The sequence below is a fragment of the Streptomyces sp. NPDC026500 genome, from assembly GCF_055567635.1.
Genome location: NZ_JBVHQB010000013.1, coordinates 55,371 through 111,224 on the forward strand (window position 1 = coordinate 55,371; position 55,854 = coordinate 111,224).

Below are 55,854 nucleotides of genomic sequence, written 5' to 3' on the forward strand. Positions count from 1 at the left end.
GGGCGGCGTTGAGCAGTTGGCGCAGTGACACTTCCACCGAGCGGTCACGCCGTTCGATCAGACCGTCCGTGTACATCAACAGCGTGTCGTGGACGGCCAGTTGCACCTCGTCCTCCTCGAACGTCGCCTCGGGGACGGCGCCGAGCAGGATGCCCTTGAGGAGCGGAAGCGGGTTGGCGTCCGCGTCCCGGACCAGAACGGGCGGCAGATGTCCGGCCCTGGCCCAGCGCAGAACGCGGCGGCGCGGATCGTAGATCCCGCAGACCGCGGTGGCGGTGACCCCGCCCGTCAGATGGTGCGCCACGATGTTGAGCCACGACAGCAGCTGGCCGGGTCCGGCGCCCGTCACGGCGAGTCCGCGCAGCGCGTTGCGCAGCACCACCATGCTGGTCGCCGCCTCGATCCCGTGACCGGCCACGTCCCCGACGCACAGCAGGACCAGGCCGGAAGGCAGGACGACGGCGTCGTACCAGTCGCCTCCGACGAGCTGTTCGGTCTCCGCCGGCCGGTAGCGAACCGCCACATCGAGACCAGGCGCCCGCAACGGTGCCTGGGCCGGCGGCATGATCGCGTGCTGCAGCTGAAGGGTCAGCCGGTTGCGCTCGTGCGCCTGCTGCTCGGTGTGCGCCAGCTGGTCACGTGTGACGGCCAGGGCGACCTCGGTCCAGTGCTGCGCCGAGATGTCCTGGTAGGCCCCGCGGACCACGAACAGCCGGTCGTCGGCGTCGAGCACCGGCTCGGCCACCAGGCGGATGTGCCGGGTGACGCCGTCGGGACGCTGCAGCCGGAACGCGGCCGTGCCCGGCCGGCGATGGTGCAGGACCGTGCGCAGGAAGCGGCCGATCGTGACGGCGTCGTCCGGATGGGCGTGCGCGGGCAGCTCCTCCAGCGGCACGGGAGCGCCCGAGGGGGAGCGGCCGTACAGGTCGAAGAGCGTCTCGTTCCAGATGATCTCGCCGGTCAGCAGGTTCTCCTCGAAGCCGCCGATCCTGCCGAGCCGTTGGGCATGCTGGAGGAGACTCGCCAGCCTCGCGGTCTCGTCCTCTATGCGCCAGATGAGCAGCACGGTTCTGCCGTGCCGGCTGACGTTGATGTCGGCCACGGCCGACAGCGGCACCTGGTCGACCAGTGCTGTGAGATCCATCCGCCGCGCCCGGAACGGTTCCCCGGTGGCGTACACCCGCTCGATGCACTGGAAGAGGTCGCTGTCCCCGGCGACCATCGGATAGGCCTCCAGCAGCAGCGCCCCGTGGACGGTGCCACGGGGTCTGCCGGCCGGATCGAGGAAGCGTCCGTTCACATGACGGATGCGGAAGTCCGCGAGCCGTCCTTGGTCGTCGAGGTGGGGCACCAGGACGAGGGCCGGATCGTGCAACCCGTCGACCAGGTCGATCAGTTCGGAGACATCCGTCGTTCCCCGCACGTCGTGGCCGTCGTTGGGCAGTGTGTGGGTCTCCAGGGTGTGCGAGCACAGCTCGGCCAGCGCCTCGACCTGACGGGCGACCTGCGGGGGCTGAGGTTCCAGGGCGGACGGCCAGGCGATCTCCAGGACGCCGTGGATACGGCCTCCGGAGCCGGCCGGTACCGCGACCCGTCCGCCGTCCGGATGCTCCGCGTGGCCGATGGACGGCAGTCCGGTGTCCGACAGCGAGTGCGCCCACTGCGCGGTACGTTCGGACAGGGCGCGGCGCGCCATCGTCGCCACGCCCGGCGGTACGTAACGCCAGCGTCTGGCCTCGGCCGCCGAGAATCCGGCGCTGCCCGCCAGGGAGAGCGAACCGTCGGCGTCCGCGGCCCAGATGGCGACGGCGACGGCCCCGAGCGGGGTCAGGGCGTGCTGGAGCAGGGAATCGGCCACCGCCTGGGTGTCGTTGGCCGCCAGCGCGCCGCTCTCGGCCGCGCGCAGCCGTACGGCGGGGGCGTCGTCGTGCGGTGCCCGCTCCGCCGTGACGGTGAGGAACGTGCTGGTCACCTCCGAAAGCCGGTCGTGGGCCGCCTGGTTGATGATCTCGACCGCGAGCTGGAGCGGCGGCACCTTGGCCTGTTCGGCCAACTCGGCGAGCTGGCGCGCGGCTTGCGCCGGCCCGCATCCCAGCCGCTCGACCAGGATGCCCTTGGCCAGCTCGATCAGGGCCCGTCCGTCGGCCTCCACCTGGGCGGCGCGGACCTCGCGGCGCAGCCGTTCGACCGTGGCCGCCAGTCGGCCCACCGGAGACGTCCGGGCCTCGCCCGGGAGTTCGTCGGTCTGTTCGCCGTCCGCGACGGTGTCCCCGGAATCGGCGACGTTCGCGTCGGTTGTCTCAGGGATGTTCACGGTGTGGCCGCTCCTCGGCGGGGACCCTGTGGAGGGCGGGGGAGGGGCGGCAGCGGCGGGAATCCCGCCGACGGGCCGTGGTGGTGGGTGCCGACTGCCATGTCATGCCCCCAGCCAGCGTCGGACGCAGGCGATGAGGTCGTCGGTGTCGACCGGCTTGGTGACATGGTCGCTGGCACCCGACAGCAGGCTCTTCTCCCGGTCGCCGGGCATGGCCTTCGCCGTCACCGCGATGATCGGCAGGTCGGCGTACTGGGGCATCTTGCGGATCTCGGCGGTCGCGGTGTACCCGTCCATCTCGGGCATCATCACGTCCATCAGGATCAGCGCGACCTCGGGCCGGCTCAGCAGCGTCTCGATGCCCTTCCTGCCGTTCTCCGCGTGCAGCACCTGGAATCCGTGGAGCTCCAGAATCCCGCTGAGCGCGAAGAGGTTGCGGGCGTCGTCGTCGACGACGAGCACAGTACGGCCCTGGAAGGCGTTGTCGATCGGCTGCGCGGGCCGGTTCCGCGCCTCCTCGGCGCGCACCAGCGGGACGACGTCGCCCGGCTGTTCCGCGGACAGATGCAGTGCGATGCGCTCGCGCAACTCGTCCAGACTGGACAGGAATTCCAGTGACCGGGCCCCGGAGCGGGACTGCAGCGCCTGCTCCTGCGCGAGGTCGACACGGCTGCCGTTGTGGACGAGTACGGGAACGGTCGCCAGGGCCGAGTCGCCCTCCACCGCTTCGAGGAAGCGGGCCGTCTCCCCTTGCGGCATGCCGAGTTCGAGCACGACGCAGTGCCACGGCTCCGCGGCCAGCGCGCTCGCCGCCTCCTGCGCCCCGACGACCGTGATGACGTCGACGCTCTCCCGCGCGTCGCCCTCGTCCCGGCTGCGGGCGACATCCCCGACCGCGCTCTCGGCCACGAGCGTCAGCAGGCCGCGCGGGCGTTCCTCGACGACCAGCAGCCGTCGTCGTCGCTGGCGGGGCAGGCCGATCGAACCGGTAACGGCGTGCCGCGGCCGGGTGAGCGCCGTGGCGCCCTCGTCCGGCGCGGACTCGGACGTACGGCCGCCGGCCAGCAGCTCCTCGAAGTCGGGCCGGGCGACCGGCAGGAAGAGCGTGAACGTACTGCCCTGTCCCGGGGTGCTGTCGACGGTGACCGCCCCACCGAGCAGGTGGGCGATCTCCCGGGTGATGGACAGGCCCAGACCGGTCCCGCCGTACTTGCGGCTCGTGGTGCCGTCGGCCTGCTGGAACGCGCCGAAGATCGTCTCCAGCTGTTGCTCGGGAATGCCGATACCGGTGTCCTTGACCCGGAAGGCCGCGACCGTGCCGCCACGCCGTACACCCGGGGGGATCTCCTGGTCGGCCGCCGGCTCGATCCGCAGCTCGACACGGCCCCGCTCGGTGAACTTGACCGCGTTCGACAGCAGGTTGCGCAGCACCTGGCGCAGCCGGGAGTCGTCGGTGAGAAGGTCGACCGGGGCCCCGGGAGCGGTGCTGACCGTGAACTCCAGGCTCTTCTGCGAGGTCATCGGGCGGAAGGTGGCCTCGACGTACTCGAGGAGCTGGCGCAGCGGGACCCGCTCGGGAGTGACGTCCATCTTGCCGGCCTCGACCTTCGACAGGTCGAGGATGTCGTTGATCAGCTGGAGCAGGTCGGAGCCCGCGGAGTGGATGATGCCGGCGTATTCGACCTGCTTCGGCGTGAGATTGCGCGAGGGGTTCTGCGCCAGCAGCTGGGCGAGGATGAGCAGGCTGTTGAGCGGGGTCCGCAGTTCGTGGCTCATGTTGGCGAGGAACTCGGACTTGTACTTGGACGCCAGCGACAACTGCTGTGCCCGTGCCTCGAGTTCCTGCCGGGCCTGTTCGATCTGGAGGTTCTTCGCCTCGATGTCGCGGTTCTGGGTCGCGAGCAGTGAGGCCTTGTCCTCCAGCTCGGCGTTGGAGCGCTGGAGTTCGTCCTGCTGGACCTGCAACTCCTCGGAGCGCGCCTGGAGTTCGGCGGTCAGTCGCTGCGACTCGCCCAGCAGCTCATCGGTGCGTGCGTTGGCCACGATGGTGCTGACATTGACGCCGATGGTCTCCATCAGCTGTTCGAGGAAGGTCCGGTGGCCCTGCTTGAAGCGGGTGACCGAGGCGAGCTCGATGACACCGAGCACCTGTTCCTCGACCACGATGGGGAGCACCACCAGAGCGGTCGGCGTCGTCTGTCCGAGCCCCGAGGAGATGGTGACGTAGCCCGGCGGCACCTCGTCCACCGTGATGGCACGACGGCTGCGCGCGGCCTGCCCGACGAGTGAGCGGCCCAGCGGGATGCGGGTGGGACGCTCGTCCTCGTCGGGATAGCCGTACGACCCGACCAGCCGCAGCTCCGTCCCCTTCGCGGTCTCCTCGGCGAGATAGAAGGCGCCGTATTGTGCGGTGACCAGCGGGGTGAGCTCGTCCATGATGAGGTCGGCCACCACGTCCAGGTCGCGGTAGCCCTGCATCAGGCCGGAGATACGGGCGAGATTCGTCTTGAGCCAGTCCTGCTCCTGGTTGGCGCGCGTGGTCTCACGCAGCGACTCCACCATGGAGTTGATGTTGTCCTTCAGGTCGGCGACCTCGCCGGAGGCCTCCACGGTGATGGACCGGGTGAGGTCGCCCTCGGCCACGGCGCTGGTGACCTCGGCGATGGCGCGGACCTGGCGCGTGAGGTTGCCGGCGAGTTCGTTCACGTTCTCGGTCAGCCGCTTCCAGGTGCCCGAGACGCCCTCCACCTCGGCCTGGCCGCCGAGCCTGCCCTCGCTGCCGACCTCGCGGGCGACACGGGTGACCTCCGCGGCGAAGGCGGAGAGCTGGTCGACCATGGTGTTGATGGTCGTCTTGAGTTCGAGGATCTCGCCGCGGGCGTCGACGTCGATCTTCTTGGACAGGTCGCCCTTGGCCACCGCCGTCGTCACAAGGGCGATGTTGCGCACCTGTCCGGTGAGGTTGTTGGCCATCGAGTTGACGTTGTCGGTGAGGTCCTTCCAGGTGCCCGCCACGTTGGGCACGTGCGCCTGGCCGCCGAGGCGTCCCTCGGTGCCGACCTCGCGGGCGACGCGGGTGACCTCGTCGGCGAACGCGGACAGCGTGTCGACCATGGTGTTGATGACGTCGGCCAGGGCGGCGACCTCGCCCTTCGCCTCCACGGTGATCTTCTGCGACAGGTCGCCGCGGGCCACGGCGGTCGCCACCTGCGCGATGGAGCGGACCTGACCGGTCAGGTTCGACGCCATGACGTTGACGTTGTCGGTGAGGTCCTTCCACGTGCCGGAGACGCCCCGCACCGTGGCCTGTCCGCCCAGGTTGCCCGCTGTGCCGACCTCGCGGGCGACGCGGGTGACCTCGTCGGCGAACGCCGAGAGCTGCTCGACCATCGTGTTGATGGTCTCCTTGAGCTCCAGGATCTCGCCGCGGGCGTCCACGGTGATCTTCTGGGAGAGGTCGCCCTTCGCGACGGCGGTGGCCACCTGCGCGATCGAGCGGACCTGGGCGGTGAGGTTGCCCGCCATGAAGTTGACGGAGTCGGTGAGGTCGCGCCAGGTGCCCTTGACGCCCTTGACGTCGGCCTGTCCGCCGAGACGTCCGTCGGTGCCGACCTCGCGGGCGACGCGGGTGACCTCGTCGGCGAACGCGGACAGCTGGTCGACCATCGTGTTGATGGTGTTCTTCAGCTCCAGGATCTCGCCGCGCGCGTCCACGGTGATCTTCTGGGAGAGGTCGCCCTGGGCCACCGCCGTCGTCACCTGAGCGACATTGCGGACCTGGGCGGTGAGGTTGCCCGCCATGAAGTTGACGGAGTCCGTGAGATCGCGCCAGACGCCGCCGACGCCGGGAACCTGGGCCTGTCCGCCGAGACGTCCGTCGGTGCCGACCTCGCGGGCGACGCGGGTGACCTCGTCGGCGAACGCGGACAGTTGGTCGACCATCGTGTTGACGGTCTCCTTCAGCTGAAGGATCTCGCCGCGGGCGGGCACGTCGATCTTCTGGGAGAGGTCGCCCTTGGCGACGGCCGTGGCCACCTGCGCGATGTCGCGGACCTGCGTGGTCAGGTTCCCCGCCATGGCGTTGACGGAGTCGGTGAGGTCGGCCCAGGTACCGGAGACGCCCGGCACCTCCGCCTGGCCGCCGAGGGTCCCCTCCGTGCCCACCTCGCGCGCCACCCGTGTCACCTCGGAGGTGAACACCGACAGCTGGTCGACCATGCCGTTGAACACCGTGGCGATGTCGCCCAGCAGGCCACCGGTCTCGTCGGGCAGCCGGGTGCCGAAGTCGCCGTCGCGCACGGCGGTGAGGCCGGCCAGCAGTTGACGCAACTCCTGCTCGCCCGGTGTCCGTACGGACGTCCCGCTCGCTGCCCTGGTCATGGCCACCCTCGTTCCGCTCCCCTGGAGTCCCGTGTCACGGAACTCGGAACCGCGCCGGGCCCACGGACGCCCCCGCCTGTCCGTGGAATACCCGCAGATCACGGGTCATCCCGATAAGAAAATACGCCGCAGGCTAACCCAGAAAGCAGGTGGTGAACAAAGCGTGAGGACAAACTCTTCGGCGGCCCAAAAATCTTGCCGGTGACAGGAATAACCGCGAGTGAAGGGGATACACAGAACCCTTTTGGTCCGGCTCCGCCCGGACGCGCACACGAAGTCCCGCCGACCCGCTCCGGACCGGAGTCCAGGGGGGTGACGGGACCGTCGTACGGGTCGTGCCGTGCCGTGTGTCAGGCGATGGAGGGATCGAGCAGCCCCGTCCGCAGACGCTTGATGATGCGGGTGATCAGCCGGGAGACATGCATCTGTGAGATGCCGAGCTCCTCGCCGATCTGCGCCTGGGTGCGCTCCTCGACGAAGCGCAGGTGAATGATCCGGCGCTGACGGTCGTCGAGTTCGGCGATCAGCGGGGCCAGGGAGTTGAAGTCCTCGACCAGTTCCAGCGAGGCGTCCTCCTCGCCGATGAAGTCCGCGAGGACGGCCTCGCCGTCCGCGCCGCCGTCGGCCGTGAGAGCGGCGTCGAGGGACGAGGAGTTGTAGCCGTTCGACGCCTTGCGGGCCTCGATGACCTCTTCCTCGGACAGACACATCAGCTCGGACAGTTCACGTGTGGTGGGCGTACGGCCGAGGCGGGTCCGCAGTTCCTCCGTCGCCTTGGCGAGTTCGACGCGGGCCTCCTGCAGACGGCGGGGCACGTGGACGGCCCAGCTCGTGTCACGGAAGAAGCGCTTGATCTCACCGACGATGTAGGGGACCGCGAAGGAGGTGAACTCGACTTCGCGGGTGAGTTCGAAGCGGTCGATGGCCTTGATGAGCCCGATCGTGCCGACCTGGACGATGTCCTCCATCTCACCCTGGCTCCGGCTGCGGAAGCGCGCTGCCGCGTACCGGACGAGGGAGAGATTCATCTCGATGAGGGTATTGCGCGCGTACTGGTATTCGTGCGTGCCCTCCTCCAGAACGGAGAGCCGGTCGAAGAACTGGCGGGAGAGCTCGCGCGCGTCCTTCGGGCTGATCTTCAGCGGCTCGTCGATCTGCGGAAGGACGCCCCCTTCGGCCGTCGCTGCCTGGTATGCCGTGTCCGTTGCCTTCGCTGTCGCCACGGCCGCCATGCCGTCCACCCCAAATCGTCCGAAGGAATTGATGACAGAGCCCGTCTGCCCTGCTTCACACCGCTCATGCCGCCCCGATGCCGAGAATCTTCGCAACGCGTGCGTCCCGCTTCTCCCGGCGCCGGGGTCAGGGTGTACTTCTGTCCGCGGACACCGTTCGGATGCGGAGCGGCGGCATCAATTTCGAACTGGGCTTCTGATGGTTCCGGCGGGGAACCTGGGGCAGGTGAGGAAGGACGGGGCGGGGCCGACGGGGTAGTGCCGTCGCGTCCGGGGGCGTGCCCCAGGGCCGAGGCGGCCACGTAAAATGGGTTTCGGGGTGAGTCCGTGGGCATTGAACAGCGAGTGGACGGAGCGCAGACGCTCTTCCTTGTGGTGTGCCTCGATGCGGGACCGCTCGCCGGACGCGGGCCCCGGGGCGCGGTGGTCGTGGCATGACGACGGCGGCACTCCGCGGCGAACCCTTCGTCCACCCCGCGCTCATCTACCGCGACGACCGTGAGTACGTGGAAGGGACGACGCGTTTCGTGTCGGACGGCGTAGCCGCCGGGGAACCGGTGGCGGTGGCCGTTCCCGCCCCACGACTGGAGCTCATCCGAGGCGCGCTGGGATCGTCCGGCGACGGCGTCCGCTGGATCGACATGACGCAGGCCGGCCGGAACCCGGGCCGGATCATCCCCGCCGTCCTGCGCGCGTTCGCCGACGCCCATCAGGGCGTTCATGTCCGGATCATCGGCGAACCCATCTGGGACGGCCGCACGGCGGCGGAGTACCCCGCCTGCGTGCAGCACGAAGCCTTGATCAACACGGCGTTCGGCGGACGGGACGTGACCATCCTCTGTCCCTACGACGCGCGAGCCCTCTCCGACGACGTGATCGCCGACGCCCATGCCACACACCCCGTCGTGATCAGCGGCGGCGGCCCGAGCGTCAGCCCGTCCTACGACCCTGACGGAGTGCTGGCGCGCTACAACGAAGCGCTGCGACATCCTCCGGGAGCGGGGACGGTCCGCTTCGACGCGGAACTGCTGCCCGCTGCCCGCGACTTCGCGTTGAGCGAGGCCCGCGAGCGCGGGATGACACGGGCCCGGCTACAGGATCTGAACCTCGTCGTCGCCGAGCTGACGACCAACAGCGTGGTGCACGGGGGCGGTTCGGGAATCCTGAGGATCTGGGCCGAGAGCGAGCAGATCGTGTGCGAGGTCCGGGACGAGGGGCGGCTGAGGGATCCGCTGGCGGGCAGGCATCCCGTCCGCCCCGATCAGATCGGCGGACGGGGCCTGTTCCTCGTGCATTTCATCTCGGACCTCGTCCGTGTGCACACCCATGACTCCGGCACGACCGTGCGCAGCTACATCGCCCGCACCTGACAGCGTTCGTGTGACGGCATCCCGCGCCGGTACACCTTAGGTTCGGGGTCCGAACCGGTTCTCCTGGTTCGGACCCCGAACCTAAGGTGTACCGCCGTCTTCTCCCGCCGCTACTGCGCGGTACCCTGCCGGGCCGATCGCGCCGCCTCGCGTTCCGTGCGGGCCCCGGCCTGCGACAGCGAACCGCCCGAACTCTCCAGATGCGCCCGGACGAACCACTGGAACTGTTCGAGCGAGCGCAGCTGTTCGATGAGAAGGTCCTCGGTCACCGGATCGATCTTGCCGACCTCGGCCACGGCCGTGCGGTGGTCCTCGACGATTCCCGTGTAGACCAGGTCGAGGGCGCCGAGGTGGGCGATGGCATCGGCACGGCCGACGCTGTAGTCGTCCCAGGTCCGTTCGGCGACGAGCGCGCCCGGCGTGCCGTGCGGAACCCCGCCGAGGGCGGAGATCCGTTCGGCTGTGTCGTCGGCCATGTCACGTACGCGGTCCACCTGGGGATCGAGCATTTCGTGAACGGCGATGAAATGCGGGCCCACCACATTCCAGTGGATGTGTTTCAGCGTGAGTGAAAGGTCGTTGAGAGCATGCAGCCGCTTGCTCAGCACGTCGATGATCCGGCCGCCGTCGTGGGTGCTGACGCCGGGGACCGTGTAATTCGGTGTCGTGGAAGTGGCCATGTTCCTTTCCTTCGCACACAGATCTCTTGCGGATGTTCTCGGTCGCGGATGTCCGTGGCGCGACTACCAGCGGTACCAGCGGCCGCGACTGCCGCCGGAGGCGCCCGGACGCGCCACGAATCCGACCAGCCAGACGACCAGCACGACGACCGCTATCCACCACAGCGCCTTGACGGCGAAACCCGCGCCGAAAAGGACCAGGGCGAGCAGAAGAACGAGAAGCAGGGGAACCATCAGTATCAACCTCCAGTGCCTCCAGTGCCCTGCTTCGTTTGCGTCACACATCTCTTCCACGGGGCGCCGTTCGGCGCCGCACGCGGCCGTGGAGTCGACGGGAATCCGCCTTGGAGACGGCGTTGAGCCAAATAGGTTGTCTGGGGCGCCTGTTGCGAATGAATCGTCGTGAACCCGGGCACACGGACGGAAACTCGAGAGAGGAGCCCTCGCCGTGCTCGTGCCCGACCCGAAGGTTGTCCGGAGGCTGCTGACGCGTTACGCGGCCCTGAAGATCGCGTACGCCGAGAAGGAGACGCTGGAGACGGCCCGTCGGCTGGAGGACGTCACGTACACGCTCTGTGTGATGACGGGAACGACCAGCGTGCGCGACGCCGTCGTCGCCGCCGACGCCATGCTCGTGGCCGGTGGGAACCGGCAGGACGCGCAGTCCGGTGGGCTGCTGGGGAACCGGACATCACCGGCTGTCTCGCCGGACGGGATGCCCGCGGTCACTCCGCCGCTGAGGCGGCCGCACACCGAGGTGCGGGCTTTGAACGGCCAGGGCGTCGGCACGCTCGGCCCCCTCTGATCTTCTTCTGATCGCCCGACGCGTTCATGAGGTGGGGGCGCCACCCGCCCGGGTGGCGCCCCCACCTCATGCCCTTACTCGCCGCGATGTCGCCAGTACCGGAGCAGACCCGCGACGAAGGCGCACAGGAAGACGAGGGGCAGAATCAGCCCTGGGATTCGGGCCGCCGTCATGACAGGGCCCCGACTGGAGAACAGGCCCATGGGGACCAGGTGTTGGCCATTGCTTTTCGCTTTCGACGAGCTGCCGGCCACCGGGGCGCGCGTCGACGGGACCCGTCCCGACGGCGGCCGCGCTCAGGTGGCGAGGGCTCAATGATGGCCGGAAGATCGGGCATTGGATCCCTGCTGGGAGTGGCTGGATCTGTGTGCGAGGAAATCCGGCGGGCGCACCCATGACGTCGTGGCACGGATCGGTCCGGTCCTTGGCCGTCGACGCGGTCCGCGCGACGTGCCGAGGGGATGCTGCGCAGGGCACTTCCGGGGGGCCTGGGACGGGCGGTGCCCGGCGTACTCGTCGCCCGCCTATCCTTCGAACGGCTGAACTACCTTGTCGGCTTCCGCTCGTTCTTCTCCTGTGAGCATCGTCGAGGCGGAGATGAGGAATCGATGAGCCGACACCGCAAGGGCCGTAGGCACCGCAAGGTGAACATGACGCCGCGTCCGGTCGGACCGAGGAGATCACCGCGCGCAGTTCGGGAGCAGGTGAGCACGCGTGAGACCCGGGCGGCACGGGGCCCGTCCCCGATTCCCGAGCAGAACAAGAACGGGGAGCTGGTCGGCGTCGTGGCCGGGAAGGTGGGCGAAAGCGGTCTGAGCCGCCACGCCGTGCGTACGTGGGAGCGGTTGGCGGAAGCCGGCTCCGGCGGAGTCGAGATCGCCGAACTCAGCGAGGCCGTGGGTTTCCAGCGCTCCACCGTGCTCGGGCACCTGAAGGGCCTGGCGGAACTCGGCCTGGCCGAGGATCACGAGAGCGTGTGGCGCGCCACCGGCCCGATGGAGGGCGCGGTGGCGCTCGACGGTGTACGGGCCTCAGCCGGGAGCGTTTCCTAGAACAGTGGCCTGGGAGGGGCGCTTGCCGGGGTCACCTCGGCAAGCGCCCCTCGTCGTCCGCCGGCTCTCCTGCCGACTCGTCCGTCGAGTCGACGGTCCAGTCGCCGGTCAAGTCGACGGTCGGAAAGCCGGGCTCCGGTCGACGGTCGGAAAGCCGGGCTCGGCTCGGGGTGACCCCTTCAGCCGCTTCGGTGGCCGCCGGGGGCTTCGGCCGACCCGCGGAGGGCCGGCCGCGTCGTGTCGGCCGGAAGGGCTCCTGCCGGGGCCGGCTGCCTGCGCCGGGCGAGGGATTCCTTGGCGGCTTCGCGGGGGTGTCGACGCCGCCAGTACGGGTTGTCGTGCGGCAACTTGCTCGACACCCGCCCGTACATGCCGAACGTCAGGATCACCAGCCCCATGACAAAGCTGAAGATGACGTTGGTCATGCCGAAGTCGAGGAAGTTGGCGGGCCGGTCGAGGATGAAGATGTGGACGAATCCACTGAGCAGGAACAGGGTTCCCACCACCATGTTGAGCGTGGAGGCGACGTTTCCGCCGATCACGCCGCCCGTGATCAGGGCGAGGCCGACCAGCACGGAGATCAGGCTGAGGACGCCGTTGGTCGACATGCCCGCGACGCTCTGCCCGTTCGTGGCGAACGGACTGAGTTCGTCGGCGAAGCCGAGGATGCCGAAAACAAGCAGGACCACCCCGCAGAAGGCGGCACCCCACCGGTACACGGAGGCCAATTGGTTCGACGGGCAGTTCGTCCTGGAGCTTCATCGCTCGTCCCTTCGCGTACGGGAGGGGCATCATCAGGCATCGCCGAGTGCCCTCTTCTGTGCGTTTCGCCCCTTATTCCGTAGGGAGCCGCCCCGCGGTTGCACCTCCTGCTCCGCCTTGGCGCGCCGCTTCGCTCGGGGCGGCGATGTCAGCCCGTCGGGCCTTTGCCGGAGGTGAAGTGGTTCTTCACCGCCACTGGCATCCGGTGGACCACCTCGTCTCCCAGGCGCTCGAACTCCCCGCGCAGGAACGGGGAGGCCAATCGGGCCACGCCGCGGAACTCGATGCGGGCCCGGTAGGTGAGGAGGGTGGCGCCGTTCTCCTCCCGGAAGGTCAGGTCGTCCGTGGAGGTGGCGGTCCGGTTCCGCCCGACGAAGGTCAGCCGCCGGTCCTCGAACCGGACCAGCCGGTAGTCGAGTTCGGTGCGCCGGCCGCGGAACGTGGAGACGTTGTGCCATTCGGCACCCTTGACGACGGGCGTGCCGGCCCTGATCGGGCGGCAGCTGACCGTGCCCGGGTCCCACTCCTCCGCGTGCGAGAAGTCCGCCAGGTAGGCCACCACGTCCGGCAGGGGGTGGTGCAGGGTGAGGCTGCGTTCGACTTCGACCATGGAACTTCCCTTTCGCGGAGTTCGAAGACGCCGCCCGCAGTGCGGGAGGTCCCCTGGACTTCCCGGCCGGGGTGCCGGACGGATGCAGCGGATTCGTCACGCGACGTAGTGTCGGGCGGGTTTCTCGGGGCATTCGGACCCCATCGCTTCGACATTCAGCCATCACAAGGGAGACCTCATGCTCGGCATCGCTGCCGCCGTACTGCTGTTCATCGCGTTCCTGATCAACGCAGGCGACGTTTCGACCAATCATGTGTTCACGTCGACCAACGTCATGCTCATAGGGCTCGCCCTGCTCGCTCTTCACCTCTCCGGCGTCGGCGCGGGCTGGGCGACGCGCAGCCGTCGGCGCTGACGGCCGGCGCGGGGTCCCGTCGACGGATGAACGTGACCCCGGCCCGGCGGACCACCCGCTCGTGTAGCCCTCTTCCCCGGCGCGGTCACCGGTGCGCGGCTGCGGGACATGGTTCCCGCGTGGTTGGCCGAAGCGCACGCGCCGCCTCGGGCCCGTGTGCCCGGCACCGGTCTCGACAGCATCGACTCCATGGGCCTGTCCGCCCTGCTGATGATGCGACGCCGAACCGACGTGGCGGGTGTGGGCCTCCACTCGACGAGCGTCCCCCCGCCTGGAGCGGTTGCTGGAGATCACGGGAACGCTGGACCACCTCACCGCGCCCTGTGAGTGAGCAAGGGCGAGCGGCGGCCCGGGGCCGGCTGACGGGGCCTACGCCCGGCGGCCGAGGCACGCGGGCAATCTGGCCCAAAGAGCCGCGTTCACATGGCAGTTCCACCGAATGCAGACCGGATAGCAGGGTATTTGCAGCCCTGAGGCGGCGCGACGGCGGATTCCCGCCCTCGGGCCCTGCCCCTGCCGGTTCTCGTCACGGGCGAGTCGTCGGCAGGGCGAACCGGAGAGCTGACGGAGGACGACATGACGGTCGACAGAATCTGGTCGTACGCAACGGAGTTCAACCACCCCGAAGTGCACGAACTGGCCGGCTACAGCGTCGAGGCGACCGACGGGACCATAGGGCACGTGGATCGGCAGGTGGACGATTCGGGGATGCGGCACCTGGTCGTCGACACCGGCGTGTGGGTGTTCGGGAAGAGCGTCCTGGTTCCCGTAGGCGTCGTCGCCGGAATCGACACGGAGTCCCAGAAGATCACGGTCGCGTGCACGCGCGAGGAGATCAAATCGGCGCCGGCGTTCAAGACCGACCGGGAGACCCTCGATCCCGCTTACCTGTCCAGCGTCGGAAACTATTACCGAGGCCTCCCGCCGAGGCAGCCCGCATGAGCCGTGGTGAGGAGTCGTCCGCCGGAGTGCGGGCGACCCTCCGCGATCACGCGTCAGGTACCGGGTTCCCGTTCAGGTTCTGGTTCGGGTCCAGTGTCGAGACGCACGGGGGACACATGATCTCCGTGCTGCCTTGCCGGAAGCGTGCCCTTGCACGAGCGGACAAGAAGGAGTGTTCACATGGCCGAAGGTTGGAGGCCACCGTGACGCTCGGGGCGGCCCGAGACGCCTTCGTCGTGCGCGTAGGCGGAGACATCGACCACGAGAGCGCGTTCCGACTGGAAGAGGCCCTCGACGTGGCTCAACGGGTGGGTCCGTCACGCACGGTGGTCGATCCGTCGGGGACGACCTTCGCGGACTCGTCGATCCTGCACATCCTCCTCGAAGCGCGCAGCGCGCGCACCGTGCCCGCGGCACGCTCATGGTTGTCTGCGGGCCCTTCAGCGACGTCGTTCGGAGGCTGTTCGACGTGACAGGGACCGTGGGCTTCTTCCTCCTCGCGGACAGTGTCCGGGCAGCGTCGGAACTTCCTGGACCGGCGACCGAGTGATGAACCCGGCCGGCCGGAGCCCCGGAGCAGGCGGTTCGGCGGAATCCGATCTCAGGGACACCGGCATGACGCACCAGAACGACGCACCCCAGCTCGCCTCGCTCACCGCCCCGTCCGCCCGACCGCCGACGAGGAGCCTCGCGATCACGAGCGCCGCGAGCGCGCGTCGGCACGTCCAGTGGCTTCTGCGCGAACACGCGGCAACCAAGGCGGCCGGGGCGGAGCAGGAAGCGGTCATCGACCTGCTGCTGGTGGTCTCGGAACTGGTGACGAACGCGATCCGGCACGGAGGCGGGCTCGCCGGATTCGACGCGACGATGGCCGACGGCGGCGTACGGCTGGCCGTGAGCGACAACAGCGACGTCATCCCCGCCCAGGCCTACGGCACCGGCGAAATCCCGCGGACGCACCGGGCGAACGGGTATGGGTGGCCCCTGATCATCCGCTTTTCCCGTGCCATCACCGTCGAACCCCGCCCCGAGGGCGGCAAGACGATCCGGGTGTTCGTCCCCCTGGCCTGAATCGAACACCGGCCCATCCGCTACCTACCTACCTACCTACTTACCTCCATCCCTCCCTTTCGTCCGAAGCGGGCCCGCGTGCACGGCTCGTGACGCCTCAGCACGCCTGTGCGCGCCTCATCCGAAGCCGCTCGCGCCCCGGATTGGTCCCGGCGTGAATTTCCCTCGCCTCGGTGATTGCCCGTCCGCCGACCAATCCATGACGACCCCTGTGTCGGATTCCCCGTGTGAGCCGAGATCCGAAGAGTTCGAGGCGGGCCCAAGAGCCCGCGGCCGGTGCCTCGCAGAGGTCAGCCCTTTCGTTCTCCACGGCATTTCCGCTCGCAAAGCACGGCATTCCCCGGCTTGCGCCCCGCACTCCGCGCCGCGCGCCGTGAATGCCGCTTCGTTCCGACAGGAGAACCTCATGAACATGCGTTTCCGTCGTCTCGCGATGGCCGTTGCCGCCGCTGCTGTGCTGCCCGTCGCGTTGACGGCCTGTTCCGACGGTGGCAAGGACAGTGGCGCGTCGAGTTCGGCGAAGGCATCGGCCGCATCCCCTGTCTCGGACGGGAAGTCGGCCGGCTCGTCGGGGATGGCAGGGGGCTCCGAGGAGCCGTTCGGTCCGGGATGCGCGTCGGTTCCCAAGGACGGGGCGGGGTCGTTCGACGGAATGGCGAAGGACCCGGTGGCGACGGCGGCGTCGAACAATCCGGCCTTGTCGACGCTGGTGGCGGCCGTGAAGAAGGCGGGCCTGGTCGACACGCTGAACAACGCTGAGAACATCACGGTGTTCGCGCCGACGAACGACGCGTTCGCGAAGATTCCGAAGGCGACGCTGGACAAGGTGCTTGCGGACAAGGCCCAGTTGACGAAGATTCTGACGTATCACGTCGTGGGCCAGAAGCTGACGCCGAAGCAGTTGGAGAACGGCTCGTTCGAGACGCTGGAGAAGAGCAGGCTCACGACGAGCGGTTCGGGGGAGTCGTACACGGTGAATGACTCTGCCAAGGTGGTGTGCGGCAACGTGAAGACCGCCAATGCGAACGTGTACATCATCGACACGGTCCTGATGCCCAAGAGCTGACACGACGACACGCTCCGGCCCCGCGGTCAACACCCGCGGGGCCTCAGGCGTCTCCCGCGGCGGGGGAAACCATGGAGGTCGACGTCACGGTCGACGCGATGCATCTTCCCGACGACGGCGGTCAGAAGGCGTACGAGGACTCGCCCGAGTCCCGTTCGGCTCCGTGAGACATGGGGCCGAGGGCGCCGGCCCGACCGTCGGTGAGAGGTGAGGGATGAGCAGAGCGATTGTCGGAATGTTCACGGAAGTACGGGACGAGGCCGCCCCGTGCCGGGTCCCCACCCCCGTACGGGTCGGCAGCCGGCCCCGTCGGACCGCCCATGTCCGCTGAATCCGGGCCGAAGAGCGCCATCGGGGCCATCCGCCCCCCGCGGCCGCGCCGGTACCGACCACGGCTGCCCGACCTCTGGTGGCCGGCGCTCGTGCGCACCCCGGTGTCGATGTGGAACGACGACGTCTCCGACTGGGCGGCCGCGCTGACGTACTACGCGATCCTGGCGGTACTGCCGGCCATGCTGGTCACGGTCATCGCCTTCGGCCTGTTCAGTCCGGACACCGCCGAGCAGTTCATCGCGCATGTCACGGCGTACGCACCGGCACAGTCGGGGGCGGAACTGCACAAGGCGCTCGGGGAGATGCTGCGGCAGCGATCCGCCGCCTGGACGCTCCTGGTCGCCGGTGCGACGAGCGCGCTCTGGTCGGCCTCCAGCTACCTCGCCGTGTTCCGCAGGGCCCTGCACCGCATGCACGACGTGGCGGACAGCCGCTCGGCCTGGCGTACCGCGCACCGGCTGGTGCTGACCGCGCTGGCGCTGCTCGGGCTGCTCCTCGTGAGCGCGCTCGTCCTGCTGCTGACCGGCCCCGTGGCCGAGGCAGCCGGTCGCGTCTTCGGGCTGGACGGCACGGTGGCCGTGGCATGGGACCTGCTCCGCTGGCCCTTGCTGATGTGCCTGGTGGCCCTGCTGGTCCTCGTCGTCTTCCACACGGGTCCGCCGCCCGCCCGGCGTCGCCGCTACAGCCTGCCCGGCGGCGTCCTTGCGGCGTTCCTCTGGCTGGTGGTCTCCGCCGGATTCGCCTTGTACGCCTCCGTGTTCGGCGCCTACAGCAGGCTCTACGGCTCTCTCGCCGGCCTCGTCGTCTTCCTCGTGTGGCTCTGGCTGTCCAATCTCGCGTTGCTGGCCGGCGCGCAGTTCACGGCCGAACTGAACGGAGCCGCGGCGGCGAGGAATCGGGCAACAGTTTGAGACTTGCAGGTTTGGTCCGGCCGGGACGGCGCACACGGAGTGAGGAAGTCACATCTTGTACGGACGAACGGTGGAGGAACTGTGGGAATCATCGCTTGGATTCTGATCGGGTTGCTTGCCGGTGCCATCGCCAAGCTGCTCCTGCCGGGCAAGGACCCGGGCGGGATCATCATCACCATGCTGATCGGCATTGCCGGAGGCCTGCTGGGCGGTTGGCTGGGCAAGGTCATCTTCGGCGTCGACTCGATCGACGGGTTCTTCGACATGTCGACCTGGATCGCCGCCATCGTCGGATCGCTGATTCTTCTGGTTCTGTACCGCGTGCTGACGGGCAACCGCCGGTCGCACCGCCACGCATAGGGGCCCTGGGCTCCTTCGACGCGTCTTGACTCACGGCCTGGGGCCGGCACCGGAGTACCGGGTGCCGGCCCCAGGCCGTGAGTCATGAAACGGAGCCTCTCCGAGTGAAGAGGTCGAGGATTTCGGAGTGTGCCCCCTCTCGAGGGGTACCGGAGCGCCAAGCCGCGGGTTGGGACCAGCAGTCCCGCGGGCCAGCACTCCTACGGCGCCCCGGGACGCCTCGGGGGTGCGCCGTCATGACTCAACGGTGAGGCCCGCCGTCGCGGCGAGGACGGGATCACCGCGCCTGACGACAAAGAGGTGGACCGATCGTGCATCTGCGGTCACGGCGACCCCGGTAATGATGACGAACGTCGACTCGGACAGGAGACGCACACGGCACGGACCTCGGGGCGGGAGCGCGCGCCGAGACGTGCCGAGTGAGACGGGAGTCGTCATGGCAACGGGTCAAGGACACCGCAGTCCCGAGTCGGTGTGGGACTGTCCCAGGCCACCGTCGGCGGAAGAGGACGATCGCCGCGTCGTCGTGGAGTACGCGGGCGTGCGGGTGGCAGACACGACCGGTGCCGTCCGCGTACTGGAGACGAGCCACCCCCCGGTCTTCTACGACGGATGGATCACGGCGGAGATCCGCGGGCCCTTCAAGGGCGGTCCCGGCACGTGGGGCTGGTGAGACGCCGGCGACCTCCGCGCCTGTGGCCGGGGCCGTGTCTTCCCAGCCCGGCGGGGGTACTGAGATGATCACCGGAGAACGTGTGTGCCCGTCCGGTCGCCGACCTCGCCCGCCCGACCGCGTGCCGGTCGACCGGCACGCGGTCGCCCGCCCCTGAGGAGCCCGAGTGACGTACGACGTCGGCGCACTGCGCGCCGAGATCCCCGCCCTGCTGTCCGGTGTTGCGCACTTCGACGGCCCCGGCGGAACACAGACTCCGGCCCGGGTCGCCGGGGCGATCGCGGACGCGCTGACCGGCCCGCTCTCGATCCGAGGGCGGATGACACCGGGCGAAGTGAACGCGGAGGCGATCGTCCAGGGGTTCCGGCAGGCCGTCGCGGACCTGGTGGGCGGCCGGCCCTCCGGTGTCGTCTTCGGCCGCAGTGCCACCCAGCTCACCTACGACTTCTCCCACGCCCTGGCGAAGGACTGGGCACCCGGTGACGAGGTCGTCGTCAGCCGTCTCGATCACGACGCCAACATCCGTCCCTGGATCCAGGCGGCGCAGCGGGCCGGCGCCCGTGTGCGCTGGGCGGACTTCGATCCGGTGACGGGTGAACTCCCGCCCGCCGCCGTCGGTGACCTGCTGACCGAGCGCACCCGGCTGGTCGCGGTCACGGCCGCCTCGAACCTGATCGGGACCGTGCCCGACATCCCCGAGATCTCTCGCCTGGTCCACCAGCACCCGCGGGCACTTCTCTACGTCGACGGGGTGCACTACGCGGCCCACGTGTTCGTGGATCTCGCCCGGCTCGGTGCCGACTTCTTCGTGTGCTCACCGTACAAGTTCCTCGGCCCCCACCACGGTGTCCTGGTCGCCACCCCGGAGCTTCTGGAGGACGTGCGGCCGGACAAACTGCTGCCGTCGACCGACGCGGTGCCCGAGCGCTTCGAACTCGGAACGCTGCCCTATGAGACGCTCGCCGGCACCACAGCCGCGATCGACCTCCTCGCCGGGCTCGCCGGTCCCACGACGGACGGGCGCAGAGAGCGCTTGCGATCGGCGTTCGCAGCGATCGAGCAGCACGAGGGAGCACTGCGCGAGCGGATGGAGGAGGGGCTGGCCGCGCTGCCCGGCGTCACGGTCCGCTCCCGGGCAGCCGATCGCACGCCCACCCTGCTGCTCACGTTCGACAGCCGGAAGGCGGATGACGCCTACCTGTTCCTGGCGGGGCGCGGTGTACACGCGCCCGCCGGATCGTTCTACGCCCTGGAGGCGTCCCGGCACCTCGGCCTCGGCGACACCGGTGGACTGCGCGTCGGTCTGTCGCCGTACAACGACAGGGGCGACGTGGCACGGCTGCTGGAAGGGCTGGCCGCGTTCCTGCGGTAGTGATCGTCACAGGTGGCGGGTGGCGGGTGGCAGAGGCGGCGCCGACCGCGTGCGAGCCCCGCTAGTTCTCCAGCGCGGCAATGAACTGGAGCGCGTCGGCCAGGTGCCGTGGCCTGAGCAGTCCCGGCCCCGACTGCCTGCCCCAGCCCGGCCCGCTCAGCAGAACCTGGCTCTGCGTTCGCGCTCCCCGTACTCCCCAGCGTGTCGCGGCGATGTGACGGGCCAGTGGAAGATTCGCCGTGGACCGCGACTGCGACCAGAGGACCACGGCGGAGGGGCCGACGCGCTGGACCGCCGTCAAGAGCGCCTCGGGCGGGACGGCACCACCGAGCATCAGGACCGGTACTCCCCGTTCCGCCAGCGCCGCGTTGAGCGCCTCCAGGGGCAGGGTGTGCGGCTCGCCCGGCAGACAGGCCAGCAGGACGGGCGACGCGATGCCGTCCCGTCCGTGACCCGCCGCGGACACGTACACGTGCCGCAGGGTGGCGGAGACGTGCCAGGACAGGAGGTGCTCGACCTCGACGTAGCGGTCGCCGGAGGATTCCCATTTGCGGCCCACCGCCCGCAGGGTCGGCACCATCACCTCCTCCCAGGCCGTGGTGAGGCCGTGCGTCCGGACCGCGGACGTCAGCTGCTCCTGGACGGCGAAGGCGTCCAGACGCACGGCGGCCCGCGCGAGGCCCCGGCACTCCTGGCGCACGTCACCCAGCGGCAGCCCGGTGCCCGACCGCGACTCTCCGGTCCCCGGGCGCAGCGACGTCACCGACGAGCGCTTCGCGATCCGGAGATCGGCCGATTGCCGGGTGACCACGACGGGAGAGGCCGAAGTACGGCCCTGTGCCGCCTCCTTCGCGGCCCGGGCTGCCTCGGCGGGAGGCAGCCCCGCGGCGGTCAGCCGGCACATCTCCTGGACCATGGAGACGTCATCGCGTGACCACCGGCGGTGCCGGCCGTCCGTCCGCACCGCGGGTCCCAGTCCGTACCGTCGGTCCCAGGAGCGCAGCGTCGTGGGCGACACCCCGAGCTTCCGCGCGAGGAACCCGGTGGTCACTCCCACGTCGGCGGTCTCCGCCTCCTGGCGGGCGCTCAGCTCCATGCAGCGGCCCCCGGCGTAACGGCGCGCGGAGCACGGACGCAAGCGGTGCCCCACCCACGGAAGGCGCGCCCCGGTGTACGGCGGGAGCAGAACATGACAGGGCCTCGCCTCGATTCCGGAGCCGCCCTGGACCAGTCGGTCCGCGGGGCTCGCTCCTACTTCGACGTTGGGATGCCCGGCGGATGCAACGAACCGAGCCGCCGTGCGGGTCGGGCCCGTCCTCGCCGGGTGGGCTGGGGCGGCCTTGGACTCCCTCGCAGGAAGGGCCGCGGCGGTCGCGGCGCCCCGCCCGCGGTGGTGCCGCACGGGCCCGACGCGCCTCAGAAACCCCGGCCGGGGCTGTCGAGCAGGTGAAGCAGCACGGTCTCGGGATCGCAGAGCACCGAGCGCAGCAGTGCTTCCTCGACCCGTCGTCGCCCAGGAGAGAGCGGGCCGTGTGCTCGTAGAACTCCCGCACCGGGCCCAGCTCGGGCGTGCCGCGCTGCGGATGTCCCACCGCGCTCCAGTACGTCTCCGCGGCGCCCTAGGCGGCGACTGCCCGTTCGCCCGCGCCCTGGGCGGCGAGCGCCGAGGCCGGCAGGTCCAGGCCGAGCGCGATTCCGAAGGGGTCCCCGATACCTCGCTTGCCGTCCAGCATCGACCAGGCGTGGGTGGTGGCGTCCTCGGCACGGTCCTCGGAGAGGGAGATGAGGGCCGGCTGGTAGTCGGCGTACGAGCTTGTCCACCGCTCACCGCGCTCGACGCAGCCACGCCGTACCTCCTCCGCCTCCCGGCGCGCCTCGTCCGGTCGCCCCTCCGCGATCGGGGCGAACACCCTGACCAGGCGGCACAGGATGTGGCCGTGGAGGAGAAGGCGGTTCCGCCCGCTCCCGCCAGGGCTCGCCAGACCTGGAACCGGGCTGCCACCGGCCGGCCCTGCAGGGGCCGGAGGTCGGCCCAGGCCACCCCACGTCCGCCCCGCCGCCGGTGTCCGATCCGCCGCCTGGAGTCCCAGGCGGCTCTTGCCGACACCGCCGACCCCGGTGAGGGTGACGACACGAGGCTCGCGCAACGCCGTGGCGAGGTGGGCGAGTTCCTCCCGTCGTCCGACGAAGTCGGGAGGAAGGGCCGGCAGATTTCTCGACACGTGAAGAGTCATTCGCCGGGTGCCCGGCGTGGCACGCACTTCGCCGGCTCGGTCCCGGGTCCGCGGACGGGCGGGGGAGGCGCACCCGGGTGCGCGAGTCGGCACGGCGGCCGGTCACGCGAGCGGCGCGACGATCCGCGCGCGCGACGGGGCCATCGCCCAGCGCACGGCCGACGTGATGGCGCAGCCGAGCGGACGCACACACACGCTGTCGATCAACGGCAGTCGGGGCAGCCGCAGTTCGGCGGCGGCCCAATCGGGCAGCAGGGACACCGCGTTCGCGGCGAGCACCCCGTACGGGAGCCGCGCGACGAGCGGCACCGGCGGGTTCAGCAGGAGGAACCGCGCGGCCTCGCGAGCCTCCGGGGTGGCGCGCACCTCGCGGCGGTACTCGGTCAGCCGCTCGGCGAGTTCGGCGCGGTTGGTCGGCGGGTCCAGGACGCCGAGCGCGGTGGCGACGCGGGCCGTGTCGGCCACGTACGCGTCACAGCCGGCCTCGGACAACGGACGTACCCCGTACCGCTGATGGGCGCGCAGGAAGCTGTCGATCTCCGCGATGTGCACCCAGCCGAGCAGGTGCGGATCCGCCGCGTGATAGGCCGTCCCCTCCGAGGTGACCCCACGTACCCGCTCATGGACCGCCCGCACTCGGTCGCAGGCCTCCTGGGCGCTTTCGGCGGTCCCGTAGGTCGTCACCGCGAGGAACGTGCTCGTGCGCTGGAGCCTGCCCCAGGGGTCTCCGCGGAAGCCCGAGTGCGCGGACACGGCGGCCATGGCGAGCGGATGGAGCGACTGCAGCAGGAGCGCCGAGAGGCCACCGATGAACATCGACGCGTCCCCGTGGACCGTTCGGATGGGACGGTCCGGGCCGAACCAGCGGGGTCCGGGCGTGCCGTGGATACGGGCGCGGTTCTTCGGGCCCTCCGGGCCCGCGACCCGGGTGAAGAGCGTGTTGCCCAGTCGTTCGCGAATGCCGTTGCCGTCCGGTCCGGTCAGTCTCATGGGGATGGTGGCCTCCCTCCGTGTCGTGCCGGGTGGGCTCCGCCACCATTGCGTGACGGCGCCCCGGTGCATTCACCGCGGTGGGGCCCGCCGGATGCGGTCCGCGGGGCGCGGGGTTCCCGGTCGGCGAGGGCACCGCGCGAGCGGCCTTCAGCATGGCTGAATCCACTGGAAAAGCCTACATTGGGGCCTGCCTCTGCCGGGTCGGGCGGTGCCGCTCAGCTACGGACGCCGCCGGCCGACGTCGCAGAACTCATCCCCGGGAGGCGATCCGGCTCCGGGCGGATCTCGAACTCCTCATCGGAGGAGTGGACCACAGCCCGACCAAGGGCCGTAGCCCACCACGGCCCCAGGGCCACCGGATCGACCGAGTGAACAATTGCTGTTCCCATTCCAAGGTCATCAATCGAGCTTGTATCTGCCAGGGCTTGGACGACGGACGTGCATTCGGCAGTCCAACTGACCTGCTTTTTCCCTTAGTTCGGACCGCTGGGTCCGGGATTCGGGGAACGGGGCGGAACGCGGGCGACGCGAGCTGCTCACGGCCGGTCCACTGCCGCATCCGGGTATCGATCACGGGCCGAATAGGGAGGCGAGTCGTCGACGGCCCCGGAGTCAACCGGGTCGCGGGAGGTGTGTCATGCACATCAGCGGTGCGAGGATCCTGGTGCCCGGCGCGACGGGCGTCCTCGGCGCCGCCACGGCTCTGAGACTGTACGAGCAGGGAGCCATCGTGGCCGTCGAGGGCCGTGATCCCGACGCGCTCGCCCGCGTGTCTCAGGACTGCGGCGACGCTCCCGCCCGCGCTTTCGACGCGTATGACCTCGAAGAGTGCGCGCGCACGGTGAACTGGGCCGCCGGTCGACTCGGCGGACTGGACGCGGTCGTCGTCTGTGTCGGTGCCGCCGCCTTCGGGCGGGCGGAGTCGGTGAGCGACGCCGTGGCCGAGCACCTGGTCACCGTCAACGCGCTGGCCCCCATGGCGTTCCTGCGGGCCGCCCTGCCCCTCATGAGTCCGGGCGGGGTGATCGCGGCGATCACCGGCATCGTCGCCGACGCGGCCCCGGCCGGCATGGCCGACTACTCCGCGTCGAAAGCGGGGCTGGCCGCCTGGCTCCGAGCGGTCCGGCGCGAGCAGCGGGCCTCCGGGGTCGCGGTCCTCGAGATCCGTCTGCCCCACATGGAGACGGGCTTCGCCGACCGTGCCGTGCTCGGGACCCCTCCCGTGCTGCCGGCCGGACTGCCTGTCGCCGGTGCGGTGGACACGATCGTCGGCGCACTCTCGGCCGGTGCCCGGCTGGCGAAGCCGGGCCGTGACGCCACGCTCGACACGGAGCGGTAGGACGGGCGGCCGAGGAATCACCGTGCCCGATCGTGGATCGCCCCGACAGCATCACCGGACCATGCGCCCCGTGGAGCCGGTCACCCCTCTCGCTCCGCGGACCCTGCGGCGGACGCTCTTCCGGCAGAACTGGCGCGACCTGGTGTTCCTGCACTGGCCGGCGGACCCGTTCCAGGTGGCCGGGCTGCTGCCGCCCGGCACCGTCCCCGACCTTCACAACGGCCGCACGTACGTCGGTCTGGTCTTCTTCCGTATGCGCGATCCCGCCTTCGGTGGCGCCCCTGCGCTCCCGTATCTCGGGTCGTTCGACGAGGTCAACGTCCGCCTCTACAGCCGGGACGCGTTCGGGCGCCGCGGAGTGGTGTTCCGCTCGCTGGAATGCGACCGACTGGTGCCCGCGCTCGCCGCCGCCGCGTCCTTCCGGCTCCCTTATCGGTGGTCCCGCATCCGCAGCCAGTGGTTCGACAACCGGCTGCTGTACCGCACCAGCCGCCGACTGTCGTCGAATGCCGGGTCTCGCGTGTGGCTCGACGTGGGCAGCGCTCCCCTGACGCCGGACTCCGTAGAGGAGTTCCTCACGAACCGCTGGGGGCTGCACGGGCATGCTTTCGGGCGCTCCTACTACCTGCCCAACACCCACCCCGCGTGGTCCTTCCGGCGCTGTGCCCTGCTCGACTGGCAGGACTCGCTCATCGCAGCCGCGGGCCTGTCCCCTCCGCAGGAGGCGCCGGCCAGCGTGCTGTACGCACCCGGTGTGCCGGTGCGGTTCGGAACACCGGTGCCGCTGCCCGTCACCTGACGTGTCCGGGAAGGGGCCCTTACGCGACGCGTGCCGTGCCCGCTCCCGCATGACGGCGAGCGGGCGAGCGGGCCAGCGGGCGGGCCGCAGCCCAGCGAGGTCCGTGCTCGCGGATCCGGCCGGCCGGGTCCGCGACCTGGGAGAAGCGCTCGGGCGGCGCCCGGCGGAGACGCGTCGCTCAAACCGATGCGAAGTCGATGCAAGTTGCCGCAGTGCATCGATATTTCGGATGGTGGCAGAGCCGGAATCGCGCCGCGCGACCGGCGCGCCCGACGTCTCACGGACGGTGCGGCCCCCACGAAGGCCGCCCGTTTCGGAGACGGGACGCAATCCGTCCGGTTCGAGGAGCAGTCGCCATGAGGGCACGGCAGACCACCGAGCAACCGCTCGACGGCGCTCCGCTGACGGCTCCGGTGGAGGAGTCGCTCTGCGAGGAGGAAATCGCCGCCGCGTTCGTCCGGGGTGAGGAGCAGGCTCTTGCCGGGGCCTACCGCCGGTGGGGCCGTCTGGTGTACACCCTCGCCCGGCGCTCCCTCGGGGACGCGGCCGAGGCGGAGGACGTCACCCAGGTGGTGTTCCTGGCCGCGTGGCGGGGGCGGGCGGGGTTCTCGCCCGAGCGTGGCGCCCTGGCGGCCTGGATCGTCGGAATCACCCGGCGCAAGATCGCCGACGCCTTGCACGCCCGGACACGCCGCGCCGACCTCGTGGCGGCCGCGGGCGCCGTGATGTCGCTGCGCGCACCGGACCGGTCCGGCGAGCCCGACGCGGTGCTGGACCGAGTGCTCGTCGGTCACGAACTGTCGAAGCTGCCCTTGGCTCAGCGGCGCGTGCTCAGCCTCGCCTTCTACGACGATCTCACGCAGACCCAGATCGCCCAGGTCACCGGCTGGCCGCTGGGAACGGTCAAGAGCCACGCACGTCGTGGACTGCACGGGCTGAGCCGCTGCCTCCAGGAGGTCGGCGAGCACGGCTGCCGTGCGTGACGCGAGCGGACGCACGGAGTGAGGCTCGCGCGCCGACGGTGCGGGACGGGTGCCGTCCCCCGTGCATCCGAAGGGGCGGCATTCCGGGGGAGAGGGTCCGTGCATCCGAAGGGGCGGCATTCCGGGGGAGAGGGTCCGTGCATCCGAAAGGGCGGCGTTCCGGGGAAGAGGGAGGGACGGGCGCCCTTCGGAGCACGGGTCGTCCCGACGCGGAGCCGTTCCTCGTGCCGTGGACGCGCACGCGGATGTGACGTCCGCCCACGGCGATGCGGGACGCACATGAAGGGGCGCCTTATGACCGAAACCCAGTCGTCCGGCCACCTTTCGTCCGCCGACCTCGCCCTGCATGTCCTGGACGGGGAACGCGCGCCCTGGTCCGGCGAGGGGCTGTCGCACCTGGAAGACTGCGAGATCTGCCGCGGCCGGTTCGCCGCCTTCGAGAGGGCCGGAGCCGCCGGCCGGGACGGTTTCCCGCGCGACCACCTGGTGAGCCCGCCGGCCCGGGTGTGGGAGGCCGTTCTGAGCGAGGTGCGCGCGGAGCGCGCGAACCAGGCGTCCGAACGCGGTCCCTGGCCCGGCCCGTCGGCCGTGCGCGCGCCGCTGGACCCCTTCTCCACAGCTCGGCGTCACGAGCCCGCCACGGCCGCCCCACCCGGAGCCGCGCACCTGCGTGGTGTCGTTTCCGCTGCGCGTCGAGCCGCCGCGCGGTACCTCCGTAGGGGTCGCGGCGCGCGGTCTCCATCCGAATGATGCATCCGTGGCGGACCGAGCTGCGGCGGACCGGGTCGGCCGTGCCGCGCGATCTCCCTGTGGATCAGTCCGCCGTGGGGACTGATCGCGAGTACCCCAGCCGCGCGTTCTCCCTCTGGATCAGGTCCGCCGTGCGGACTGCCCTGAGTGCCCCAGCCGTGCCCCGGTTCGCCGCCGAGCCACGGTGAAGGCTCACATGGCGAGGCGCGTGCCCCATGCCTCCGTGGTGGCGACGGCGTGGGCGACGTGTGCCGCCGCGACGTCCAGGGCGGCATGGCCGGTCGACTTGAACAGGGTGAGTTCGTCGGCGTCGCGTCGGCCGGGGTGTTCGCCGCCCAGGACCGAACCCAGGAGCGTCACGGACCGGTCGGGCGGGAGGTCCTGCAACTCGTGTGCGCCGGAGGGGGGCCGGGTCGTGGCGGCGCCGTGCCACTCGGCGAAGAGGGTGGCGTCCCGGACGGTGTCGGCGTCCAGCTCGGGTCCGTGGGAGCCGCCCACCGAGCTGATGTGCGCGCCGGGGGCGAGCCACGCGCGACGGATCACCGGCCGCACGGCGCCGGTGCAGCAGAACACCGTGTCGGCCCCGCGCACCGCCGCCTCGATGCCGTCCGTGATCCGGCCGGCCGGGTGGAGAGCGGCGGCGCTCTCGGCGCGCCGGGGATCGCGGCCGGCGACGGAGACGGGTGTCTGGGGATCCAGGGCCGCGAGCAGCGCGATCTGCGCACGCGCCTGGGCACCGGTGCCGATGACGGCGACCCGGGTGGCGTCCGGACGGGCCAGGGCCCGGGCGCTCAGTGTGGCGGTCGCCGCCGTGCGGATCTCGGTGAGAGGCTCGGCGTCCATGAGGGCCAGCGGGCGGCCGTCCGCCTCGTCGAAGAGCGCGACGATGCCCCGGTGACTGCTGCGTCCGGGCCGTGCCGGGTCGGCGAACACGGAGACGAGCTTGGCCGCGAGCCCGAGACCGGGCACATGTCCGGGCATCGCACCGAGCAGGCCGCCCGGCGCGTGCGCCGCGATCCGCGGCGGCGCGGAGACCTCGTCACGGCAGACGGCGACGAGGGCCGCCGCCACGGCCTCCAGGACGCGGTGCGGATCGAGCGCGGCGCGCGTCTGCGCCCCGTCGAGGAAGAGGAGCTCGCTCATGCCGGACCTTCGGTGGACGTGGACGTGGACGTAGACCCCGACGCGGGCTGGGACATGGGTGCGGCCGTGGGCCGGTACGAGGACACGGGACGAGAAGAGGCCTGTCCGGAGACTCCGGAGACCTCGGGGGCTCCCGAGGTTCCAGGGCCGGAGAGGATCCGCCCCAACTCGTCCGTCGCCTCGCGCAGTTGCTCCCGCAGACCGGGAAGCCGGGCCTCGTCGAACTCCGCGCCCAGGCCGACCAGGGTGAGGGCGCAGACGGGCGCGCCGGGGCGCGTGACCACGGCACGGGCGAGCGAGGCGACCGGCTGTTCGTTGCGCCCGAACTCGACGGCGAATCCGGTCCGTTCAGCACGCTCGACGTCGGCCAGCAGCCCGTCGGCTCCGGTCAGCGGGTGTCCGGCCTCCTCCGCGACACGCAGGTAGGGGACCCGGTCGGCCGCAGCGAGGGCGGCGACGAGGGCGAGGGGACCGGCGAACCGGTGAACGGGCAGGGCCTCGCCGGTCAGACTGCTGATCATCGCCAGGCGGTCGGGGCGTACGACGTCGATCACGCGCGAGCGGTCGACCTCGGGCACCTGAAGGTTGACCATCATGCCGGTGCGTTCGGACAGCGCCTCGAGAACCGGTCGGGCGAGCGCTCCGAGTGAGTTCCGGGCCGCCGAGGACGACAATTGCAGGACCGCCGTGCCGGGCAGATAACGGTCGCCGGCGCGCAGCACCCAGCCACGCCGGACCAGGTCGACGAGCACGCGATAGGCGGTCGCGCGATGCAGGCCGACCTCCTCGGCCAGGTCGGTGAGACGCGGGGGCTGGGACGCGCGGGCCACGGCCTCGACCAGGTCCAGGGCCTTGTCCACCGCGGTGCGGGGTGCTTCGGGCACTTCCGACCCCTCCTTGTGGCGTCGCGAGATGCGAGCGTACGGTAGCGCATGTTGCGAGAGACGATACGTCTGTTACGTAGAGCGTAACAACGGTTGGATCGAGCTCCTGACCGGCCCGGACAGAGCGACTACTGAGGTGAAGATGACGGACGAGGCTTCGGGCGCACCGGCCCCGCACGCTCCCGCTGTGAAGGGAGCCGTCGCGGTGTACCGCGGCGCGACGCTGTTCGACGGAACCGGGCGGGCTGCCCGGGGCTCGACGTCGATCGTGATCGACGGCCCGGTCATCCGCGCCGTCGGGGACGATGCCGTGATCGCCGAGAACCTGCCCGCCGACGCCCAGGTCTTCGACCTCGACGGCCGCTTCGTCGTCCCCGGCCTGATCGACGCGCACCAGCACATCGCGACGCCGCCCGACCGGCCGGTCGCCGAGGCGGTGCTGCGCCGGCTCGTCTACAGCGGGGTCACCGCCATCCGCGACATGGCCGACGACCTGCGCCAGGTGGGCGACCTGGCGAGGGCCACGCTCGTCGGCGAGATCCCCGGCCCCGACATCCGCTACGCCGCGCTGATGGCCGGACCCGGCTTCTTCGACGACCCCCGCACCCACCAGGTGTCCCAGGGCGAGACGCCCGGCGCCGTGCCGTGGATGCAGGCGATCACGAAGGACACCGACCTGCGGCTGGCCGTCGCCCTGGCGCGCGGAACGCACGCCGCCGCGATCAAGGTGTACGCGGATCTCGACCAGACCACCGTCGCGGCGATCACCGCGGAGGCGCACCGCCAGGGCATCCCCGTCTGGGCCCACGCCACCGTCTTCCCGGCCACGCCCGGCCAGATCGTCGGGGCCGGCGCGGACACCGTCTCGCACGTGACCCTGCTCGCCTTCGAGGGCACGGACTCACCTCTGATCAGCTACAAGAACAAGCCGCGCGTCGAGTACGAGCGGTTCGCCGCCGGCGACGACCACCGGATCGAGGAACTCTTCGCGCTGATGCGGCGGCGAGGCACCGTCCTCGACGCGACCGCGGGCATGTGGGCGAGCGAGGCCCTCGCGGGCGAGGGTCCCGAGGACGCGGCGCGGGCGGCCGCCAACACCGAACTCGCCGCTGTGCTCACCGCCCAGGCCCACCGGGCCGGTGTCGACATCGCGACCGGGACGGACTACGAGACCGATCCCAAGGACCCCTTCCCCGCCCTGTACGAGGAGTTGGCGTTCCTCGTGCACCGCTGCGGGATGTCACCGGAGCAGGTGCTGCGATCGGCCACGCTGATCGGTGCCCGGAGCGCCGGCGCCGAGGACATCATGGGGAGCGTCGAAGCGGGCAAGCTCGCCAACTTCGTCGTCCTGGAGGACGATCCGCTGCGGGACATCGAGCACCTGCGCAGCGTCACGCTCACCGTCAAGCGAGGCCGGCGCTTCGAGCGCCGTGACTTCGAGAGCACCGGCGCCGGCCGGTCCGACCGCGTCCGGACGCCCGAGGGCGAAGAGCCCGGAGCGACCCACCCCGTCGAGGAGACCCGATGACCGCCCTCCCCATGATCATCAACGCGCTCGGGCAGCTCGACAACCCGAACGCTCCCCAGTCGGTTGAGGCCGCCGCGCAGCTCAACCCCTCCAGCGAGCAACTGACCGTCGACGCCCGCACGTTGGCCGACGCCCACGCCTCGGGGCTCACCGCCGTCAACATCACGCTCGGCTACACGATGGGCGATCTGCCGCCGTACGAGCACACCCTGCACGAGATCGCCGTCTGGGACGGGATCATCCGGGACAACGCGGCCGACCTCCTCAAGGTCCGTACGGTCGCCGACCTCCACCGGGCCAGGCAGGAGGGCCGGATCGGCGTCATCTACGGCTTCCAGAACGCGGTCGCGGTCGGCGAGGACACCGGGCGCATCGCCACCTTCGCCGACCTCGGCGTGCGGGTCGTCCAGCTCACGTACAACCAGGCCAACCACATCGGCGACGGCTCGATGGCGCCCGCCAACCGGGGGCTCACCGACTTCGGCCGAACCGTCGTCGAGGCCCTCGACGAGCACCGCCTCATGGTCGACCTCTCCCACAGTGGTGAGCGCACCTGCCTGGACGCCGCCAAGACGGCGCGGCGCCCGGTGTCGATCAACCACACCGGTTGCCGGGCGCTCGCCGACCTCCCCCGCAACAAGACGGACGAGGAACTGCGCCTGGTGGCCTCGCGCGGTGGCTTCGTGGGCATCTACTTCATGCCCTTCCTGAACGTGTCGGGCCATGCGACGGCCGCGGACGTCGTGGAGCACATCGTCCACGCGGTCGACGTGTGCGGCGAGGACCACGTCGGCATCGGTACCGACGGGACCGTCACCTCCATCGACGACCTCGACGCGTACCGCGCGCATCTCGCCGAACATGTGGCCCTGCGGCGCGAGGCCGGTGTCGGCGCGGCGGGGGAGCGCGACGACACGCTTCCCTTCGTGCTCGACCTGCGCGGAGTGGACCAGTTCCGGGAACTCGTCCGCCTCCTGGAACAGCGCGGCTACAGCTCCGAGCGCATCGAGAAGATCCTCGGCAGGAACTTCCTGGACTACGCCGACCGCGTGTGGGCCCCGGAGGTTTCCGGCTAGCCGATTCGGGCACCCGGGCGGCCCCACCGGTGGTTCGGCTGCCGGAGACCGAGCGCGTTGCCGGTCATCCGGAAGCCGGCAGCCCCGTGACCCGAATGCGTGTCGGCGGGTTCCCGGCCGAGGCCGTTTCGGCGGTCGCCGAGCCGCTCAGGTCCGGCGACGGCGACGACGTGGCCGCCCCGGGCGTGCCGCTCGGAGCGGGGGACGGGGATCCGGACGCCTCGACGGCCGGGGTGGCGGGAGTGACGTGCGGGGGTGTCGCACTGGCCCGACCGCTCGGCGAGACGGCCGAGGGAGAGGGTGCCGCGCTCGCGCCACGGCGAGAGGGCTGGTCCGCGGACCCGACGGCGCCGACCGGCTGGGCGGCGGCCGGGCCCTCGGTCGGCGGGGCCACGTTCCCGACGGACTCCCCGCCCTGACTCGCGGATGCGGCTCCGGGCGCCAGGGCCGACGGGGACGGGGTGCCCGTGGGCCGCTCCTGGACGCGCGACGCGCCGTCGGCGGCCGAGATGTCCTTGTGCGCCTTCCCTGCCCCGTTCGGCAGGGGCAGCCAGGGCGCCGCCGAGTCTCTCCCGCTCACCAGGGCCGCGAGGGCCGTGGCGAAGCAGACGCAGGAGACCGCGACGATCCAGCCCATGCTGCGCAGCCAGGAACGCCGCCGCCCGCTCTCGTCGACGAACACGGCCCCTTCACCGGACGTGAGTACTTCCGTCCGGCTCCGTCCCGCACAGGCCGATTCCCCCGTTGTCCCTGCCATGCCCCACTCCTTGACGATTCCTGTCGCCGGTCGCACACCGGCGACCGCGCGCTGATTCGGATGGCGACTCCGCGCTGATCCACAGATACGAAGGCGATCACTGGTTGACTCATTCCGACCGGTTGTGATGCATCTAGGGCGGGTTCGTTTCGGGAAGGCGAGTACCGAATCGAGCGTCGTGCAGCTGAATCAGTTGTCTGAACAGTCGAATCCATTGTTTGATCTTGCTCTGACGGTGTATACGTTCGTACTCTTGCGGAATCCGCTTGCCGATCGAGCTCGGCCACCGACTTCACCTTCACAGTTCACCGACAGAGGAGTCCCTCGATGGACCGCACTCGCCTGCAGCAGCTCCTGGCTCGTGAGAGCGCCGAGGCCGAGCGCCGCAACCCGCGGTCCAAGGCCGCGTACGAGCGCGCCGACCACCTGTTCGGCAGAGTCCCGATGACCTGGATGAACAAGACGGCGGGGGCCTTCCCGCGCTATCTGGACACCGCGCGCGGCGCCCGCATCACCGACATCGACGGGCACGAGTACATCGACTTCTGCCTCGGCGACACGGGCGCGATGGCCGGGCACTCCCCGGAGGTGGTGGCCGAGGCGGTGCGCACCCGGTTCGCCGAGAGCGGCGGCGCGACCGCCATGCTCCCCACCGAGGACGCCGAGTGGGTGGGCGCCGAACTGACCCGCCGCTTCGGGCTCGCGCGCTGGAGCTTCTCGCTCACCGCGACCGACGCCAACCGCTGGTCCATCCGGCTGGCACGGGCGGTCACCGGCCGCCCGAAGATCCTGGTGAACAGCTACAGCTACCACGGCAGCGTCGACGAGTCGCTGATCGTGGTCGGCCCGGACGGGCACGGCACGGCCCGCCCCGGAAACGTCGGCGCCCCCTGCGACGTCACCCTCACCAGCCGCGTCGCGGAGTTCAACGACCTGGCGCAGCTGGAGCGCGAGCTCGCCCACGGCGACGTGGCCGCCGTCCTCATGGAACCCGCGCTCACCAACATCGGCATCGTGCTGCCCGAGCCGGGCTACCTGGAAGGCGTCCGCTCCCTCACACGCCGGTACGGGACCCTCCTGATCAACGACGAGACGCACACCTTCTCCGCGGGCCCCGGTGGCTGCACCGCCGCCTGGGGACTGGAGCCGGACCTGCTCACCATCGGCAAGGCGATCGGCGGAGGGATCCCGGCCGGCGCGTACGGGCTCTCCGCCGAACTCGCCGACAGACTGCTCGGCCGCGCCGACCTGGACCTCGTCGACATGGGCGGCGTCGGCGGCACCCTCGCCGGGAACGCCCTCTCGGTGGCCGCGATGCGCGCGACCCTGGAACACGTCCTCACCGACGCGACATTCGACACGATGGCGAAGCTCTCCGAACGCTTCGAGGCCGGGGTGCGGGCGGGCATCGAGGAATGGGCCCTGCCGTGGTCGGTGAGCTGGCTCGGAGCCCGTACCGAATACCGGTTCGCCGACCCCGCGCCGCGCACCGGAACGGAATCGGCCGCGGCCGCCGACACCGAGCTGGAGGACTTCCTCCACCTCTACCTCGCCAACCGGGGCATCCTGCTGACCCCGTTCCACAACATGGCGCTCATGTGCCCGGCGACCACCGAGGAGGACGTGGACCGGCACACCGACGTCTTCGCCGCGGCCCTGGCCGAACTGGTCCGCTGAACGGCCCCGTTAACCTTGGACCGGGTCAGCCGGAGAGGAACAGCGTGGACGAGATCGACCGGGCCATCCTGCGTGAACTGCAGATCGACGGGCGTATCGCCTATGCGGAACTCGGCCCCAAGGTCGGGCTGTCCGCGTCGGCGGCCCGCCAGCGCCTGCAACGCCTGCTCGACTCGCAGGCGGTCCAGGTCGTCGGTGTCACCGACCCGATGGGCATGGGCGGTCAGGCGATGGCCCTGCTCGGCATCGCCGTGGACGGCGATCCACGAGCGGTCGCCGACGCGCTGGCCGAACGGACCGAGGTCGTCTACTCGGTGCTGACCTCGGGCGGCTTCGACCTGTTCGCCGAGGTCGTCTGCCCGGTGCCGAGGGATCTGCTGGACTTCGTCAACGACGTCGTACGGCAGATCGAGGGCGTCCGGCAGGTGCAGTCGTTCCCCTACTTCGGGATCCACACGCACCGGTTCCTGTGGAACGTGGGCTGAGCGCGTTCCTCGCCCCGGCTACCGTGCCACGCTCTGGGACGCCTTCTTGTCGGGCGTGGCGATCCGCACACCCAGCGGGCGGGCCAGGCCGATCACCCCTTCGTCCAGGCGCTGGAGATGCCGCAGGACCCTGCCCGTGACGCGGTCGTGCCGGGGAGATTCCGACTCCTGCGGCTCCAGCATGGAGGCGAGGCTCGGACCGGTCTCCACGACGCCGTCACCGGCGTCGTCCTCGACCCGTGCGACGAGGACCTCGATGTTGTGGCTGATCCGGCTGCCCGCCAGTTTGAGCCGGGGGTCCGCGGCGACCGTCCCGCTGTAGGGAACGAGTTCGGCCGTCGCCGCCAGTGATCGCGCGTGATAGGCGCACGTCTCCAGCAGGGCGACGATGTAGCGGGCGGTCCGACGGCGAGCACGCCACGGAGTGATCGGGTGGGTCAACGGTTTGGTGGAGGACCGCAGATCGTCCAACGCCGAGTCCAGATCGCGGGCCTTGTCCAGTAGATCGAGGGCGATCCCGCCGCTCAGCTGCTCCACCGCCGCGCCGCTGACGTCCCCGAGCCGGGTCAGCACGGTGGCGAGGAGCTCGTCCGTACGCCGGTCGGTGGGCACCGGAAGAACCAGGGCGGCCGCGATCGCTCCGCAGACCGCACCGAGCGCGGTCTCCTGGATCCGCAGGAGGAGCACCGCCGAACTGTAGGTGTTGAGCACGGTGTACAGCAGTCCCAGCATCGCCGTGACGAAGAACGACATCAGGATGTACGACACCGGGGCGGTGAAGTACGTGGCGAAGACGAACAGCAGGACCAGCGCGAACGCGGTCCAGGTGTGGTCGCCCACCACACCCGCCAAGGCGACTCCTGCGATGACGCCGAGGACCGTGCCCAGCAGCCGGCGGTAGCCCTTGACGAGGATCTCCCCGGTCGAGGAGGTGTTCAGGAAGACGACCCAGCAGGTCAGCACCGCCCAGTACCACCGCTGCGGGGAGAGCAGCTCCCCGCCGACGATGGCCAGGGCAGAACCCACCGAGACCTGCACGGCCGCCCGGGTCGTGGGCCTGTCCAGCCCCTTGGCGGCCGGCTCGTCCTGTTCCTCCTCCTCGGCGCCGATGGCGACGTCCTCGGCGTCCAGTTCCTCGCGGGAACGGGTCGTCTCGGGGGAGTCGTCGGACTCGTCCTCGGGCCCGTCGAGCGCCAGCCGCAGCCCGAGGACGGAGCGAACCGTCTCTCCGATACCGCGGAAGACATCCTGTACGGCCGCCGGGGCGCGGGGCAGATTCTCCCCGTCCCGGTAGCCGAGCAGCCGATTGCGCAGCTGTGCCACCCCGGTGCCGAGCTCACCGGAGGTCGGCTGGGCGACGATCAGCCGCAGCGCTTCGAGATCGCGGCGCAGGATCGCGATCGTGTCGTCCTGCGCCTGGAGCTGGTCGCCGGGCGCGGGCAACGGTGCGTGCTTCAGGTGCAGGGTGAGCGTGTCGGCGCGTTCGGCGCTGCGCGCGGTGAGGATGAGGATGCCGAGTCGCTCGGCGGCGATCTCGGCATCGGCGATCCGCCGCTGGAGCAGCGAGGCAGCCGTGCTGTCGCTGGTCCCCTCGTCCAGCCGGTTCTGGATCATCATCGCGCTCTCGTGCAGCCGCGCGGTGTGCAGCCGTACATCGTCCAGGGCCTTTTTGACCCGGTCGGGACCAGCGTCGAGAAGCTCGATCTGTGCGGACACCAACTGGGCCACGCGAGCCCGGAACGCCTTGCGCAGCCGCCTGAGAACCCGTTCGGGCGTCTCGATGACCAGGCCGAAGCGCGCCACCGCGCTGCAGGCGAAGGCGATGGCCAGGGTTGCGCACAGCCCGGGAAGGGCGGAGACGGCGGCTCCGACGAACACGGACACGAAGTAGATCTGGAACCCGATCAGCCCGAGTGCCGTAGCCCGATCACCGTACCGGCGGCAGTAGACCGCGGCGAAGATGAGCGCGATGAAGCACAGGTCACCCGCGACCACATGGGCGCTCAGCAGTGTGCCCAGTGACATCGCCGTGACCGCCACGGGCAGACCGAGCGCCAGCGTGCGGGCCTGTTCGCGGCGCTGTTTCTCCTTGATGGCGAACGTCGCGACCATCGCGGCCGTGGCGCCGGTCACCATGTGACCGGTGTCGGCTCCGAGCAGGCCGAGTACGGCGAGCGTGAGGGCGATGGCGCCGACGGTCCGCAGTCCGGCCATGAGTCGCAGCAGACCCGGATCGGATGCCGCGATCCTGTCCCAGAGCCCCGCCCGACTCGGCCGTGTCACTGTCCTCGCGCTGCCATGATTCCCCGCTCCCGCGGCATGATCCGGAACTCCAGCATGGCACCGTGCGGCGCCCCGCGCCGAGTCTCCCCGCGGGGAATCGGCGACGCACTCCTCGGTGACCGGCTTCGTTCGGCCGGAACAGCACGGTGCCCCATCTGCTTGCCCCGCACCGCGCGCTCCGGCGGGCAGAGTCTTCCGGGGCTTCGCGGCAGTCGGTGACCTACTTCGTACGGGTGTCGGTCCGGCCTCTTGTGGGAGCGCTCCCAAGGAGTCAGGATGCCGCGCATGAACCCATCGCCGATCCTTCGCGCCTACCGGCCCGACGACCGTGCCGCGGTCGCCGACGTGTGTGTGAGCACCGCGGACGAGGGAGGGGATTCGCGTGCCCGGTATCCCGACGAGGAGTTGATGCCGACGATCTTCGCCGAGCCCTACTGTCATCTGGAGCCCGAACTGGCCTTCGTCCTGGACGACGGGCGCGGTCGGGCGGTCGGCTATGTGATCGGCACGGGGGACACCGCGGAGTTCGTCGCGCGGTTCCGTGACACATGGATCCCGCGTGTCGCCCACCGCTATCCCGCCCTCACGACACCGCCCCGCACGCCCGCTGAGGAGATGGTCGGGCTGCTGCACACCCCCGAGCGCATGATCCTGCCCGAACTCGGCGACTACCCGGCGCACCTGCACATCGACCTGCTGCCGGACTTCCAGCGGCGCGGCTACGGAAGGGCGCTGATGAACACCTTCCTGACCGCACTGCACGACCGTGGGGTGCCCGCGGTCCACCTGGGCATGGTCACCGCCAACAGGCCCGCGCGGGCCTTCTACGACCGTCTCGGCTTCCACCGGATTCCCGTCGACGATCCCGGGCCGCTCACCTATTTGGGGAGGTCGACGATGGTGGAGGGGCCGACGCCCGCCGAACGGCCGGTGACCGTACCCGTGTCGGGAGGTTCCGGGCGTCCGTAGGCGCGCGGGGCGAGGGGTGGTGCCGGGCGGGGCGACCGGCATGGGACGGGTGCCCCGGTTCCGGGCCGCGACAGGCGTCCTGGAACCGGCGCGTCACGGCGCGAGCGCACCGGTTCGGGCGACAGTGGGCCGCCGGAACCGGTGCGCTCGTAGGACTCGGACCTCAGTGCGCGGCCGCGGCCGTCTCCGGCGCGGCCGCGGGGCCGGCCTTGTCGCCGCCGACGGCGGCGCGGGCTGCCGGGATCACGGCGGCGATGGCGGCGGCCACCAGGGCGACGCAGCCACCGACGATGAGGCCGGTGCGGAAACCGCTCTCGGAGGTGAAGGTGTAGCCGGCCGCGCTGGTCGTCATCTGGGCGAGGATGACGCCGACGACGGCCGAGCCGACCGAGGTCCCCAGGGAGCGCATCAGCGAGTTGAAGCCGTTGGCGGCGGCGGTCTCGGAGAGCGGGACCGAGCTCATGATCAGGGCCGGCATCGCACCGTAGGCGAGGCCGACGCCGCTGTTGATGACCATGCCGGTCAGCATCAGACCCCAGGGGGTACCCATGAGGGTCAGCGCCAGGCCGTAGCCGAGGGCGATGACGAGGACACCGCAGATCAGCGTGAACTTCGGGCCGCGGGCGTCCGTCAGCTTCCCGCCGAACGGGGAGACGATCATCATCATGATGCCGCCGGGCGCCATCCACAGGCCGGCCGCGAGCATGGACTGGCCCAGGCCGTAGCCGGTGGCGTCGGGGAACTGGAGCAGCTGCGGGATGATCAGCATGCTGGCGTACATGCCGAAGCCGACGAAGATCGAGGCGACGTTGGTGAGCAGGACCCGGGGGCGGCTCGTGGTGCGCAGGTCGACCAGTGGGTCCTGGGTGCGCAGCTCCCAGGCACCCCAGGCGATCAGGACCACCACGGCGGTGGCGAACAGCCCGAGCGTCGTCGCGGAACCCCAGCCCCAGTCGCCGCCCTTGGAGACGCCGAGGAGCAGGCAGACAAGGCCGACGCCGAGCCCCAGAGCTCCGAGCCCGTCGAAGCGCTGACCCTTGGCGCTGGCCGGCACGTCCGGGATGAGGAACCAGATCAGCGTTCCGATCACCACGGCGAGCACGGCGGAGCCCCAGAACAGCACGCGCCAGTTCGCGTACTGGGCGACGGCGGCGGAGATGGGCAGGCCGAGGCCGCCGCCGATGCCCATGGAGGCGCTGACGAGCGCGATGGAGGAACTCAGCTTCTCGGCCGGCACCACGTCGCGCAGCAGGGCGATGCCCAGCGGGATCATGCCCATGCCCATGCCCTGCAGGCCCCGTCCGACGATCATCGGAGCGACGGACGAGGAGAGCGCGCACACGACGGAGCCCACCACGAGCGGGACGGAGCAGGCGAGCAGCATCCGCCGCTTGCCCAGCAGGTCGCCCAGGCGGCCGGAGACCGGGACGCAGACGGACGCGACCAGCAGGGTGACGGTGATGACCCAGGCGGAGTTGGCGGGCGTGGTGTGCAGGATCTGCGGCAGCTCGGCGATGAGCGGAGTGACCAGCGTCTGCATGATCGCCGCCACGGTGCCGGCGAAGGCGAGCGTGGCGACCACGCCGCTTGCTCGGGCTGAGGGCTGGGGGGCGTCCATGGGGACTCCTCGGGTCTGACTGCGGGGCAAGGGATGTGCATCGTACATGCCCTATGTATCACGCATGTGATGTGGCTCATGCATGCGTTGTGGCACGTGCATGCGGGTGTGGGACCATGGAGCCGGGTCGCACCGCGATATGTGCGGGACGCTCGGCTCAGGCGACGGCGGGAGGCGGCAGGCGGATGGTCAGGCCCACACACGAGGTCGAGTACGAGCAGATGCTGCTCAGCCGCCACGGATGGATGAACCACAGGGGCGGCCGCACCAAGGACGGCGTTCTGGAGCGCAGTGCCTACATCTTGCTCAGCCGGATCCGGGTCCAGGGGCCGATGTCGATCGGTGAACTGAGCGACGCCTTCGGGCTCGACGCCTCCACCCTCAACCGGCAGACCGCGGCGGCGATGCGTGCCGGGCTCGTCGAGCGAATCCCCGACCCCGACGGCGGCATGGCCCGCAAGTTCCGCATCACGGACGAGGGGGCGCGGCTCCTCGACGAGGAGCGGCAGGGACTCATCAGTTCCCTGGACCGTGTCATGGCCGACTGGCCGGAGGCGGACATCGCCGCCTTCGCCTCCTATCTGCGGCGCTTCAACACCGACATCGAGCGCATCGGCGGCCGCCCGTGGCCGCGTCCGTGACCGGACCTCCAACTGCCGCCGGACCGAAGCGGCGTAGCGGAAAACCCGATGACGCGGCAGCGCGCCGCCTCCTACGCTCACCCGTATGAACAGGCCCGGGGGACTGCTGAACGTCGTCGATGTCGAGGCGACCTGCTGGGAAGGCCCGCCTCCGCCCGGAGCCGTGAGCGAGATCATCGAGATCGGTCTGACGGTCGTCGACCTGGACAAGGGCGTACGGGTGGAGAAGCACCGTCTTCTGGTACGGCCCGCCCGGTCGACCGTCAGCGCCTTCTGCACGGAACTGACCGGGCTGACCCGGGGCGAGGTCGAGGCGGGGCTCGAATTCGCCGTAGCCTGCCGAGAGTTGGCCGCGCGTCACCAGGCGGGGGAGCGGCCGTGGGCGAGTTGGGGCGACTACGACCGTCACCAGTTCGCCCGTCAGTGCGCCGCCACGGCGACTCCGTACCCCTTCGGTCACCGGCACACCAACGCCAAGGCGGTCTTCACCGCGGCTCACGGACTGCGCAAGCGGCCCGGTATGGCACAGGCCCTCCGTCTCGTGGAACTGCCCCTGGAGGGCAGACATCACCGAGGTGAGGACGACGCGTGGAACATCGCCGCCCTGATCCTCGACCTTGCGGGGCGGGGGACTTGGCCGAACGCCTCCGCGTCGCCGGCCTGAGGAGCGAATCGTCCCGGCGGGGCTGTTCGCCGGGGCGGCTGTCCCCGAGGCACCGCCCCAACTCGGCTGCCAGGCCTCCCGGTTCGAGCCGCAGCGGCGGTCTGATCCGCTCCCGTGCCCCGTCTTCGATGCCCCACGGCCGACGCGGGCTCACCCCAGTACTCGCTCCCCTGCCGGAGGGGAGAACAAGGACTGACGGTTCATCAATCCACCGGGCCCGAGGTGTCGGTGTCCTCCTCCAGGGCGAACCAGGGTCCGCGTTCCAAGCGGTCCTGCACGACCTCACGCGCGTCGGCGTCGGCGATCTGGGCGGCGAGGCGCTGGGCGCGGGTTTTGAGTTCCCCGGCGTCCGGTGCGCCGGTGGCCGCGGCCGTCCGGGCCAGGATCTCGATGGAGAAGGCAACGTCCCAGTCCGTGAAGTCACTGGGGTGTTCGGCGATCAGTTCCGCGTAGCGCGGGGCGTGGTGCGCGGCGATCCGGGGACGCCCGATGGCCAGGGCGGTCTGGGCGATGGCGTATTCGGCGCGGCCGTGGTTGGCCGGGGTGCCTGCCTCCAGCCAGTGGTAGCACGCCGCGTACGCCTGGTAGAGGGCGCGGTCCTGCTCGGCGCGCGGGGTGCTGGGGGTGAGGTCGAAGAGCAGGTCCCCGAGCGCGTTGTTGAGCTCGACGGCGAACCAGCGGTGCAGATCGCGTTCGCGTGGTTGGCGGTTGCCGAACGCGCTGACCACGTCCTGCCAGCGGGCGAAGCCGTGTTCGCGGGCGATGACTTGCTGCGCGTCGCGTATGGAGAACCGGGCGGGGTCAACCGGGCCGGTCCTGGCCGCGCGTTCGGCGGCTCCGGGCTTGCCGTGCCGGACGGCCAGGCGCAGGTCCTTGGCCAGGGTGCGCAACTGCCCCAGGTCGGCCTGGGCCGGAAGGCCGGGAGTGGTGCTGGTCATCGTGCGAGTCCTTCGGGTCACGTGGGGGGATCCGGGCGATTCCAGCGGCTGAGAGACCGCAAGTACTGCCTGGTGACGGGAGTTTCCCCGTCCTTGCCGGACCCCGAGACCGTAGATCTCCAGGGCTTGGTTGCGTGCCCTGCGGCTGGCTGCCGGACCTCGTCCCAGCTGATTCGGTACCGCGCTACGCGTCCTTGTCGGCTTCCTGTGCCGCGCGCTCCAGTCGGCTCCTGTAGCTCTCCCACCATGCCGAGTCGCCCAGCGCCATGCTGTCGTTGCTCTCGTCCATCCCGACAGCGCCGTCGATGAGTTCCCGGATGATGTCGGCATGCCCGGCGTGCCGCTGCGCATCGGCGATCACGCGCACTACCGCATGATGCAACGTCACCTCGTTCTTCCCCTTGGGCCACCACGGCACCCTGCCGGTCGTTTCCAGCGCCAGCGCGTCGATCGTCGCGTCCGCGTGTGCCCAGGCCCGGCGGTAGAGCCCCACGATGAACGCGCGTGACTCGTCGGCGGTGGCCCACATGTCCGCGTGCGGTTCAGCACCGTCATCGAGCCAGGGCAGCGGCTCACCGGACGGTCGCCCGAAGGTGTCGCCGAGGTAGCCCAGTTCCATGGTGGCCACGTGTTTGACCAGGCCGAGGAGATTGGTGCCGGTCGGTGTGAGCGGGCGGCGGATGTCGTACTCCGAGAGGCCCTCGAGCTTCCACAGCAGGGCATCACGAGCCGACTGCAAGTAGCGGTGAAGGTCAGCCTTGGGATCCGATGCGGTCATGGCGGCCAGTCTGCCGTTCGCACGGTCCGTCCACCGCCCAATTCACCGCACGCGGCGAACCGGATCATCTGACCTGGCGAGCGAACTCTGCTTGTCGGGGCGGGCGGTTGGCTACGACGTCATGGGCGGTTCGGGTTTCCGTGCCAGAAAGGTGGCGACCGTCCTCTTCGATCCTTCGCCAGGTTCCTGCAGCAGTTGAGAGGTGACGACGAGTCCGGCCCGGGCCAACAGCGCGGCGATGCGATCCGGTGGTTGCAGGTGGGACTCGAAGGACACCGGATGGCCGCCATACGCATGCGTCGGACGCACATGTACGTCGTCTCCCACATAGCCGGCCATCATCAGCAGGCCGCCGGGTGCGAGCGTGCGATGGAATTCGGCGAACACGACGGGCAACAACTCCGGCGGCGTGTGGTGGGTGGAGTAGTAGGCCAGGATGCCGCCGAGCTCGTTGTCCCCGATCGCCGGCGCGGTCATCGAGCCCACCGTGAACTTCAGGCTCGGGTAGGCCTGCCGGGCAACCTCGATCATCTTCGGGGACAGGTCGATGCCGAACGCGCGCACCCCCAGATCTGCCAGATGCGCAGTGACCTTGCCTGGCCCGCACCCCAGGTCCGCGACCGGCCCGCGGTCGGCCGACCGCACTACTTCCGCGAACACGGCCAGCATCGCGCGCGAGAGCGGATCCAACTCCGCCGGTTTCTTGACGAGTTGCGCGTAGTCGGCGGCGACGGTGTCGTACGACTCCCGGACCGCGGCAAGGTAGGAGGGCTCAGTCACGCGGGTGACTCTAGAGACGGGCACTGACAGTCGGTGTTCTGTCCAACCCGGTGCTTGCTCCGCGTCAGGTCTACGAAGCCAAGGCAGCGTGCTGGGGAGGTGTGTGACGTCGACCGACAGGTGGTCATGTCGATCGATGGTCGGGCACGTGTCCGGCTCGTCGGGGCTCTGCCCGTGAGCGCACGTTGTCGGTGTCAGCTGGATTGAGTAGGGTCACCGACATGAACACCGGACCGGCACTGCGCCACACACGGATTGGCCACCCGGTGGAGGGCTGACCGCCCAGCGGGTGCGGAGAAAGCACCCCCTCAGTTCGGCACGCGGACCTCCCAGTGCTTGTGCACCGTGAGGCCCTTTTTCGTGTCGAACCGCAATTGAGGTCAGCCGCATGACAGTCACGTTCAACCACACCATCATCGCTTCCAAGGACCGCCACGAGTCGGCACGCTTCTTCCGAGAGTTGCTGGAGCTGCCCGATGCGCCTTCCTGGGGCCCGTTCACCAACATCCAGCTGTCCGACGGTGTGCTGCTGCAGTTCGCCGAGCCGCCGGTGGAGATCCAGATGCAGCACTACGCGTTCCTGATCGACGAAGAGTTGTTCGATCGGGCGTACCGGCGGCTCTGTGACCAGGGCATCGAGCACTGGGCCGATCCCCAGATGCGACGCGCGGGCGAGATCAACAACGAGCACGGCGGGCGAGGCGTGTACTTCAAGGACCCCGCCGGCCATGCGATCGAGTTGATCACCCGCCCGTATCTGTAACAGGGCGGAGCCTGGTCGGGCACCTGAGATGCGGCGCCCGACCAGGACGTCACCCGACGGCAGTCCGGTCGTCGAGTTCATGCTGAACATTCACGACGACGGCACCGCCGGCTGGCGTTGGCACGACGAGCCGTTCGACGTGGTGAACCAGTGACGCGCTGGGTTCGCGCGGAGGGTGACGTGCGGGTCAGCGTCGGCTCTGCTGTTTCAGATGCGTCCTCGTCGGCCCGACGCGCGCCGAGCGCATGGACGGCCGTCCGGGCGCATGGAGAAGCGGTGCACGGGGGCGAAATACGCCGGAGTGCGGCTGGTTCACCCCGAAGGGTTGTTTTGTGGCGGGTCGCGGTGAACGGAGTGTGGGTGCGGGTGCCTTGGGGAGAACCTGGGTCGTACGCGAAACGCCGTCATCGAGGAGTGCCGCGTGTCCGATGTCGTCTTCACGGCGGATTTCGCCTCGACTCGTCAATGGGTCGCGGGCCACTCCTGGGCCTATCCCGACGGCGGTCCGGTCAATCCGGGCGATGGCAAACTCGACCATCTGGTGACCGACCCCGCCTACTGCCGGACGGGTCTCTTCCGGGCCACTCGACGACCGGACGGTGAATGGGACGCGGGGCTCCTCACCACTGAGGGCAGCGCGGACGGGTTCATGGTCCGCACGGGCGATGTGCTGCAGACGCGGGTCCGGCTGCCCACGGTGACCGGTGCCTGGCCGGCCATCTGGACGTGGCGGGACGGCGGTCAGGAGATCGATGTCTTCGAGTACCACCCCGACAACCCCGACCTGCTGGAACTCTCCAACCACGTACACCTCACCCACCACTACTACCGGGACCAGGCCATTCGGCCGGGTGCCTGGGTCGACCTCGTGGTCGAGTTCGGCGCCCACCGCGTCGTGTGGTGGGTGAACGGAATCCGCGCCTTCGACGACCGGCGCGGAGTGGGCAGAGCCTGGCACGCCTATCTCATCGTCAACCTGTCCGTGTGCGCTGGGCGCTACCACCCGCCGCCGCCCCCCGAGGCCTCCGAGATGGACTTCGAGGTGGCCCATCTGACCGTTCGCAGGCCCCGGTTCGACGGGCCTTTCCCCGCGTCGGAGGAATACGAGGTCGACCTCGACCTCCTCAACTGACGCAGCCGCAGGGGAATCGGCAATCGGGCCTCGGCAGGTGCATCCGTCGCTGCCCTCCGGCCGGAAGTACGGCATCAGTAGCGACGATGCGCTCGTGCACGTCGTGCCGACGGGTGCCGAGGGCCATGACGAATCCGCAACCTGGGTGGGACGCCCGCGAGGCCGCGTACGTCAGTCACGTCGGCAGTTGCCGCACGTGCCAACGGGAGTCGGGGCGTTGCCCGCAGGCCGCGCGCCTGTGGCGTCTCTACCAGCAGTGGCGCAACGGTCGTCCCGCTCGGTCCGAGGACTCGGAGTAGGGGCCGGACATACGCCTCCGCGGACGGCGGTGGACGTGTGATCGGGCTGTGACCCGGAACTATGACCTCCGCCACAGCCGGGCGGGCCGGGTCCTGATCAGCTGGACCCATGCGCACAGCCGCCCCCCTCTTACTGGTCCTCGCCTCGGGCCTTGCCCTCTCCGCCTGCGGACAGTGGGCCGACCCGCCGACGTCCGACGCGCGGCCCACCTCGTCCGACGATCCGAGGTTCCTGCCGCTCGCCGCGTACGACATGCCCGACGGTGACGTCCGTACGGTCGGCAGGGCCCGGTGGACGCTCGGCAAGGAATGCATGGCGCGCCTCGGGTTCGACGGCTTGAAGAACCTGGCCGTCGACCCCGTACCCGACTGGCCCGAACGACCCGCGACCGATGGCGTTCTCACGGCTACGGCCGTCGCGAAATGTCGGACGACCTCCGCTACGGCATACAGGACCCGGAGCAGGCCTCGCGGTACGGCTATCAGGCGCCGCGGGCCGAGTACGAGCGCCGGTATCCGAAGAGGAAATGGACTCTCCCCGAGTACCTCGCGCTCACCGGCGAGTTCGTCGGGAATGATCCGAAGGCCGTCCACGGTCACCCGATCCCCGATCGCGGCTGTCTCGGCGAGGCCGACCGCGCGATCTACGGGACGAACCGCCAGGACCGCAGGGATCCGGTCCTGGAGCTGGAGAGCAAGAGCTTCGTTCAGGGCACGCGGGACCTCGCCTGGAAGCATGCGGACAAGGCGTGGTCGGAGTGCATGCGGAAGGCGGGCTTTCACTACGCCACTCCCGGGGACGCGCAGACGGGCCGCGACCGCGAGGAACTGGAGCAAGGGCTGACCGCGGACGGACACGATTCCAACGAAGCTTCCGCCCTCGAGAAGAAGACCGCGACCGTCGACGTCCGTTGCAAGCAGCGGACCGGGTACGTCAGCGCCGTGCACGCCGTCGACGTACGCGTCCAGAACCAGCTCATCACCAAGAACCGGGCCGATCTGGAGGCCCAGCTCCACTGGAACCGTGACGCGGCTCGCAGAGCGCACGACATTCTTGAGGGCCGGTCGTGACGTCCGCTCCGCTCCGTTCCGTTTCTCCGGTCGGCACCGCCACGCCATCGAGGGGACGCGAGCGGTGCTACCAATCCGCTGCTTCTTCGGCTACGGATATCCAGTGGTCGGTGAGACGATCCCTCCTCCCGGTCGAGTGCGAGGCGTGGAGAAGCGCCGTGAAGGTGGAGAGGTGCCATGCGAGGCTCTGCACGGATGTCCGCCGATGATGTGTCCCGGCCCGAAATGACCGGCGCACTCGCGGCGCTGCTGCCGCGTGGCACGACGCGTCCGGGTTCGGGTCCGCCGCGCGCTGCCGTACTGATCCTTCACGGGGGCACCGCGGACAGCAAGGCGACGTCGCGACCGTGGAATGTCGCAGGCATGCGGATGCGGCCCTTCGTGCGTGCCGTGACGCGGGCTCTGCCGGACGCGGACACGTTCGTCGGGCAGGTGCGCTACCGCTACCGAGGGTGGAACGGGGCGGACGCCGACCCCGTCGCCGATGTTCTGCGGGCACTCGCCGAACTCGCCGATCTGGTGGGGGAGGTGCCGGTCGTGCTCGTGGGCCACTCGATGGGCGGGCGCGCCGCCCTGCGTGCCGCGGCCTCGCCGCAGGTCAGGGCCGTGGTGGCCCTCGCGCCCTGGTGTCCGGAGGGCGAGCCGGTCGCCCACTTGCGGAACAAGCGCGTGATCGTGCTGCACGGCGACCGTGACCGGGTCACCGACCCCGCGGAGTCCTTCGCCCTCGTCCGCCGGGCCGCGGAGGCCGGCTCCTCCGCGAGCGCCGTGCGGGTCGAGGGCGGTGACCATGCGATGCTCCGACGCGCGCGGACCTGGCATCGGGCCACGGGGGAGACGGTCGCCGACCTGGTGGCCCGCATCGACGGGGGGCCCGACCTGCTCTTCGCCGAAGGGCCAGACGGCGAACCCGGCGTTCTTTGACGGCCGGTCGGGTCAAGCCCGTCGTCGGACGCCGGTCGGATCCAGCCCGTCGTCGGACGCCGGTCGAGTCCTGCCCGTCGTCAGTGGCCGGGTGCGTCCAACCGGTCGTCGGGGTCCGGGCCGGAGGAGAAGGGGCGGCGGGCGCCGGACGCCAGTCGTGCCGCGGACGCGGGAAGCGGGGCGCCCGTCGACGGATCCCAGCTGAGGATCCACTCGAAGTCGCGTTGCAGACGACGGGCTTCGCTCCGGACGAGCGTCGGTATGTCGCCGCGTTCGGAGATCAGTTGGGCATAGATCGGCGCATCGTGCACGTGGGGATCCTCGACTCGCTCTCGTGGTCTGACGTGCCTCGAAGGTACGGCCGGGAGTTGGCCGCAGTGGTCATCCGGGCAGCTCGGCCAGAACCGGTCAAGGTGTGACCAATGGGAGCCGTCGATGTCGAACGAGGCGTCAGGGAACGCCAGTTCTGTGCGCACTTTCGACAGGTCCGAGTCGGCGGGGTACGCGAGCGGTCTGTCGGGACACGCTGGGGCGGCCCGGTCGGACAGGAATGCGGACCGAGCGGGCCGGGTCGGCGGGACGGGAGTTCGGGTCGGGGCGGGACACGGGTGGCTTCCTGTCGCCCCAACAGGCGTGCTCAGCGGCCGTTTCGAGCACGGCGCGTGTCCTCACCGTCGCGCTGCGAGGTGATGCGATGAAGGTCACGAAAATGTATCGGACATCTGGGACGTGGATCTTCACATCGGGTGCACAACATGGCTAAGTTGACGACCAGGCCGCCCGACTCCCTCCGGCGAAGCTCGCCGGGCGGTGCGGCCTCCGCCGAGTCCGGCCTGTCCTCGTGGCAGCTGGAGCCGGGGACCCACCGAACTTGGGGTGAATCGACCCAACTGCCTTACGGGGCAGGGGTCGTAGGGCATACCTTCCGGAATCGTCCGCCCGAACCCGACAGCTAACCCGGTAGGCGGACGACGGAAGGAGCACCACTCCATGGCGCCGGAACGCACCCCGCCCAGCGGCGAAGAAGTCCGCCGACGGCTCTCGTCCCTCTACGACCAGGCGGAGAACGCCACCGGCAACTTCAACGCGACCCGTGCCCTGGCGAACTCCGTCCGTAAGCCCGACCGGCGCGCCGCCGGCCAAGGACGTGGGGATGTCGATCCCGCCCAGGAAGCCCTGATGCAGCAGTGGTTCGACGGGGCGCGCTCCCGTTTCGGGCCCTCGGCCCCGGCGATATTGCCGCCCGACAGAGAGCCGGACCGCGGCAGGGAGGGCGCCCGCCCGACGGAGGGTGCGAGACGTCCGAAGGAGCTCCCTGCGGAGCTCCCGACGGTGTATCAACTGGAGCAAGTCGGTAGGCCCGTGGCCGAGTTGGCGGCGGCGCCGGCACGAGAGCTGACCGCGGGTCCGACTCCGGAACTGACCGCGCGCCCCGTCCTGGAACTGACCGCGGGTCCGGTGGCCGAGATGACGGCCGGGCGCGCCCCGGCGGCACCGGCACCCGAGGCTGCCGTCCGCGCGGCCCTGCCTGCGGCGTCCGCTCCGGCCGCGGCGTCGCAGAAGTCCTCGCTGCACCTCAAGAAGCACAGTGCTCGGCGCAAACTGGCCGCCGCGCAGGAGCTGCTGTCGCGGCACGCGGCGCGGCAGAGCGTGCCGGCCGTGCAGGCCCCGGCAATCGAGTACCGGACGGTGGAGGAACCGCGGCTCCCCTCGTTCCAGTCGGCGCCGCAGCCCGCCGCGTTCCAGCCGACGCCCCAACCCCCTGCGTTCCAGTCGGCCCCCCAGGCCACCTCGTACGCGTCGGCGCCTCAGCCCACCGCTTTTCAGGCGGCGCCCATGCCCACTGCCTTCGAGTCGGCCGCGGTGCCCCCTTCGTTCCAGTCGGCGCCGCTGCCTGCTTCTTACGAGCCGGCGCCTTCGCAGCCTGAGTACAAGTCGGTCCTCTTGCCGCTGTCGTACGAGTCGGCCCCGCTGCCCACCTCGTACGAGCCGGCGCCCATGCCGCCCGCGTACGAGCCGGCGCCCATGCCGGCCGCGTACGAGCCGGCGCCCATGCCGCCCGCGTACGAGCCTGCGCCGATGCCGCCCGCCTACGAGTCGGCGCCCATGCCCCCTGCCTTCGAGTCGGCGCCCATGCCGCCCGCCTACGAGTCGGCCCCCATGCCCCCTGCGTACAAGCCGGCGTCCCCGCCGGTCGACGATGCTTGGCGGCAGTCGTTGCGGACCGGCAAAGAACAGGTGTGGCCCGCCGCTCCCGGGCCCGTCGACACGAATCCGGGATTCAGCATCGACAGCCTCGTCGCTGCCCCCGCCCCGCCGGTCGTCGGATACGACAGCAGGGCCGCGGAGGCCGTCGCCTTCGCGCGTGCGCAGGTCGGCAGGCCGTGCGTGTGGGGAGCGTCCGGACCCGGCTCGTACGACCCCTCAGGTCTCACCCAGGCGGCCTGGAAGAGTGCCGGGGTCATGCTCCCCCGGGCGACGCACGACCAGGCGCTGGTCGGCCCGGCGGTCGCCCTTGCCGGCATCCAGCCGGGTGACCTGGTCTTCTTCCACGCCAATGTGAGCCACGTCGGTCTTTATGTCGGTGACGGCATGATGATCCATGCTCCGAGTCCCGGAGCCCGGATCACCGAGGAATCCATCAACTATGCCGGGCAGGCAGCGATCCACAGCGTCGTACGACCGGTCTGAGACCGGCCCGGCCGTCCGAGGGAGTGGTCGTCCGGGGAGCGCGGGCGTCCGAGGGGAGTGCGGTCGTCCGCGAGGACGCCGTGGCGGCGCGCCGTCAGAATTCCCGGTCGATCCCCGTGACAGCTGCCGGTCCCAGGGGGGCGTCGTCCTCGGAGAGGCCGCTGTCGCGGAGCGCCCCGGAGACGAGCCGTACGGCCTCGGCTTCGGCGCTTCTCCGGTTCGCCGCCTCGACTTCGAGCCGGACGGAGAACGTGTTGTTCTCGTCGACGGTCAGCAGACTCAGTTCCTCGCTCTCGCCCAGGTCCGTGTTCTGCGGGTCCTGAGGGCGGAGCCTGCGTTCCACGTCGGCACGGGAGGCGTCCGAGAGGCCGTGGACGAACGTCCCGGGAACGGTGATGACGAAGGTGGTCACAGGAACTCCTAGTGCGGGTGCCCCGCGGGCCTGAAGTGCGTCGGCTGTGTGATCGCCCGTGTACCCCGCATTGTGCCGGGCATCCGGATCTTCTTCGCGTCGGGCGGAGCCTGCCGTGTGGTGACCGGGCCCGACGGTGCCGGCCGCCCGGTGATCGCGTGGCGATACGGTCACCCCATGGCTGACGCTCGGTTGACCACCGCCTCCTATCTCGTCCTCGGCATCATCGACAAGTTGGGCGAGGCCAGCGCCTACGACGTCAAAGGGGAGGCGGCGCGTACGGTCGCGCCCTTCTGGTCGGTTCCGCACGCGCAGGTGTACGCGCAGTGCGAACGTCTCCTCGATGCCGGGCTGCTGTCGCAGGTGCGGCAGGAGAGCGGCCGCAATCGCAGGGTGCTGACGCTGACGGACCAGGGCCGGGCGGCCCTGGAGGGCTGGCTCGGCGACCCGGCGTTCGTCCCGGTGGAGGCGCGGGAGCGCGGCATTCTCAAGCTCTGGTTCGGTGGCCGGCCCGAACTGCTCGGTCCCGTACAGCTCGACGAGCACCGCCGGACCCTGGGTGACTACGAGGAACTCGCCGACAGCGTCGGGGAGTTGCTGACGCGCGGCCAGCGGGACGCGCTGGAGTTCGGAATCCGGTACGAGCGCATGATGATCGACTTCTGGCAATGGGTGCAACGCCGGGACGAGGACGCGACAGACCGTTGACCCAGGCGGTGGACGGCCCTACCGTCTCGATAGTCCAAACGGGACTATTGATGGTCGGGTCACGACCATGAGCGGGGAGTCGTCGTGCGTCCTCCAGCGGGGAACACCTGGCGCCGCGTTGCCGTCATCGCCGTATCGGCCGTGTACCTGGGCTACGCGCCGATCGCGATGACCGAGCTGTGGCCGTACGCGCGTCCTGGCGCGCCGGCGTTCGGCGAGTGGATCCTGGCGCACGTGGTCTCGCCACGCTATGTGGCCGACGCGCTGGCCACCCGGATCGGGCCGTACCGTCACAGCCTCGTGCCGATGATCGTGCACTCCGTGCTCGGCGGTGTGCTGATGCTGCTGGGCCCCGCGCAGGTGCTCACCGCCGTTCGGCGGCGCACGCGCCTGCACCGGATTCTGGGGGTGGTCTTCGCGGTCACCGTGTACGCCTCGATGACGGGCGCCGCGCTGTACCTCGCGCGCACGTCTCCCGAGGACGCCTTCAGCGGAGCCGCCTTCTGGATCGTGCTCGCGACCATCCTGGTGGGCACCGTGACGAGCGTGACGTTCGGTGTGCTCGCCGCCGTCGGCGGGTTCCCCGACCTGCACCAGCGCTGGATGCTGCTGTGCTACGGCTTCCTGCTGACCGCCCCGCTGCTCCGGTTCGAGTGGGGCGGCCTGCCTCTGATCCTGCCCGGCCTGTCCATGGCGGAGATCAACCAGGTGGCCACCATGCACCTGGGCTCGGTCGTCGCGTTCGGCGCCCTGATCGCCTCGCGGTCCCTGGACCGGCGCACGGCGGTCGCCGGGGTGTCGCGGTCGTGGGTCCCTGTGCCTGTCCTGGCCGTCGCACACCTGGCCGGAGCCGCCGCGCTGACCTGGATCGTGCGTGCCTCACTGGACCACGGCACGGTGGGGCGACGGCTCCTGCTCGCCTATCTCCTGCCGTACGCCGTCACGTACGCCGTGACGGCTGTGTGCGCTCTGCGTGCCGGCCGGGAGGGCCGCCTCTGGGCGCGGGAGGAGTGGCGTCTGCACTGGGCGGCCCTGTGCCTGGCGCCGGTGCTGTCGGCCGGGGCCGCTCCGCTCTTCGAACGATCGCTGGGGCTCGACGGACTCACGGCGCTGGCCGCCGGGGCTGCGATCGGCTGCGGTGTGCTGGCGTCCGCGGCGACCCTGATGGTGAGTGTGCGCGTCATGTACGCACGGGAAGTCCTCAAGAGGGCCGTATCCGCCCCCAGTTCGGCTGCCCGCCTCTCGGCACCGGTCTCGTGACCCCCTCGGCCCCTCTCATCTGCCTCGACCACGTCATCGCACGAATCCACGGGTGGCGATCGGCTCTCGGAGGGCGCGGACCTGAGGCTTCGCTGCCGACTCCCGGAAACGTTGTCCACGCCATGTGTTCCGGACGGAGGCAGGGCCGTGGGCCGCGCGCGAACGGCAGGATACGAGGCGCTGACCGACGGGGAACGACGCTGGGAGTGAGACAGGTATGCGCTGGTGGTGTCGTCCTCCGCTCGCGCCGGAGTCGGACCTGACAGCGCACCTGCGGAGCACCGTGTGGGGGCCTGCCGAGTTCGTCGGATGGCCGCCCCGCCGGCTGGTGGGGGAGGGGGTCCTCGCCGGGGTCCTCGGGGCGGGGTCGATCGTCGGCGTCGGGGTCGTCGGCGATCGGACCGGGGTGCCCGTCCTGGCCAGTGGTGAGGCGGGGCTCGGGTGCGCCGGAGCCCTCGTCCTCCACCTGGTGCTCGTGCGGGCGGGGCGGGCACTGGTCGGCGTCGTCGCGGTGCTCGGCGTGTGTCTCGCACTCCAGGCTCCGCAGGCAGCGGCGGGCGTGGTGCCGGCGGACGGGGAGCGCGTGGCGCCCATGGTGGTCACCTCCGTCGAGGGCGGCGGGCAGGCGGGCGCGGGCCGCACCCGCTACCTCTGCTCGGTGGTCGCCCGGGACGGCGTACCGCTCAAGGTCCGCATCCGGCGGGGCTGTGGGCGGACCACTCGGCCGGGTGACGTGCTCGCCGTCGTCTACGACCCCGAGGGGCGGGTACCGCCACGCGCCCTGGCCACCGGAGCGGCGACGACCGTGCCGCTGCGCGATCTGGCGGCCCTGGCCGCCGCGCTTCTCGCCGGATGCGTGCTCGCGGTGGTCCGCTCCCACCGCCTCACCCACGTGGCCTCAACCGCGTGACACCGTTCGGCGGCCACCGACAGCCTCGGGTCGCCGGTGGTCACCGCCGTCCGTCGCCGGTCCCGCTCACAGCGGGAGGATCACCAATGCCGTGTCGTCGGTGGCGCCACCGGGCGGGAGCAGGTCCGACAGGAGGGCGTCGGCGAGGGCCTCGGGCTCGGCCTCCCGGTGGTGGGCCAGGGCGGCGGCGAGGCGTCCGAGACCGACGTCGATGTCTTCGACGCGGCGTTCGATCAGACCGTCGGTGTACAGGACCAGGGTGTCGCCCGCGGCGAAGTGCGTGGTGGCCTCGGGGCGGGCCACGTGCTCCGGCCGGGCTCCGAGCGGCGGGTCGGTCGCCCGGTCCAGGAACTCCACCCGCCCGTCGCCGCGCAGGAGGGCCGGCGGGAGGTGCCCGGCACTGCTGTACGTGATGGTGTGGTCCTCCCAGTCGATGCAGGCCGTCACTGCCGTGGTGGATTCGGCGCCCTCGACGGAACGCGCGTACAGCCCGAGCACTTCGAGCGCTCGGGCCGGACCGCTGGAGGCACGGGACGCGGCACTGAGCGCGCTGCGCAACTGGCCCATGACACAGGCGGCGGTAAGTCCGTGGCCCACGACGTCACCCACCGCGACCGCCATACGGTCGCCGGTCAGCGCAACGAGGTCGTACCAGTCGCCGCACACGTTCAGCGCACTCGTGGCCGGCCGGTAGCGCACGGCGGCATGGTGGGGCCCCACCTGGTGCGGTGAGGGCAGCAGGGCGTCCTGGAGGGCGACGGCGACCTCCCGTTCCCGGGCGTGGGACCGCCGCAGGCGGTCGTTGACCTCCTGCAGTTCCCGGGCCCGGGTGTACAACTCGGCCTCCAGTACAGGGGTCCGGTCGTCGTGCGCCAGTCCGCCGCGGGCGCGGATGAGTTCGGTGACCTCCTCCACCCGGTGGACCACCAGCACCACGGTTCCGTCCTCGCCGAGCACGGGAGCGTTCACCGGGCTCCAGTAGCGCTCCTGCCAGACACCCGGCCGGTCCACGGACTCCACGTCGTACCGCTGGAGGGCCATGGCGTCGCGCTCCCCGGTCTCCACCACCCGGCGCAGGGACGCCTCCAGGTTCCGCATCCCGTCGGCGGCCGGATCGCCCGGCCGGTCGGGGAACACGTCGAACAGGTAACGGCCGACCAACTGCTCTCGGGAGCGGCCGGAGTTGCTGAGATAGTCCTCGTTCGCGTCCACGAAGACCATCTGCGGGGTGAGCAGGGCGACCATGCCGGGCAGGGCGTGGAAGACTCCGCTGTAGTCGATCTCTGCTCCCGCCACCTGTTCACCCGCCTCACACCGCCCTGGTCGTGCCCACGGTGGAAGCGGCGGAGCACCTGGCACTGTCCCACCCGCCCGGGCCCGCGCCCAGGGCGTACGTGTGGTGCAGTGTTCTCATCAGGCCACCGCTCCGCGTCCGGTGCAACCGCGGAGGTGCCGCGGGCCGCCCTCACCGTGCCTGGTCCGCCCGGGACGGGCCGATCTCCGGGCACTCTCCGAAGTGTCCTCGGGCCGTTGCTCCGTACGGGGTTGCTGTGAATACGAGAGACGGTTGAACACATCGAAACCTCCGCGCGTATAGGGCTGGGGGATTTTCCATGCCGAGCCGACCACGACGCGTAGGAGCACCACCTTGGGACGCAACACGCGCAGACGCCCCACGGGCGCACGACGCGCGACCTCTGCAGCTTTCGCACTGATATTGGGCGGAGGCGGACTGGTAGCAGTCAACGTCTACGCATCGGCGACCGAGACCGGGGCGGGCGGCGGCCCGCAGGGCGTGCACGTCCTGTCCGCCGGCTCCGCCACCATCGACTGCCCTGACATCGGGGACCAGTTGCATACGGTCCCGGACGCCGCGAAGGGGGATGTCGACAAGGAACTCGCGGTCCTGGATCAGCAGATCGCCGAGGCCTACCAGCAACTCCAGGCAAAAGCCGATCAGATGCAGCAGAACGGCGACAGCGGCGCCGACGCCATCATGACTCCGCTCAAGGAGAAGCGGGCCGAGTCGATCGGCCGTATCGTGGCCGCCATCGACGCCGCGGGGGATCCGCCGAGC

Annotated in this window: 52 protein-coding genes, 3 pseudogenes and 1 riboswitch (2 of these 56 running past the window's edge); of the genes and pseudogenes, 32 read left to right on the top strand and 23 right to left on the bottom strand. The window is 70.5% G+C overall.

Going from position 1 to position 55,854, the window contains the following annotated elements; translation table 11 throughout:
* The 3 genes from ACZ4N5_RS23620 to ACZ4N5_RS23630 form a co-directional block, all read right to left on the bottom strand.
* A protein-coding gene (locus ACZ4N5_RS23620) for a SpoIIE family protein phosphatase (RefSeq protein ID WP_467759040.1) crosses the window boundary here: on the bottom strand, positions 1–2,314 show its 5' portion. 104 nt of this gene lie to the left of the window's left edge; 2,314 of the gene's 2,418 nt are visible here — the first part of the coding sequence; its start codon is at positions 2,312–2,314; the stop codon falls past the left edge of the window.
* A 102-nt stretch (positions 2,315–2,416) separates the two neighbouring features.
* Positions 2,417–6,694: a HAMP domain-containing protein gene (locus tag ACZ4N5_RS23625; RefSeq protein ID WP_467759041.1), complete on the bottom strand. Its 4,278-nt coding sequence runs from the start codon at positions 6,692–6,694 to the stop codon at positions 2,417–2,419.
* A 350-nt stretch (positions 6,695–7,044) separates the two neighbouring features.
* Positions 7,045–7,926, bottom strand: a complete 882-nt coding sequence (locus ACZ4N5_RS23630; RefSeq protein WP_467759042.1) for an RNA polymerase sigma factor SigF — start codon at positions 7,924–7,926, stop codon at positions 7,045–7,047.
* A 434-nt stretch (positions 7,927–8,360) separates the two neighbouring features.
* Here ACZ4N5_RS23630 and ACZ4N5_RS23635 point away from each other — a divergent pair, with 434 nt between their 5' ends.
* On the top strand, positions 8,361–9,296 hold the full coding sequence (locus ACZ4N5_RS23635; RefSeq protein ID WP_467759043.1) for an anti-sigma factor RsbA family regulatory protein: 936 nt from the start codon (positions 8,361–8,363) through the stop codon (positions 9,294–9,296).
* A 110-nt stretch (positions 9,297–9,406) separates the two neighbouring features.
* Here ACZ4N5_RS23635 and ACZ4N5_RS23640 read toward each other — a convergent pair whose 3' ends face one another.
* Positions 9,407–9,976, bottom strand: a complete 570-nt coding sequence (locus ACZ4N5_RS23640; RefSeq protein ID WP_467759044.1) for a Dps family protein — start codon at positions 9,974–9,976, stop codon at positions 9,407–9,409.
* 63 nt (positions 9,977–10,039) lie between these two features.
* A complete protein-coding gene (locus ACZ4N5_RS23645; protein ID WP_467759045.1) occupies positions 10,040–10,210 on the bottom strand; it encodes a hydrophobic protein in 171 nt (56 codons plus the stop codon).
* 214 nt (positions 10,211–10,424) lie between these two features.
* Between ACZ4N5_RS23645 and ACZ4N5_RS23650 the strand changes: the two genes are divergently transcribed.
* Together ACZ4N5_RS23650 and ACZ4N5_RS23655 are read left to right on the top strand one after the other, a co-directional pair.
* Positions 10,425–10,781, top strand: a complete 357-nt coding sequence (locus tag ACZ4N5_RS23650) for a DUF5133 domain-containing protein (protein ID WP_467759046.1) — start codon at positions 10,425–10,427, stop codon at positions 10,779–10,781.
* A gap of 704 nt (positions 10,782–11,485) precedes the next feature.
* Complete coding sequence (locus ACZ4N5_RS23655; protein ID WP_467759047.1) at positions 11,486–11,833, top strand: hypothetical protein; 348 nt, start codon at positions 11,486–11,488, stop codon at positions 11,831–11,833.
* Positions 11,834–12,012: 179 nt separating this feature from the next.
* Here the strand turns inward: ACZ4N5_RS23655 and ACZ4N5_RS23660 are convergent.
* Positions 12,013–12,595: pseudogene (locus ACZ4N5_RS23660) on the bottom strand (DUF4383 domain-containing protein).
* A gap of 148 nt (positions 12,596–12,743) precedes the next feature.
* Complete coding sequence (locus ACZ4N5_RS23665) at positions 12,744–13,205, bottom strand: SRPBCC family protein (RefSeq protein ID WP_467759048.1); 462 nt, start codon at positions 13,203–13,205, stop codon at positions 12,744–12,746.
* Between the two features lie 178 nt (positions 13,206–13,383).
* On the opposite strand from ACZ4N5_RS23665, the gene ACZ4N5_RS23670 reads away from it, so the two are divergent.
* Both ACZ4N5_RS23670 and ACZ4N5_RS23675 read left to right on the top strand, forming a co-directional pair.
* Positions 13,384–13,560 (top strand): hypothetical protein, encoded by a 177-nt coding sequence (locus ACZ4N5_RS23670; RefSeq protein WP_467759049.1) that lies wholly within the window; start codon positions 13,384–13,386, stop codon positions 13,558–13,560.
* 576 nt (positions 13,561–14,136) lie between these two features.
* The gene (locus tag ACZ4N5_RS23675) at positions 14,137–14,502 is read left to right on the top strand and encodes a PRC-barrel domain-containing protein (RefSeq protein ID WP_467759050.1); all 366 of its coding nucleotides are present in this window, start codon (positions 14,137–14,139) and stop codon (positions 14,500–14,502) included.
* A 176-nt stretch (positions 14,503–14,678) separates the two neighbouring features.
* On the opposite strand, the gene ACZ4N5_RS23680 is transcribed toward ACZ4N5_RS23675, so the two are convergent.
* Positions 14,679–14,807: a hypothetical protein gene (locus ACZ4N5_RS23680; protein ID WP_467759051.1), complete on the bottom strand. Its 129-nt coding sequence runs from the start codon at positions 14,805–14,807 to the stop codon at positions 14,679–14,681.
* Positions 14,808–15,117: 310 nt separating this feature from the next.
* On the opposite strand from ACZ4N5_RS23680, the gene ACZ4N5_RS23685 reads away from it, so the two are divergent.
* From ACZ4N5_RS23685 to ACZ4N5_RS23710, 6 genes are all read left to right on the top strand, one after another.
* Positions 15,118–15,573, top strand: a complete 456-nt coding sequence (locus ACZ4N5_RS23685) for an ATP-binding protein (RefSeq protein ID WP_467759052.1) — start codon at positions 15,118–15,120, stop codon at positions 15,571–15,573.
* 406 nt (positions 15,574–15,979) lie between these two features.
* Positions 15,980–16,639: a fasciclin domain-containing protein gene (locus tag ACZ4N5_RS23690; protein ID WP_467759211.1), complete on the top strand. Its 660-nt coding sequence runs from the start codon at positions 15,980–15,982 to the stop codon at positions 16,637–16,639.
* Positions 16,640–16,959: 320 nt separating this feature from the next.
* On the top strand, positions 16,960–17,883 hold the full coding sequence (locus ACZ4N5_RS23695) for a YihY/virulence factor BrkB family protein (protein ID WP_467759053.1): 924 nt from the start codon (positions 16,960–16,962) through the stop codon (positions 17,881–17,883).
* A gap of 81 nt (positions 17,884–17,964) precedes the next feature.
* Positions 17,965–18,243, top strand: a complete 279-nt coding sequence (locus ACZ4N5_RS23700; RefSeq protein ID WP_467759054.1) for a GlsB/YeaQ/YmgE family stress response membrane protein — start codon at positions 17,965–17,967, stop codon at positions 18,241–18,243.
* Between the two features lie 436 nt (positions 18,244–18,679).
* Complete coding sequence (locus ACZ4N5_RS23705) at positions 18,680–18,916, top strand: DUF427 domain-containing protein (protein ID WP_467759055.1); 237 nt, start codon at positions 18,680–18,682, stop codon at positions 18,914–18,916.
* A 166-nt stretch (positions 18,917–19,082) separates the two neighbouring features.
* A complete protein-coding gene (locus ACZ4N5_RS23710) occupies positions 19,083–20,288 on the top strand; it encodes a cysteine desulfurase-like protein (RefSeq protein WP_467759056.1) in 1,206 nt (401 codons plus the stop codon).
* A 61-nt stretch (positions 20,289–20,349) separates the two neighbouring features.
* Here the strand turns inward: ACZ4N5_RS23710 and ACZ4N5_RS23715 are convergent, their stop codons facing one another.
* From ACZ4N5_RS23715 to ACZ4N5_RS23730, 4 genes and pseudogenes are all read right to left on the bottom strand, one after another.
* Entirely contained in the window at positions 20,350–21,384 is a 1,035-nt protein-coding gene (locus ACZ4N5_RS23715) for a MerR family transcriptional regulator (protein ID WP_467759057.1), read from the bottom strand.
* A gap of 523 nt (positions 21,385–21,907) precedes the next feature.
* Complete coding sequence (locus ACZ4N5_RS23720) at positions 21,908–22,510, bottom strand: hypothetical protein (protein ID WP_467759058.1); 603 nt, start codon at positions 22,508–22,510, stop codon at positions 21,908–21,910.
* Positions 22,511–22,624: 114 nt separating this feature from the next.
* Positions 22,625–23,512, bottom strand: coding sequence for an oxygenase MpaB family protein (locus ACZ4N5_RS23725; RefSeq protein ID WP_467759059.1), 888 nt, complete (start codon positions 23,510–23,512; stop codon positions 22,625–22,627).
* 254 nt (positions 23,513–23,766) lie between these two features.
* Positions 23,767–23,915: pseudogene (locus ACZ4N5_RS23730) on the bottom strand (VOC family protein); the annotation flags it as partial.
* A 237-nt stretch (positions 23,916–24,152) separates the two neighbouring features.
* Here ACZ4N5_RS23730 and ACZ4N5_RS23735 point away from each other — a divergent pair.
* From ACZ4N5_RS23735 to ACZ4N5_RS23750, 4 genes are all read left to right on the top strand, one after another.
* A complete protein-coding gene (locus tag ACZ4N5_RS23735; protein ID WP_467759060.1) occupies positions 24,153–24,854 on the top strand; it encodes an SDR family NAD(P)-dependent oxidoreductase in 702 nt (233 codons plus the stop codon).
* A gap of 61 nt (positions 24,855–24,915) precedes the next feature.
* The gene (locus ACZ4N5_RS23740; RefSeq protein WP_467759061.1) at positions 24,916–25,653 is read left to right on the top strand and encodes a YqjF family protein; all 738 of its coding nucleotides are present in this window, start codon (positions 24,916–24,918) and stop codon (positions 25,651–25,653) included.
* A 356-nt stretch (positions 25,654–26,009) separates the two neighbouring features.
* Positions 26,010–26,636, top strand: coding sequence for a sigma-70 family RNA polymerase sigma factor (locus ACZ4N5_RS23745; protein ID WP_467759062.1), 627 nt, complete (start codon positions 26,010–26,012; stop codon positions 26,634–26,636).
* A 294-nt stretch (positions 26,637–26,930) separates the two neighbouring features.
* Entirely contained in the window at positions 26,931–27,386 is a 456-nt protein-coding gene (locus tag ACZ4N5_RS23750) for a hypothetical protein (RefSeq protein WP_467759063.1), read from the top strand.
* 192 nt (positions 27,387–27,578) lie between these two features.
* On the opposite strand, the gene ACZ4N5_RS23755 is transcribed toward ACZ4N5_RS23750, so the two are convergent.
* Positions 27,579–28,529 carry an ornithine cyclodeaminase family protein gene (locus ACZ4N5_RS23755; RefSeq protein ID WP_467759064.1) on the bottom strand — a complete coding sequence of 317 codons (951 nt, stop codon included), beginning with the start codon at positions 28,527–28,529 and terminating at the stop codon, positions 27,579–27,581.
* Positions 28,526–29,413, bottom strand: a complete 888-nt coding sequence (locus ACZ4N5_RS23760; RefSeq protein ID WP_467759065.1) for an IclR family transcriptional regulator — start codon at positions 29,411–29,413, stop codon at positions 28,526–28,528. The genes ACZ4N5_RS23755 and ACZ4N5_RS23760 overlap by 4 nt, the downstream gene beginning before the upstream one ends.
* A gap of 142 nt (positions 29,414–29,555) precedes the next feature.
* On the opposite strand from ACZ4N5_RS23760, the gene ACZ4N5_RS23765 reads away from it, so the two are divergent.
* A complete protein-coding gene (locus ACZ4N5_RS23765) occupies positions 29,556–30,941 on the top strand; it encodes an amidohydrolase family protein (RefSeq protein ID WP_467759066.1) in 1,386 nt (461 codons plus the stop codon).
* The gene (locus ACZ4N5_RS23770; protein ID WP_467759067.1) at positions 30,938–32,017 is read left to right on the top strand and encodes a dipeptidase; all 1,080 of its coding nucleotides are present in this window, start codon (positions 30,938–30,940) and stop codon (positions 32,015–32,017) included. The genes ACZ4N5_RS23765 and ACZ4N5_RS23770 overlap by 4 nt, the downstream gene beginning before the upstream one ends.
* A 64-nt stretch (positions 32,018–32,081) precedes the next feature.
* Here the strand turns inward: ACZ4N5_RS23770 and ACZ4N5_RS23775 are convergent, their stop codons facing one another.
* Entirely contained in the window at positions 32,082–32,774 is a 693-nt protein-coding gene (locus ACZ4N5_RS23775) for a hypothetical protein (RefSeq protein ID WP_467759068.1), read from the bottom strand.
* Positions 32,775–33,101: 327 nt separating this feature from the next.
* Between ACZ4N5_RS23775 and ACZ4N5_RS23780 the strand changes: the two genes are divergently transcribed.
* Together ACZ4N5_RS23780 and ACZ4N5_RS23785 are read left to right on the top strand one after the other, a co-directional pair.
* Positions 33,102–34,451, top strand: coding sequence for a transaminase (locus tag ACZ4N5_RS23780; protein WP_467759069.1), 1,350 nt, complete (start codon positions 33,102–33,104; stop codon positions 34,449–34,451).
* Between the two features lie 44 nt (positions 34,452–34,495).
* Positions 34,496–34,936 carry an Lrp/AsnC family transcriptional regulator gene (locus tag ACZ4N5_RS23785; protein ID WP_355850789.1) on the top strand — a complete coding sequence of 147 codons (441 nt, stop codon included), beginning with the start codon at positions 34,496–34,498 and terminating at the stop codon, positions 34,934–34,936.
* 18 nt (positions 34,937–34,954) lie between these two features.
* Here the strand turns inward: ACZ4N5_RS23785 and ACZ4N5_RS23790 are convergent, their stop codons facing one another.
* The gene (locus ACZ4N5_RS23790) at positions 34,955–37,150 is read right to left on the bottom strand and encodes an FUSC family protein (protein ID WP_467759070.1); all 2,196 of its coding nucleotides are present in this window, start codon (positions 37,148–37,150) and stop codon (positions 34,955–34,957) included.
* 354 nt (positions 37,151–37,504) lie between these two features.
* On the opposite strand from ACZ4N5_RS23790, the gene ACZ4N5_RS23795 reads away from it, so the two are divergent.
* On the top strand, positions 37,505–38,188 hold the full coding sequence (locus ACZ4N5_RS23795) for a GNAT family N-acetyltransferase (RefSeq protein ID WP_467759071.1): 684 nt from the start codon (positions 37,505–37,507) through the stop codon (positions 38,186–38,188).
* A gap of 163 nt (positions 38,189–38,351) precedes the next feature.
* Here the strand turns inward: ACZ4N5_RS23795 and ACZ4N5_RS23800 are convergent, their stop codons facing one another.
* Positions 38,352–39,806, bottom strand: coding sequence for an MFS transporter (locus tag ACZ4N5_RS23800; RefSeq protein WP_467759072.1), 1,455 nt, complete (start codon positions 39,804–39,806; stop codon positions 38,352–38,354).
* A gap of 185 nt (positions 39,807–39,991) precedes the next feature.
* On the opposite strand from ACZ4N5_RS23800, the gene ACZ4N5_RS23805 reads away from it, so the two are divergent.
* On the top strand, positions 39,992–40,447 hold the full coding sequence (locus ACZ4N5_RS23805; protein ID WP_467759073.1) for a MarR family winged helix-turn-helix transcriptional regulator: 456 nt from the start codon (positions 39,992–39,994) through the stop codon (positions 40,445–40,447).
* 85 nt (positions 40,448–40,532) lie between these two features.
* Positions 40,533–41,111: a 3'-5' exonuclease gene (locus ACZ4N5_RS23810; protein WP_467759074.1), complete on the top strand. Its 579-nt coding sequence runs from the start codon at positions 40,533–40,535 to the stop codon at positions 41,109–41,111.
* A 203-nt stretch (positions 41,112–41,314) separates the two neighbouring features.
* Here ACZ4N5_RS23810 and ACZ4N5_RS23815 read toward each other — a convergent pair whose 3' ends face one another.
* The 3 genes from ACZ4N5_RS23815 to ACZ4N5_RS23825 all read right to left on the bottom strand — a co-directional run bounded on the left by ACZ4N5_RS23815 (position 41,315) and on the right by ACZ4N5_RS23825 (position 43,607).
* Complete coding sequence (locus ACZ4N5_RS23815; RefSeq protein ID WP_467759075.1) at positions 41,315–42,049, bottom strand: hypothetical protein; 735 nt, start codon at positions 42,047–42,049, stop codon at positions 41,315–41,317.
* 184 nt (positions 42,050–42,233) lie between these two features.
* A complete protein-coding gene (locus ACZ4N5_RS23820) occupies positions 42,234–42,827 on the bottom strand; it encodes a DinB family protein (protein ID WP_467759076.1) in 594 nt (197 codons plus the stop codon).
* A gap of 111 nt (positions 42,828–42,938) precedes the next feature.
* A complete protein-coding gene (locus ACZ4N5_RS23825; RefSeq protein WP_467759077.1) occupies positions 42,939–43,607 on the bottom strand; it encodes a class I SAM-dependent methyltransferase in 669 nt (222 codons plus the stop codon).
* A gap of 388 nt (positions 43,608–43,995) precedes the next feature.
* Between ACZ4N5_RS23825 and ACZ4N5_RS23830 the strand changes: the two genes are divergently transcribed.
* The 5 genes from ACZ4N5_RS23830 to ACZ4N5_RS23850 all read left to right on the top strand — a co-directional run bounded on the left by ACZ4N5_RS23830 (position 43,996) and on the right by ACZ4N5_RS23850 (position 47,796).
* Positions 43,996–44,370, top strand: coding sequence for a VOC family protein (locus ACZ4N5_RS23830; protein WP_467759078.1), 375 nt, complete (start codon positions 43,996–43,998; stop codon positions 44,368–44,370).
* A gap of 28 nt (positions 44,371–44,398) precedes the next feature.
* Positions 44,399–44,524, top strand: a complete 126-nt coding sequence (locus tag ACZ4N5_RS23835; protein WP_467759079.1) for a hypothetical protein — start codon at positions 44,399–44,401, stop codon at positions 44,522–44,524.
* Positions 44,525–44,791: 267 nt separating this feature from the next.
* Positions 44,792–45,502 carry a beta-glucanase gene (locus ACZ4N5_RS23840; RefSeq protein ID WP_467759080.1) on the top strand — a complete coding sequence of 237 codons (711 nt, stop codon included), beginning with the start codon at positions 44,792–44,794 and terminating at the stop codon, positions 45,500–45,502.
* A 722-nt stretch (positions 45,503–46,224) separates the two neighbouring features.
* Complete coding sequence (locus ACZ4N5_RS23845; RefSeq protein WP_467759081.1) at positions 46,225–46,872, top strand: hypothetical protein; 648 nt, start codon at positions 46,225–46,227, stop codon at positions 46,870–46,872.
* A 177-nt stretch (positions 46,873–47,049) separates the two neighbouring features.
* Positions 47,050–47,796, top strand: a complete 747-nt coding sequence (locus tag ACZ4N5_RS23850; RefSeq protein WP_467759082.1) for an alpha/beta hydrolase — start codon at positions 47,050–47,052, stop codon at positions 47,794–47,796.
* Between the two features lie 80 nt (positions 47,797–47,876).
* Here ACZ4N5_RS23850 and ACZ4N5_RS23855 read toward each other — a convergent pair whose 3' ends face one another.
* The gene (locus ACZ4N5_RS23855; protein ID WP_467759083.1) at positions 47,877–48,107 is read right to left on the bottom strand and encodes a hypothetical protein; all 231 of its coding nucleotides are present in this window, start codon (positions 48,105–48,107) and stop codon (positions 47,877–47,879) included.
* A gap of 499 nt (positions 48,108–48,606) precedes the next feature.
* Positions 48,607–48,779, top strand: a riboswitch (cyclic di-AMP (ydaO/yuaA leader).
* Between the two features lie 1,351 nt (positions 48,780–50,130).
* Here ACZ4N5_RS23855 and ACZ4N5_RS23860 point away from each other — a divergent pair.
* A pseudogene (locus ACZ4N5_RS23860) lies at positions 50,131–50,487 on the top strand (C40 family peptidase); the annotation flags it as partial.
* Between the two features lie 94 nt (positions 50,488–50,581).
* Here the strand turns inward: ACZ4N5_RS23860 and ACZ4N5_RS23865 are convergent.
* Entirely contained in the window at positions 50,582–50,899 is a 318-nt protein-coding gene (locus ACZ4N5_RS23865) for a hypothetical protein (protein WP_467759084.1), read from the bottom strand.
* A gap of 177 nt (positions 50,900–51,076) precedes the next feature.
* Between ACZ4N5_RS23865 and ACZ4N5_RS23870 the strand changes: the two genes are divergently transcribed.
* The 3 genes from ACZ4N5_RS23870 to ACZ4N5_RS23880 all read left to right on the top strand — a co-directional run bounded on the left by ACZ4N5_RS23870 (position 51,077) and on the right by ACZ4N5_RS23880 (position 53,777).
* Positions 51,077–51,607, top strand: a complete 531-nt coding sequence (locus ACZ4N5_RS23870) for a PadR family transcriptional regulator (protein WP_467759085.1) — start codon at positions 51,077–51,079, stop codon at positions 51,605–51,607.
* 84 nt (positions 51,608–51,691) lie between these two features.
* Entirely contained in the window at positions 51,692–52,867 is a 1,176-nt protein-coding gene (locus ACZ4N5_RS23875) for a DUF2306 domain-containing protein (RefSeq protein ID WP_467759086.1), read from the top strand.
* A gap of 283 nt (positions 52,868–53,150) precedes the next feature.
* Positions 53,151–53,777, top strand: coding sequence for a hypothetical protein (locus ACZ4N5_RS23880; protein ID WP_467759087.1), 627 nt, complete (start codon positions 53,151–53,153; stop codon positions 53,775–53,777).
* 66 nt (positions 53,778–53,843) lie between these two features.
* Here the strand turns inward: ACZ4N5_RS23880 and ACZ4N5_RS23885 are convergent, their stop codons facing one another.
* Complete coding sequence (locus ACZ4N5_RS23885; protein ID WP_467759088.1) at positions 53,844–55,073, bottom strand: PP2C family protein-serine/threonine phosphatase; 1,230 nt, start codon at positions 55,071–55,073, stop codon at positions 53,844–53,846.
* A 352-nt stretch (positions 55,074–55,425) separates the two neighbouring features.
* Between ACZ4N5_RS23885 and ACZ4N5_RS23890 the strand changes: the two genes are divergently transcribed.
* Positions 55,426–55,854, top strand: partial view of a DUF1996 domain-containing protein gene (locus tag ACZ4N5_RS23890; RefSeq protein WP_467759089.1) — the start only. It continues 1,650 nt past the right edge of the window; the window shows 429 of its 2,079 coding nt (coding positions 1–429); its start codon is at positions 55,426–55,428; its stop codon lies beyond the right edge, outside the window.

What these genes read in the sequence shown, in the direction of transcription:
- ACZ4N5_RS23645 (WP_467759045.1), bottom strand. Translation starts at nt 10,210, where the DNA reads ATGGTTCCCCTGCTTCTCGTTCTTCTGCTCGCCCTGGTCCTTTTCGGC.
- ACZ4N5_RS23630 (WP_467759042.1), bottom strand. Translation starts at nt 7,926, where the DNA reads ATGGCGGCCGTGGCGACAGCGAAGGCAACGGACACGGCATACCAGGCA.
- ACZ4N5_RS23715 (WP_467759057.1), bottom strand. Translation starts at nt 21,384, where the DNA reads ATGGAGCTGAGCGCCCGCCAGGAGGCGGAGACCGCCGACGTGGGAGTG.
- ACZ4N5_RS23640 (WP_467759044.1), bottom strand. Translation starts at nt 9,976, where the DNA reads ATGGCCACTTCCACGACACCGAATTACACGGTCCCCGGCGTCAGCACC.
- ACZ4N5_RS23735 (WP_467759060.1), top strand. Translation starts at nt 24,153, where the DNA reads ATGCACATCAGCGGTGCGAGGATCCTGGTGCCCGGCGCGACGGGCGTC.
- ACZ4N5_RS23685 (WP_467759052.1), top strand. Translation starts at nt 15,118, where the DNA reads ATGACGCACCAGAACGACGCACCCCAGCTCGCCTCGCTCACCGCCCCG.
- ACZ4N5_RS23625 (WP_467759041.1), bottom strand. Translation starts at nt 6,694, where the DNA reads ATGACCAGGGCAGCGAGCGGGACGTCCGTACGGACACCGGGCGAGCAG.
- ACZ4N5_RS23750 (WP_467759063.1), top strand. Translation starts at nt 26,931, where the DNA reads ATGACCGAAACCCAGTCGTCCGGCCACCTTTCGTCCGCCGACCTCGCC.
- ACZ4N5_RS23695 (WP_467759053.1), top strand. Translation starts at nt 16,960, where the DNA reads ATGTCCGCTGAATCCGGGCCGAAGAGCGCCATCGGGGCCATCCGCCCC.
- ACZ4N5_RS23745 (WP_467759062.1), top strand. Translation starts at nt 26,010, where the DNA reads ATGAGGGCACGGCAGACCACCGAGCAACCGCTCGACGGCGCTCCGCTG.
- ACZ4N5_RS23770 (WP_467759067.1), top strand. Translation starts at nt 30,938, where the DNA reads ATGACCGCCCTCCCCATGATCATCAACGCGCTCGGGCAGCTCGACAAC.
- ACZ4N5_RS23870 (WP_467759085.1), top strand. Translation starts at nt 51,077, where the DNA reads ATGGCTGACGCTCGGTTGACCACCGCCTCCTATCTCGTCCTCGGCATC.
- ACZ4N5_RS23850 (WP_467759082.1), top strand. Translation starts at nt 47,050, where the DNA reads ATGCGAGGCTCTGCACGGATGTCCGCCGATGATGTGTCCCGGCCCGAA.
- ACZ4N5_RS23635 (WP_467759043.1), top strand. Translation starts at nt 8,361, where the DNA reads ATGACGACGGCGGCACTCCGCGGCGAACCCTTCGTCCACCCCGCGCTC.
- ACZ4N5_RS23795 (WP_467759071.1), top strand. Translation starts at nt 37,505, where the DNA reads ATGAACCCATCGCCGATCCTTCGCGCCTACCGGCCCGACGACCGTGCC.
- ACZ4N5_RS23800 (WP_467759072.1), bottom strand. Translation starts at nt 39,806, where the DNA reads ATGGACGCCCCCCAGCCCTCAGCCCGAGCAAGCGGCGTGGTCGCCACG.
- ACZ4N5_RS23670 (WP_467759049.1), top strand. Translation starts at nt 13,384, where the DNA reads ATGCTCGGCATCGCTGCCGCCGTACTGCTGTTCATCGCGTTCCTGATC.
- ACZ4N5_RS23845 (WP_467759081.1), top strand. Translation starts at nt 46,225, where the DNA reads ATGTCGGACGACCTCCGCTACGGCATACAGGACCCGGAGCAGGCCTCG.
- ACZ4N5_RS23725 (WP_467759059.1), bottom strand. Translation starts at nt 23,512, where the DNA reads ATGAGACTGACCGGACCGGACGGCAACGGCATTCGCGAACGACTGGGC.
- ACZ4N5_RS23705 (WP_467759055.1), top strand. Translation starts at nt 18,680, where the DNA reads ATGGCAACGGGTCAAGGACACCGCAGTCCCGAGTCGGTGTGGGACTGT.
- ACZ4N5_RS23755 (WP_467759064.1), bottom strand. Translation starts at nt 28,529, where the DNA reads ATGAGCGAGCTCCTCTTCCTCGACGGGGCGCAGACGCGCGCCGCGCTC.
- ACZ4N5_RS23775 (WP_467759068.1), bottom strand. Translation starts at nt 32,774, where the DNA reads ATGGCAGGGACAACGGGGGAATCGGCCTGTGCGGGACGGAGCCGGACG.
- ACZ4N5_RS23765 (WP_467759066.1), top strand. Translation starts at nt 29,556, where the DNA reads ATGACGGACGAGGCTTCGGGCGCACCGGCCCCGCACGCTCCCGCTGTG.
- ACZ4N5_RS23815 (WP_467759075.1), bottom strand. Translation starts at nt 42,049, where the DNA reads ATGACCAGCACCACTCCCGGCCTTCCGGCCCAGGCCGACCTGGGGCAG.
- ACZ4N5_RS23665 (WP_467759048.1), bottom strand. Translation starts at nt 13,205, where the DNA reads ATGGTCGAAGTCGAACGCAGCCTCACCCTGCACCACCCCCTGCCGGAC.
- ACZ4N5_RS23690 (WP_467759211.1), top strand. Translation starts at nt 15,980, where the DNA reads ATGAACATGCGTTTCCGTCGTCTCGCGATGGCCGTTGCCGCCGCTGCT.
- ACZ4N5_RS23780 (WP_467759069.1), top strand. Translation starts at nt 33,102, where the DNA reads ATGGACCGCACTCGCCTGCAGCAGCTCCTGGCTCGTGAGAGCGCCGAG.
- ACZ4N5_RS23810 (WP_467759074.1), top strand. Translation starts at nt 40,533, where the DNA reads ATGAACAGGCCCGGGGGACTGCTGAACGTCGTCGATGTCGAGGCGACC.
- ACZ4N5_RS23740 (WP_467759061.1), top strand. Translation starts at nt 24,916, where the DNA reads ATGCGCCCCGTGGAGCCGGTCACCCCTCTCGCTCCGCGGACCCTGCGG.
- ACZ4N5_RS23830 (WP_467759078.1), top strand. Translation starts at nt 43,996, where the DNA reads ATGACAGTCACGTTCAACCACACCATCATCGCTTCCAAGGACCGCCAC.
- ACZ4N5_RS23835 (WP_467759079.1), top strand. Translation starts at nt 44,399, where the DNA reads ATGCGGCGCCCGACCAGGACGTCACCCGACGGCAGTCCGGTCGTCGAG.
- ACZ4N5_RS23820 (WP_467759076.1), bottom strand. Translation starts at nt 42,827, where the DNA reads ATGACCGCATCGGATCCCAAGGCTGACCTTCACCGCTACTTGCAGTCG.
- ACZ4N5_RS23805 (WP_467759073.1), top strand. Translation starts at nt 39,992, where the DNA reads ATGGTCAGGCCCACACACGAGGTCGAGTACGAGCAGATGCTGCTCAGC.
- ACZ4N5_RS23675 (WP_467759050.1), top strand. Translation starts at nt 14,137, where the DNA reads ATGACGGTCGACAGAATCTGGTCGTACGCAACGGAGTTCAACCACCCC.
- ACZ4N5_RS23790 (WP_467759070.1), bottom strand. Translation starts at nt 37,150, where the DNA reads ATGGCCGGACTGCGGACCGTCGGCGCCATCGCCCTCACGCTCGCCGTA.